The organism is Telluria sp. LT2P34 (assembly GCF_059685915.1).
Map to the genome: position 1 here is coordinate 1 of NZ_JCASIN010000005.1, position 56,614 is coordinate 56,614.

53 protein-coding genes (1 of these 53 cut by a window edge) are annotated in these 56,614 nt (G+C 65.5%); 30 read left to right on the top strand and 23 right to left on the bottom strand.

Annotation, left to right across the window (positions count from 1 at the left end; all coding sequences use genetic code 11):
- Window positions 1-82: IS3 family transposase (locus AC56KZ_RS14345; RefSeq protein WP_497163137.1), on the top strand; the 82-nt coding region annotated here is incomplete at its 5' end.
- 69 nt (window positions 83-151) lie between these two features.
- On the opposite strand, the gene gatB is transcribed toward AC56KZ_RS14345, so the two are convergent.
- From gatB to gatC, 3 genes are all read right to left on the bottom strand, one after another.
- Entirely contained in the window at window positions 152-1,630 is a 1,479-nt protein-coding gene (gene gatB / locus AC56KZ_RS14350) for an Asp-tRNA(Asn)/Glu-tRNA(Gln) amidotransferase subunit GatB (protein WP_497163138.1), read from the bottom strand.
- Window positions 1,631-1,710: 80 nt separating this feature from the next.
- Complete coding sequence (gatA, locus tag AC56KZ_RS14355) at window positions 1,711-3,186, bottom strand: Asp-tRNA(Asn)/Glu-tRNA(Gln) amidotransferase subunit GatA (protein ID WP_497162857.1); 1,476 nt, start codon at window positions 3,184-3,186, stop codon at window positions 1,711-1,713.
- 21 nt (window positions 3,187-3,207) lie between these two features.
- Window positions 3,208-3,507, bottom strand: coding sequence for an Asp-tRNA(Asn)/Glu-tRNA(Gln) amidotransferase subunit GatC (gatC, locus tag AC56KZ_RS14360; protein ID WP_497162858.1), 300 nt, complete (start codon window positions 3,505-3,507; stop codon window positions 3,208-3,210).
- On the opposite strand from gatC, the gene AC56KZ_RS14365 reads away from it, so the two are divergent.
- The 7 genes from AC56KZ_RS14365 to AC56KZ_RS14395 all read left to right on the top strand — a co-directional run bounded on the left by AC56KZ_RS14365 (window position 3,506) and on the right by AC56KZ_RS14395 (window position 10,741).
- Entirely contained in the window at window positions 3,506-3,682 is a 177-nt protein-coding gene (locus AC56KZ_RS14365; RefSeq protein WP_497162859.1) for a hypothetical protein, read from the top strand. The genes gatC and AC56KZ_RS14365 overlap by 2 nt on opposite strands.
- A gap of 144 nt (window positions 3,683-3,826) precedes the next feature.
- On the top strand, window positions 3,827-4,870 hold the full coding sequence (locus tag AC56KZ_RS14370; protein WP_494379740.1) for a rod shape-determining protein MreB: 1,044 nt from the start codon (window positions 3,827-3,829) through the stop codon (window positions 4,868-4,870).
- Between the two features lie 117 nt (window positions 4,871-4,987).
- A complete protein-coding gene (gene mreC, locus AC56KZ_RS14375) occupies window positions 4,988-6,118 on the top strand; it encodes a rod shape-determining protein MreC (protein WP_497162860.1) in 1,131 nt (376 codons plus the stop codon).
- On the top strand, window positions 6,118-6,636 hold the full coding sequence (gene mreD, locus AC56KZ_RS14380) for a rod shape-determining protein MreD (RefSeq protein WP_497162861.1): 519 nt from the start codon (window positions 6,118-6,120) through the stop codon (window positions 6,634-6,636). Before mreC ends, mreD begins: the two co-directional genes overlap by 1 nt.
- 30 nt (window positions 6,637-6,666) lie before the next feature.
- Window positions 6,667-8,583: a penicillin-binding protein 2 gene (gene mrdA, locus AC56KZ_RS14385; protein WP_497162862.1), complete on the top strand. Its 1,917-nt coding sequence runs from the start codon at window positions 6,667-6,669 to the stop codon at window positions 8,581-8,583.
- Between the two features lie 10 nt (window positions 8,584-8,593).
- Entirely contained in the window at window positions 8,594-9,709 is a 1,116-nt protein-coding gene (rodA, locus tag AC56KZ_RS14390) for a rod shape-determining protein RodA (RefSeq protein ID WP_497162863.1), read from the top strand.
- Window positions 9,710-9,835: 126 nt separating this feature from the next.
- Entirely contained in the window at window positions 9,836-10,741 is a 906-nt protein-coding gene (locus AC56KZ_RS14395; protein ID WP_497162864.1) for a septal ring lytic transglycosylase RlpA family protein, read from the top strand.
- A 116-nt stretch (window positions 10,742-10,857) separates the two neighbouring features.
- Here AC56KZ_RS14395 and AC56KZ_RS14400 read toward each other — a convergent pair whose 3' ends face one another.
- From AC56KZ_RS14400 to argS, 7 genes are read right to left on the bottom strand one after another with little or no spacing between them, the layout of a single operon-like run.
- Window positions 10,858-11,571, bottom strand: coding sequence for an SPOR domain-containing protein (locus tag AC56KZ_RS14400; protein ID WP_497162865.1), 714 nt, complete (start codon window positions 11,569-11,571; stop codon window positions 10,858-10,860).
- Window positions 11,568-12,341, bottom strand: a complete 774-nt coding sequence (locus AC56KZ_RS14405; protein WP_497162866.1) for a type III pantothenate kinase — start codon at window positions 12,339-12,341, stop codon at window positions 11,568-11,570. The genes AC56KZ_RS14400 and AC56KZ_RS14405 overlap by 4 nt, the downstream gene beginning before the upstream one ends.
- On the bottom strand, window positions 12,341-13,144 hold the full coding sequence (locus AC56KZ_RS14410; protein ID WP_497162867.1) for a biotin--[acetyl-CoA-carboxylase] ligase: 804 nt from the start codon (window positions 13,142-13,144) through the stop codon (window positions 12,341-12,343). The genes AC56KZ_RS14405 and AC56KZ_RS14410 overlap by 1 nt, the downstream gene beginning before the upstream one ends.
- A complete protein-coding gene (locus AC56KZ_RS14415; RefSeq protein ID WP_497162868.1) occupies window positions 13,141-13,932 on the bottom strand; it encodes an SDR family oxidoreductase in 792 nt (263 codons plus the stop codon). Before AC56KZ_RS14415 ends, AC56KZ_RS14410 begins: the two co-directional genes overlap by 4 nt.
- On the bottom strand, window positions 13,929-14,639 hold the full coding sequence (locus AC56KZ_RS14420; protein WP_497162869.1) for a thiol:disulfide interchange protein DsbA/DsbL: 711 nt from the start codon (window positions 14,637-14,639) through the stop codon (window positions 13,929-13,931). Before AC56KZ_RS14420 ends, AC56KZ_RS14415 begins: the two co-directional genes overlap by 4 nt.
- 20 nt (window positions 14,640-14,659) lie before the next feature.
- Window positions 14,660-15,370, bottom strand: a complete 711-nt coding sequence (locus AC56KZ_RS14425; protein WP_497162870.1) for an SPOR domain-containing protein — start codon at window positions 15,368-15,370, stop codon at window positions 14,660-14,662.
- 21 nt (window positions 15,371-15,391) lie between these two features.
- On the bottom strand, window positions 15,392-17,158 hold the full coding sequence (gene argS / locus AC56KZ_RS14430) for an arginine--tRNA ligase (protein ID WP_497162871.1): 1,767 nt from the start codon (window positions 17,156-17,158) through the stop codon (window positions 15,392-15,394).
- A 186-nt stretch (window positions 17,159-17,344) separates the two neighbouring features.
- On the opposite strand from argS, the gene rsmB reads away from it, so the two are divergent.
- From rsmB to AC56KZ_RS14470, 8 genes are all read left to right on the top strand, one after another.
- Entirely contained in the window at window positions 17,345-18,883 is a 1,539-nt protein-coding gene (gene rsmB, locus AC56KZ_RS14435; protein WP_497162872.1) for a 16S rRNA (cytosine(967)-C(5))-methyltransferase RsmB, read from the top strand.
- Between the two features lie 45 nt (window positions 18,884-18,928).
- Entirely contained in the window at window positions 18,929-19,492 is a 564-nt protein-coding gene (locus AC56KZ_RS14440) for a DUF4390 domain-containing protein (RefSeq protein WP_497162873.1), read from the top strand.
- On the top strand, window positions 19,482-21,785 hold the full coding sequence (locus AC56KZ_RS14445) for a sensor histidine kinase (protein WP_497162874.1): 2,304 nt from the start codon (window positions 19,482-19,484) through the stop codon (window positions 21,783-21,785). Before AC56KZ_RS14440 ends, AC56KZ_RS14445 begins: the two co-directional genes overlap by 11 nt.
- Before the next feature lie 126 nt (window positions 21,786-21,911).
- Window positions 21,912-22,634 (top strand): response regulator, encoded by a 723-nt coding sequence (locus AC56KZ_RS14450; RefSeq protein WP_497162875.1) that lies wholly within the window; start codon window positions 21,912-21,914, stop codon window positions 22,632-22,634.
- A gap of 68 nt (window positions 22,635-22,702) precedes the next feature.
- Window positions 22,703-23,086 (top strand): GTP-binding protein, encoded by a 384-nt coding sequence (locus AC56KZ_RS14455; protein WP_497162876.1) that lies wholly within the window; start codon window positions 22,703-22,705, stop codon window positions 23,084-23,086.
- 96 nt (window positions 23,087-23,182) lie between these two features.
- Window positions 23,183-23,440 (top strand): BTH_I0359 family protein, encoded by a 258-nt coding sequence (locus AC56KZ_RS14460; RefSeq protein WP_192053224.1) that lies wholly within the window; start codon window positions 23,183-23,185, stop codon window positions 23,438-23,440.
- A gap of 163 nt (window positions 23,441-23,603) precedes the next feature.
- Window positions 23,604-24,380 (top strand): class II glutamine amidotransferase, encoded by a 777-nt coding sequence (locus AC56KZ_RS14465; protein ID WP_497162877.1) that lies wholly within the window; start codon window positions 23,604-23,606, stop codon window positions 24,378-24,380.
- Window positions 24,381-24,476: 96 nt separating this feature from the next.
- A complete protein-coding gene (locus AC56KZ_RS14470) occupies window positions 24,477-25,766 on the top strand; it encodes an EAL and HDOD domain-containing protein (RefSeq protein WP_497162878.1) in 1,290 nt (429 codons plus the stop codon).
- A 25-nt stretch (window positions 25,767-25,791) separates the two neighbouring features.
- Here AC56KZ_RS14470 and AC56KZ_RS14475 read toward each other — a convergent pair whose 3' ends face one another.
- Window positions 25,792-26,160 (bottom strand): SPW repeat protein, encoded by a 369-nt coding sequence (locus AC56KZ_RS14475; protein ID WP_497162879.1) that lies wholly within the window; start codon window positions 26,158-26,160, stop codon window positions 25,792-25,794.
- 42 nt (window positions 26,161-26,202) lie between these two features.
- Window positions 26,203-29,982 carry a methionine synthase gene (gene metH / locus AC56KZ_RS14480; RefSeq protein WP_497162880.1) on the bottom strand — a complete coding sequence of 1,260 codons (3,780 nt, stop codon included), beginning with the start codon at window positions 29,980-29,982 and terminating at the stop codon, window positions 26,203-26,205.
- 262 nt (window positions 29,983-30,244) lie between these two features.
- Between metH and AC56KZ_RS14485 the strand changes: the two genes are divergently transcribed.
- Window positions 30,245-30,475, top strand: a complete 231-nt coding sequence (locus AC56KZ_RS14485) for a BrnA antitoxin family protein (RefSeq protein WP_497162881.1) — start codon at window positions 30,245-30,247, stop codon at window positions 30,473-30,475.
- Window positions 30,476-30,540: 65 nt separating this feature from the next.
- Here AC56KZ_RS14485 and fmt read toward each other — a convergent pair whose 3' ends face one another.
- Window positions 30,541-31,488: a methionyl-tRNA formyltransferase gene (gene fmt, locus AC56KZ_RS14490; protein ID WP_497162882.1), complete on the bottom strand. Its 948-nt coding sequence runs from the start codon at window positions 31,486-31,488 to the stop codon at window positions 30,541-30,543.
- A gap of 10 nt (window positions 31,489-31,498) precedes the next feature.
- Window positions 31,499-32,041 (bottom strand): peptide deformylase, encoded by a 543-nt coding sequence (def, locus tag AC56KZ_RS14495; protein ID WP_497162883.1) that lies wholly within the window; start codon window positions 32,039-32,041, stop codon window positions 31,499-31,501.
- Window positions 32,042-32,362: 321 nt separating this feature from the next.
- Here def and AC56KZ_RS14500 point away from each other — a divergent pair, with 321 nt between their 5' ends.
- The 4 genes from AC56KZ_RS14500 to AC56KZ_RS14515 all read left to right on the top strand — a co-directional run bounded on the left by AC56KZ_RS14500 (window position 32,363) and on the right by AC56KZ_RS14515 (window position 38,175).
- Window positions 32,363-33,454, top strand: a complete 1,092-nt coding sequence (locus AC56KZ_RS14500) for a LysM peptidoglycan-binding domain-containing protein (protein WP_497162884.1) — start codon at window positions 32,363-32,365, stop codon at window positions 33,452-33,454.
- Window positions 33,455-33,461: 7 nt separating this feature from the next.
- Window positions 33,462-34,601, top strand: a complete 1,140-nt coding sequence (dprA, locus tag AC56KZ_RS14505; protein WP_497162885.1) for a DNA-processing protein DprA — start codon at window positions 33,462-33,464, stop codon at window positions 34,599-34,601.
- A gap of 170 nt (window positions 34,602-34,771) precedes the next feature.
- Window positions 34,772-35,236, top strand: coding sequence for a Smg family protein (locus AC56KZ_RS14510; RefSeq protein ID WP_497162886.1), 465 nt, complete (start codon window positions 34,772-34,774; stop codon window positions 35,234-35,236).
- 302 nt (window positions 35,237-35,538) lie between these two features.
- Entirely contained in the window at window positions 35,539-38,175 is a 2,637-nt protein-coding gene (locus AC56KZ_RS14515; protein WP_497162887.1) for a DNA topoisomerase III, read from the top strand.
- Window positions 38,176-38,314: 139 nt separating this feature from the next.
- Here AC56KZ_RS14515 and AC56KZ_RS14520 read toward each other — a convergent pair whose 3' ends face one another.
- From AC56KZ_RS14520 to AC56KZ_RS14530, 3 genes are read right to left on the bottom strand one after another with little or no spacing between them, the layout of a single operon-like run.
- The gene (locus AC56KZ_RS14520; protein ID WP_497162888.1) at window positions 38,315-38,515 is read right to left on the bottom strand and encodes an addiction module protein; all 201 of its coding nucleotides are present in this window, start codon (window positions 38,513-38,515) and stop codon (window positions 38,315-38,317) included.
- Between the two features lie 52 nt (window positions 38,516-38,567).
- A complete protein-coding gene (locus tag AC56KZ_RS14525) occupies window positions 38,568-42,134 on the bottom strand; it encodes an ABC transporter permease (RefSeq protein ID WP_497162889.1) in 3,567 nt (1,188 codons plus the stop codon).
- A 1-nt stretch (window position 42,135) separates the two neighbouring features.
- Window positions 42,136-43,038, bottom strand: a complete 903-nt coding sequence (locus AC56KZ_RS14530; RefSeq protein ID WP_497162890.1) for an ABC transporter ATP-binding protein — start codon at window positions 43,036-43,038, stop codon at window positions 42,136-42,138.
- Window positions 43,039-43,277: 239 nt separating this feature from the next.
- Between AC56KZ_RS14530 and coq7 the strand changes: the two genes are divergently transcribed.
- Window positions 43,278-43,922 (top strand): 2-polyprenyl-3-methyl-6-methoxy-1,4-benzoquinone monooxygenase, encoded by a 645-nt coding sequence (gene coq7, locus AC56KZ_RS14535; RefSeq protein ID WP_497162891.1) that lies wholly within the window; start codon window positions 43,278-43,280, stop codon window positions 43,920-43,922.
- Here coq7 and AC56KZ_RS14540 read toward each other — a convergent pair whose 3' ends face one another.
- Genes AC56KZ_RS14540 through AC56KZ_RS14555 form a run of 4 tightly spaced genes read right to left on the bottom strand, consistent with a single transcriptional unit; the run spans window position 43,923 to window position 47,780 of the window.
- A complete protein-coding gene (locus AC56KZ_RS14540) occupies window positions 43,923-44,348 on the bottom strand; it encodes an OsmC family protein (RefSeq protein WP_497162892.1) in 426 nt (141 codons plus the stop codon).
- 39 nt (window positions 44,349-44,387) lie between these two features.
- Window positions 44,388-45,596, bottom strand: coding sequence for an ABC transporter permease (locus AC56KZ_RS14545; protein WP_497162893.1), 1,209 nt, complete (start codon window positions 45,594-45,596; stop codon window positions 44,388-44,390).
- Window positions 45,593-46,324, bottom strand: a complete 732-nt coding sequence (locus AC56KZ_RS14550) for an ABC transporter ATP-binding protein (RefSeq protein ID WP_497162894.1) — start codon at window positions 46,322-46,324, stop codon at window positions 45,593-45,595. Before AC56KZ_RS14550 ends, AC56KZ_RS14545 begins: the two co-directional genes overlap by 4 nt.
- A gap of 13 nt (window positions 46,325-46,337) precedes the next feature.
- Window positions 46,338-47,780, bottom strand: a complete 1,443-nt coding sequence (locus AC56KZ_RS14555; RefSeq protein WP_497162895.1) for an alpha/beta fold hydrolase — start codon at window positions 47,778-47,780, stop codon at window positions 46,338-46,340.
- Window positions 47,781-48,113: 333 nt separating this feature from the next.
- Here AC56KZ_RS14555 and rplM point away from each other — a divergent pair, with 333 nt between their 5' ends.
- The 6 genes from rplM (at window position 48,114) to erpA (ending at window position 52,206) form a co-directional block, all read left to right on the top strand.
- Window positions 48,114-48,542: a 50S ribosomal protein L13 gene (gene rplM / locus AC56KZ_RS14560; RefSeq protein ID WP_192053289.1), complete on the top strand. Its 429-nt coding sequence runs from the start codon at window positions 48,114-48,116 to the stop codon at window positions 48,540-48,542.
- 9 nt (window positions 48,543-48,551) lie between these two features.
- Complete coding sequence (gene rpsI, locus AC56KZ_RS14565) at window positions 48,552-48,944, top strand: 30S ribosomal protein S9 (protein ID WP_497162896.1); 393 nt, start codon at window positions 48,552-48,554, stop codon at window positions 48,942-48,944.
- Between the two features lie 157 nt (window positions 48,945-49,101).
- Window positions 49,102-50,148 carry a patatin-like phospholipase family protein gene (locus tag AC56KZ_RS14570; protein ID WP_497162897.1) on the top strand — a complete coding sequence of 349 codons (1,047 nt, stop codon included), beginning with the start codon at window positions 49,102-49,104 and terminating at the stop codon, window positions 50,146-50,148.
- Window positions 50,149-50,204: 56 nt separating this feature from the next.
- The gene (gene argC, locus AC56KZ_RS14575; RefSeq protein ID WP_497162898.1) at window positions 50,205-51,242 is read left to right on the top strand and encodes an N-acetyl-gamma-glutamyl-phosphate reductase; all 1,038 of its coding nucleotides are present in this window, start codon (window positions 50,205-50,207) and stop codon (window positions 51,240-51,242) included.
- Between the two features lie 141 nt (window positions 51,243-51,383).
- Complete coding sequence (locus AC56KZ_RS14580; RefSeq protein ID WP_497162899.1) at window positions 51,384-51,782, top strand: bactofilin family protein; 399 nt, start codon at window positions 51,384-51,386, stop codon at window positions 51,780-51,782.
- 55 nt (window positions 51,783-51,837) lie between these two features.
- Window positions 51,838-52,206 carry an iron-sulfur cluster insertion protein ErpA gene (gene erpA / locus AC56KZ_RS14585; protein WP_497162900.1) on the top strand — a complete coding sequence of 123 codons (369 nt, stop codon included), beginning with the start codon at window positions 51,838-51,840 and terminating at the stop codon, window positions 52,204-52,206.
- A 74-nt stretch (window positions 52,207-52,280) separates the two neighbouring features.
- On the opposite strand, the gene AC56KZ_RS14590 is transcribed toward erpA, so the two are convergent.
- Together AC56KZ_RS14590 and AC56KZ_RS14595 are read right to left on the bottom strand one after the other, a co-directional pair.
- Window positions 52,281-53,405: an anhydro-N-acetylmuramic acid kinase gene (locus AC56KZ_RS14590; protein ID WP_497162901.1), complete on the bottom strand. Its 1,125-nt coding sequence runs from the start codon at window positions 53,403-53,405 to the stop codon at window positions 52,281-52,283.
- Between the two features lie 95 nt (window positions 53,406-53,500).
- Entirely contained in the window at window positions 53,501-54,865 is a 1,365-nt protein-coding gene (locus tag AC56KZ_RS14595) for a M23 family metallopeptidase (protein ID WP_497162902.1), read from the bottom strand.
- Window positions 54,866-55,015: 150 nt separating this feature from the next.
- On the opposite strand from AC56KZ_RS14595, the gene tyrS reads away from it, so the two are divergent.
- Both tyrS and dtd read left to right on the top strand, forming a co-directional pair.
- On the top strand, window positions 55,016-56,284 hold the full coding sequence (gene tyrS / locus AC56KZ_RS14600) for a tyrosine--tRNA ligase (RefSeq protein WP_497162903.1): 1,269 nt from the start codon (window positions 55,016-55,018) through the stop codon (window positions 56,282-56,284).
- A protein-coding gene (gene dtd / locus AC56KZ_RS14605; protein WP_497162904.1) for a D-aminoacyl-tRNA deacylase crosses the window boundary here: on the top strand, window positions 56,281-56,614 show its 5' portion. The gene runs 125 nt beyond the window's last position; 334 of the gene's 459 nt are visible here — the first part of the coding sequence; the start codon lies at window positions 56,281-56,283; the stop codon falls past the right edge of the window. Before tyrS ends, dtd begins: the two co-directional genes overlap by 4 nt.

Sequence of the window (56,614 nt, forward strand, 5' to 3'; positions counted from 1 at the left end):
CTACTACAATCACGACCGCATCAAGATGAAACTAAAAGGGCTGAGTCCTGTGCAATACAGAACCCAGCCCTTGGCCGCCTAGCAAACTTAACCGTCCAACTTTAGGGGGTCAGTTCAAATGCTTCGGTTTCTTCGTATCCACAGGCTGAAATCAGCCCGCCAGCTTCTTCTTCAACAGCTCCGTCACCTGGGCCGGATTCGCCTTGCCCTTCGAGGCCTTCATGGCCTGGCCGATCAAGGCATTGATCGCCGCTTCCTTGCCGGCGCGGTACTGTTCGACCGACTTGGCGTTTGCCGCCAGCACCTCGTCGACGATGGCTTCCAGGGCGCCGCTGTCCGAAATCTGCTTCAGCCCCTTTTGCTCGATGACGAGGTCGGCCAGGTTTTCGTCGCTCGACTTGGCATCCCACATCGCGGCAAACACTTCCTTGCCGGCCTTGTTCGAAATCGTGCCGTCGGCGATGCGGCGAATTAAAAGGGCGAGCTGCGATGCTGCCACCGGGGACTCGGCGATATCGACGCCTTCGCGGTTCAGGGTCGAGGAAACGTCGCCCATCATCCAGTTGGCGATTGCCTTCGCGTTGTCCTTGCCGGCTTTCGCGACCACGGCTTCGTAATAGGTCGCCATGCCCTGCGAGGAGGTGAGGATCAGGCTGTCGTACTCCGGCAGGCCGTAGTCGCCGGTGAAGCGCGCGCGCATGGCGCCCGGCAGTTCCGGCATGGCGGCGCGCACGCGCTCGATCCATTCTTCCGAAATCATCAGGGGCGGCAGGTCCGGGTCGGGGAAGTAGCGATAGTCCTGCGCGTCTTCCTTCGAGCGCATCGAACGCGTTTCCTTCTTGTCCGGGTCCCACAGGCGGGTCGCCTGCTGGACCTTGCCGCCGTCTTCGATCAGTTCGATCTGGCGCCGCACTTCGTAGTGGATCGCCTCTTCCATGAAGCGGAAGGAGTTCAGATTCTTGATTTCGCAGCGGGTGCCGAATTCGGTCTGGCCGAACGGGCGCACCGAGACGTTGACGTCGCAGCGGAAGGAGCCTTCCTGCATGTTGCCGTCGCAGACGCCCAGCCACATCACCAGCGAGTGCAGGGCCTTGGCGTAAGCGACCGCCTCGTTGGCGCTGCGCATTTCCGGCTCGGACACGATTTCCAGCAGCGGCGTGCCTGCGCGGTTCAGGTCGATGCCGGTCATGCCGGCATAGTCTTCGTGCAGCGATTTACCGGCGTCCTCTTCCAGGTGGGCGCGCGTCAGGTTGACGGTTTTCGTCTCCAGCTTGCCGTCTTTCTCGAAGGCGAAGGTGACCGTGCCGCCTTGCACCACCGGGTCTTCGAACTGGCTGATCTGGTAGCCCTTGGGCAGGTCGGGATAAAAATAATTCTTGCGGGCGAAGACCGATTGCGGGGCGATGGTCGCACCCACGGCCAGGCCGAAGCGGATCGCGCGCTCGACGGCGCCCTTGTTCATGACCGGCAGCACGCCCGGCAGCGCCAGGTCGACCGGGCTGGCCTGGGTGTTCGGCTCGGCGCCGAACTGGATCGAGCTGCCGCTGAAGATTTTCGAATTGGTCGTGAGCTGGACGTGGTTCTCAAGACCGATGACGACTTCCCATTGCATGGTGTTCTCTCTTTGTATTCTCTGTGCTGGCACTGGTTGAACGCGTGAGGTGAGTCGGGCTAAATGCCCGACGAACGAGCCGTCCGCCCGACATCATTTTAGACGCCTTCCGGCGTGCGCTGGTGCCAGTCGGTGACTTGCTGGTACTGGTGGGCGACGTTCAGCAGCTTCGCTTCGCTGAAATAATTGCCGATGATTTGCAGGCCGACCGGGCGCTTGCTGTTCTTTTCGCCTTGTCCGAAACCGCAGGGGATCGACATGCCGGGCAGGCCGGCCAGGCTGGTCGAAAGGGTGAAAATGTCGGCTAAATAATTGGCGACCGGGTCGTCGGTTTTCGCGCCGAGGTCCCAGGCAACGGTCGGTGCGACCGGTCCCATGATCACGTCGCACTTCTCAAGCAAGGCGGCCTGGAAGTCGTCGGCGATCAGGCGGCGGATCTTTTGCGCCTGCACGTAATAGGCGTCGTAATAGCCATGGCACAGCACATAGGTGCCGACCAGGATGCGGCGCTGGACTTCGCGGCCGAAACCTTCGGCGCGCGTTTTCTTGTACATGTCCTGCAGATCCTTGTACTCGCTGGCGCGGTGGCCGTAGCGCACGCCGTCGAAGCGCGACAGGTTGGACGAGGCTTCGGCCGGGGCGATGATGTAATAGGTCGGGATCGACAGCGCCGTTTTCGGCAGCGAGATATCGACCAGGCTCGCGCCCAGGGCCACGAACTGCTCGAGCGCGGCGCGCACGGCGCTTTCGACGTCGGCAGCCAGGCCTTCGCCGAAGTATTCGGCAGGCACGCCGATGCGCAGGCCGCTCAATGGCTTGTTCAAGTCGCGCGTAAAGTCTTCCGGCGCGTTGCCTTGCTCAAAGGTCAGGCTGGTCGAATCGCGCTCGTCGTGGCCGACCATTTCGTTCAGGAGCAGGGCGCAGTCTTCGGCGGTCCGGGCCATCGGGCCGCCCTGGTCGAGAGAGGAGGCAAAGGCGATCATGCCGAAGCGCGAGACGCGGCCATAGGTCGGCTTGATGCCGGAGACGCCGCAGAAAGCCGCCGGCTGGCGGATCGAGCCGCCGGTGTCGGTGGCGGTGGCAGCCGGCGCCAGGCGCGCGGCAATCGCGGCGGCCGAGCCGCCCGACGAGCCGCCCGGCACGGCCAGCACGTCCCACGGATTTTTCACGGGCCCGAAGGCCGAGTTCTCGTTGGCCGAGCCCATCGCGAATTCGTCGCAATTGACCTTGCCGAGCGTGACCATGCCGGCCGCGTTAAAACGGTCGACCACGGTGGCGTCGAAAGGGCTGACGTAGTTGGCCAGCATCTTCGAGCCGGCAGTCGTGCGCCAGTCGCGCGTGACGAAGATATCCTTGTGGGCGATCGGCACGCCGGTCAGGGGGCCAGCCGAGCCTTCGGCAATGCGGATGTCGGCGGCGGCAGCCTGGGCCAGCGACAGGTCCGGGTCCACGTGCAAGAAGGCGTTGTGGCCGCTCGCGGCGATGCGCTCGAGGTAGTGGCGGGTCAGTTCCGTGCTCGATACCTGCTTTGCGTGCAGCAGCGCCGACAGCTCTTTGATGGTTTTGTTATGCATATGCGTAGTCTGTGGAGGCTGTTATTCGATTACCTTCGGCACCAGGTACAGGCCGTCCTGCGCTTTGGGCGCCGGCGCCTGGTAGTCGTCGCGGCGGTTTTCTTCGGTCACCACGTCTTCGCGCAGGCGCAGCGGCAGCGCCAGGATCGCGGCGATCGGATGCGACAAGGGCGCCACGCCGGTCGTGTCGACCGCCTGCATCTGTTCGGCCAGGGCGAAAATGCCGTTCAACTCGCCCAGCGCGGTGTCGGCGTGGGCGTCGTCCAGGTCGAGCTGGGCCAGGTTGGCGATCCGTTTTACGTCTGCAAGAGTCAGTGACATGGCAAAAGGCGCGGCAGGCCGCGTTCAAAATGTGGTTGAGCGAATAACGGAATTGTCCGGCGCGGCTGTTGAACGCCTTGCTACAGTCGATAAAACCTTGTTAATCCCGTCGATCTCGCTTCGGGAACTGGGGGGTAAAACCCCCTGTTTTCAGCGTTTAATCGGTAAATTATAAGGTAGAATGGCGGGCTAATGCGTGGTCCGCGCCGAATGAGCGCGACCCCGGACGCATGAAAAGACCGCAGGCTGCACTACCGGGCTGCTGCGGCGAGGACTCCCGATCAATAGTTTACGCGCGACGCCGCGCATCAGGACACACATGTTTGGATCTTTACGCAGCTACTTCTCGAACGACCTGGCCATCGACCTGGGTACCGCCAACACGCTGATTTATGTGCGCGGCCAGGGCATCGTGCTGGACGAGCCGTCGGTCGTGGCGATCCGCCAGCAGGGCGGCCCGAACGGCAAGAAAACGATCCAGGCGGTCGGCAAGAAGGCCAAGCAGATGCTGGGCAAGGTACCGGGCAACATCGAGGCGATCCGTCCGATGAAGGACGGCGTGATTGCCGACTTCACCGTGACCGAGGAAATGCTCAAGCAGTTCATCCGCATGGTGCACGACTCCAAATTCTTCCGCCCGTCGCCGCGCATCATCATTTGCGTGCCCTGCGGTTCGACCCAGGTCGAGCGCCGCGCGATCCGCGAGTCGGCGCTGGGCGCCGGCGCCTCACAGGTGTTCCTGATCGAAGAGCCGATGGCCGCGGCGCTCGGCGCCGGCCTGCCGGTGTCGGAAGCGACCGGCTCGATGGTGGTCGACATCGGCGGCGGCACCACCGAGGTGGGCATCATCTCGCTGGGCGGCATGGTATATAAAGGTTCGGTGCGCGTCGGCGGCGACAAGTTCGATGAAGCCATCGTCAACTACATCCGCCGCAACTACGGCATGCTGATCGGCGAGCAGACCGCCGAAGCGATCAAGAAGGCCATCGGTTCGGCCTTCCCGGGGTCGGAAGTGAAGGAAATGGAAGTCAAGGGCCGCAACCTGTCCGAAGGCATCCCGCGCGCGTTCACGATCTCGTCGAACGAGATCCTGGAAGCCCTGACCGACCCGCTCAACAACATCGTCTCGGCCGTCAAGAACGCGCTCGAGCAGACCCCGCCGGAACTGGGCGCGGACATCGCCGAGAAGGGCATGATGCTGACCGGCGGCGGCGCGCTGCTGCGCGACCTCGACCGCCTGCTGATGGAAGAGACGGGCCTGCCGGTGCTGGTGGCCGAAGACCCGCTGACCTGCGTGGTGCGCGGCTCGGGCATGGCACTGGAACACAACGACAAGCTGGGTTCGATCTTCTCCTACGAGTAAACGCATGAAGCGATTAACATGGGCAGGCGTGGGCTGAGAGCCGGCGCCTGCCCATGCTTGCATGGTGCGTCATCAAAGTATTCAGGCTTCGGCCGTCCCGCCGCCACTTAGAAATTCATGGATTACAGTCCTCCGCCGCTATTCAAACAGGGCGCCTCGGCGCGGGTGAAGGTGACCGTCTGCGCGCTGCTCTCGATCGTGCTGCTGGTCGTCGACGCGCGCATGCACGTCCTCGACACCGTGCGCCAGGTGGCCGGCACCGTGCTCTACCCGCTGCAGATGGCCGCGCTGATGCCGCGCGACGCCGTCTCCAACATGGGCTTTTACTTTTCATCGCTCTCGAACATGCAGGATGAAGTGCGCGAGCTGAAGAGCCAGCAGGTCGCGCAGGCCCAGGCCATGCAGCTGGCCCAGCTCCAGACGGCCGAGAACGCGCACCTGCGGCGCCTGCTCGGCGCGCGCGAATACCTGCCGACCGGCTCGATCATGAGCGAGATCCTGTACGACGCACGCGACCCGGCCACGCGCCGCATCGTGCTCGACCGCGGCACCCGCCATGGCGTGCAGCTCGGCCTGCCCGTGATCGACAACGCCGGCGTGATCGGCCAGGTCACGCGCGTGTTTCCGTTCACTTCCGAAGTCACGCTGCTGACCGACAAGGAGCAGGCCATCCCGGTGCAGGTGCTGCGCTCGGGCCTGCGCAGCATCGCCTACGGCCGCGGACGCTCGGGCCTGATCGACCTGCGCTTCGTGGCGCCCGACGCCGACATCCAGGTAGGCGACGTCATCGTCACCTCGGGCCTGGATGGCATGTATCCGGCCGGGCTGGCCGTGGCCAAGGTCACGCAGGTCGAGAAAGTGGCGGCCGGCGCCTTCGGGCGCGTGGTCTGCCAGCCGCTCGGCGGCGTCGACCGTCACCGCCAGCTCCTGATCGTGATGTCGGGCGCGGCCAAGGCGCCGCGTCCGCTCGAGGCACCTGCGCCGCCGGCCCAGGGCACGCGCCGCAACCTGCCGAAGATGGAACCGGTGCCGCTGCCGCCGCTGGCGGCCGCGCCGCTGCCGGCGCAGGGTGTGCCGGGGCAGCCGGGCGCCGCGCCCGGATCGGTAGCCGGCGCGCCCGCCGCCGTGGCGCCCGCCGCCACGCCCGCGGTGACTCCCGCAGTGACACCTGGGGTCACACCAGGCGCCGTTCCCGCCGCCGCGACCACCCCGCCGGCCGTGCCGGCCATTCCGAAGGAGGGCAGGTAATGCCCGGACCACGCGCCAACTACATCCTGCTGCCGGTCAGCCCGCTCTTCATCGCCTTCAGCCTGACCTGCGCCTTCATGCTCAACCTGCTGCCCTGGGGCCGCTGGACCGGCGCTCCCGATTTCGTGGCGCTGGTGCTGCTCTTCTGGGGCATCCACCAGCCCCGCAGGGTCGGCATCGGCGTCGCCTTCGGCATGGGCCTGCTGATGGACGTGCACGACGCCACGCTGCTCGGCGAGAACGCCCTGGCCTATACGCTGCTGTCGTATGTGGGCACCATGATCCACCGCCGCGTGCTGTGGTTCCCGGTGCTGACCCAGGCCATGCACGTGTTTCCGCTGCTGCTGCTGGCCCAGGCGATCCAGGTGCTGGTCCACTTCATCGCCACCGGCGTCTTCACGGGCTGGCTGCATTTCATCGAAAGCGGGGTCGCCGTCGCCTTGTGGCCGGTGATCACCTGGCTGCTGCTGGCGCCGCAACGGCGCGCGGTCGACCGCGACCATACCCGCCCGATCTGACGACGCACGCAGCAATGACTGAACGCAGCAATGACTGAAATTAAAGACAGCGATCGCGAGATCCACAACTTCCGCCTGCGCCTCACGGTGCTGCTGGGACTGGTGTTCGTCTGCTTCGGCATCCTGGTGGCCCGCTTCGTCTGGCTGCAGGTGATCCAGCACGACATCTACCATGCCCAGGCCGAGGACAACCGCATCGCCCTGGTTCCGATCGTGCCGAACCGCGGCCTGATCGTCGACCGCAACGGCGTGGTCCTGGCGCGCAACTACTCGGCCTATACGCTCGAGGTCACGCCATCGAAGCTGCAGGCCAACATGGAGTCGGTGATCGACGAGCTGGCCAAGCTGGTGGCGATCGAACCGAAGGACCGCAAGCGGTTCAGGCGCCTGCTGGAAGAGTCGCGCAGCTTCGCCAGCGTGCCGCTGCGCACCCGCCTCACCGACGACGAGGTGGCGCGCTTCACCGCCCAGCGCTTCCGTTTCCCCGGCGTCGAGGTGCAGGCGCGTTTGTTCCGCCAGTACCCGCTGGGCGAAGTCGCTTCGCACGTGGTCGGCTATATCGGCCGCATCAACCAGAAGGAATCGGAAGTGCTGGCCGAGGGCGAGAACGCCGCCAACTACAATGGCACCGAACACATCGGCAAGGAAGGCCTGGAGAAGCGCTACGAGAGCTACCTGCACGGCACCACCGGCTACGAGCAGGTCGAGCGTTCCGCCGGCGGGCGCGCGATCCGTACGCTGTCGCGCCGGGCGCCGGTCCCGGGCAGCAACCTGATCCTGTCGATCGACATCGAACTGCAGAAGGTCATCGAGGAAGCCTTCGGCGACCAGCGCGGCGCCCTGGTGGCGATCGAGCCGGAAACCGGCGACGTGCTGGCCTATGTATCGCGCCCCGGCTTCGATCCGAACCTGTTCGTCGACGGCATCGATACCCAGAGCTGGAACGAACTCAATACCTCGCTCGACAAGCCGCTGATGAACCGGCCCCTGTCGGGCACCTATCCGCCGGGCTCCACCTTCAAGCCTTTCATGTCGCTCGCCGCCCTCGAGCTGGGCTTGCGCCGGCCGTCGGACGCGATCCGCGATCCCGGTTTCTTCATGCTCGGCGGCCACCGCTTCAACGACGACAAGCCGGGCGGGCACGGTACGGTCGACATGTACCGCTCGGTGGTCGAATCCTGCGACACCTATTACTATCAGCTCGGCCACGAGATGGGGGTCGACCGGATGTCGGCCTTCATGCGTCCCTTCGGCTTCGGCGAGCCGACCGGCATCGACCTCGACCACGAAAAGACCGGCGTGCTGCCGTCCAAGGAGTGGAAGGCGAACCGCTTCAAGCGCAACCGCGCGGCCCAGAAATGGGTCGGCGGCGACACCATTTCGATCAGCATCGGGCAGGGCTTCAACAACTACACGATGATCCAGCTGGCGCACGCGGTAGCCAACCTCGCCAACAACGGCGTCGTCATGCGCCCGCACCTGGTCAAGCTGATCGAGGACGGCGCCACGCGCCAGCGCACCATGACCGTGCCGAAGGAGAGCCGCCGCATCCCGCTCAAGCAATCGAACATCGACTTCATCAAGCAGACCATGGTCGGCGTGACCCAGGAAACCTACGGCACCGGCCACCGCGCCTTTAAAAACGCCGCCTATATTTCGGCCGGCAAGACCGGTACCGCCCAGGTCATCGGCCTGAAAGGCCAGAAGTACAACGCCAACGCGATCGACGAGCGCCACCGCGACAATGCGCTGTATGTGGCGTTCGCTCCCGCCGACAAGCCGCGCATCGCGATCGCGCTGGTGGTCGAGAACGCCGGCTTCGGCGCCGCCTCGGCCGCCCCGATCGCGCGCAAGGCGCTCGATTACTATTTGCTCGGCAAGCGCCCGCCGCCACCCAAGCCTGCCGACGCTGCCGCCGCCAAAGCGGCCGCGACGGCCCCCCACTAGGATTTACCGGATGGCCTATTATCCCGAGCGGCGTTCCCTTGGCCGCCGCCTGAAACCCTATTTCAATGTCTTCGACTGGCCGCTGGCGATGATCCTGTTCATGCTGCTCACCACCAGCATGATCACGATGTCCTCGGCCGGCGCCGAATTCCCCGGCCGTGCCGAAGCGCAGATGCGCAACTTCATCCTGTCCTTCGTCGTCATGTGGGTGGCGTCGCTGATTCCGCCGCAAACCCTGATGCGCCTCGCGGTGCCGATCTATACCGCCGGCGTCACCCTGCTGATCGCGGTGGCCATGTTCGGCATCATCAAGAAGGGCGCGCGGCGCTGGCTGCACCTGGGGGTCGACATCCAGCCTTCGGAAATCATGAAGATCGCCACCCCCTTGATGATCGCCTGGTATTTCCAGCATCGCGCCAAGGCGGGCAACTGGAAGTCGTTCGCGGTGGCGGGGATACTGCTCCTGATTCCGTTCGTGCTGATCGCCAAGCAGCCCGACCTCGGCACGGCGCTGCTGGTGGGCGCCTCCGGCTTCTACGTGATTTTCCTCGCCGGCCTGTCGTGGAAAGTGCTGATCGGGCTGGCCCTGGCCGCCGCCGCCGGCATGCCGGTCGCCTGGTCGATGCTGCACGACTATCAGCGCGAGCGGATCATGACCCTGATCGACCCCACCTCGGACCCGCTGGGCAAGGGCTTCCACATCATCCAGTCGACCATCGCCATCGGGTCGGGCGGCATCACTGGCAAGGGATATACGCAAGGCACCCAGGGCCAGCTCGAATTCGTGCCCGAACAGACCACGGACTTCGTGTTTTCGGTCTATTCGGAAGAATTTGGACTGGTCGGCAACCTCTTTCTTTTGGTAATCTATCTATTGCTGATCGGCCGCGGCGCAATGATTGCCGCGAATGCCCCGAACATGTTCTCGCGGCTGCTGGCCGGCGCGATCACGATGATTTTCTTTACATATGCCTTTGTCAACATGGGCATGGTGAGCGGCATCCTGCCGGTGGTGGGAGTTCCCCTGCCTTTCATGAGCTACGGCGGAACGGCGTTCATTACGCTGGGCCTCGGCGCTGGTATATTGATGAGCATTCAACGGCACCGAAAGCTGGTGCAGACTTAAATGGAGGAGGATGCGATGACCGCTCCGAGACATCTCCCAGCGGTCATTGCCCTCGTGGCATTGGTGACCGGCTGCGGAACCACCGGTGAACGCAATAGCCTGCTTCCGCTGCCTTGGCAACACAAAATGAGCGCCGAACACGGCGCGGTGGTGCTGCCGCCGGCCGGTTCCGGACGCGGCGGCTACTACAAGGATGACGGCCCCGGCCGCAACATCCCGGTCGGCCTGGAACTCGTTCCCGACGCCGTCGTGCGCGCCGAACCGTATGCCAAGTGGGCGAACCGGCCGTACTCGGTCTTTGGCCAGACCTACAACCCGATCCTGCACGAGCAGCCTTTCGTGCAGCGCGGCGTGGCCAGCTGGTACGGCGTCAAGTTCCACGGCCAGCGCACTTCCTCGGGCGAACCCTACGACATGTACAAGATGACGGCCGCGCATCCGACGCTGCCGATCCCGTCCTACGCCCGTGTCACCCATATCTCCAGCGGCAGGTCGGTGGTGGTGCGCATCAACGACCGCGGTCCCTTCCACGCCAGCCGCGTGGTCGATGTCTCGTACACGGCGGCGCTGAAACTCGGCCTGCTCGGGCGCGGCAGCCATGAAGTCGAGGTCGAGCGCCTGTTCCCGAACGACCCGATCCGCCTCCCGCGCGAACGCCGCGCCGCCACCTCGCAGGCCCAGGCAGCGCCAAGCGCCGCCGCGCCGGCATCGCCGGAAATTGCCGCGCTGATGCTGGAAGACCGGGTGCAGACCGACAGCGCCGCGCTGGCGCAGGCGCTGCCGGCGAAACCGGTTGCGGCGGCGGCAGGATTCTATCTGCAGCTGGGCGCCTGGAGCCGCGCCGACACGGCGCAGGAAATGAGCCGGCAACTGCTCGAGTCAGGCGTCGACCTTGGCAAGCTGGAAGTGGCGCCCGCCGGCGCCGTGCACCGCCTATACGGCGGGCCCTTCGAATCGCGTGCGCTGGCGCAGCAGGCCGCGCGCGCTCTGCCGTCGCAGCTGGGTTTGAAGCCGATCGTGGTGAAGCGCTAAGTACTCGACCAGAAATAAACGTGAATTTTGGCAAACAGAACCGGAAGCAACGCAGCGATGCGCCGGTTATGGCAGCCAAAAACAAGTTTATTTTTGGGTGAGTACTTGGGGGCAGATCACCGGCACAGGTGCAGCACTGCGGCAGGCATGCCCCGTCCGGCGTCGGCGATGCGCTTGCGGATCTCGGCATCGATGTCGCGGAAGCGGTAGGCAAAGCGCTGCGATTGCGGGCCGCGCGGCAGGATGCGCACGTTGGCGATGCCCTGTTTCGTCAGCGTTGCCGCATGCACGCGCGCGGCCGCCTCGCTCCTGAACACGCCCAGCGAAATCGCATGGCGCAGGGGCGACTCGCCCTGCATGATGAAGAAGGTCGTCATGCCGCGTGCGCGCAGCTCGGCGATGCGGCGGTCCGCGCCTTCCTTGCCGCCTTGCGGGGGCAGATAGACCAGATGGCTGGTCACTTCCTGGAACGGCACCGTCAGGCGCGCCTGGCGCGTGCCCAGCTCGAGTTTCGCGAGGCGGGTTTCGAAGCGGCGTGCGTCACCGGCCGTAAAGGCGTCGGTCTCGACGCAGGCAAGCAGGGGAGCGGCGGCTGGCACCGGCTCGGCCGGCAGCGGCGGCGGCGCGCTTGCGGCGACCGCTTCCGGCGGGGCGCTGGCCAGGATCGGGGGCGGTTCACCCTTGAGCAGCACCAGTTTGCTCGCCGCGATCTGGTTGCGCAGGCGCGCCGGCTCGCGCGTCGCTCCATCGGGCGTGCCCAGCAAGCCCTGGCCATAGGCGAACACCAGCGCGTTCGCGCACAGCAAAGCCCAGAATACGAATCTCGTCACGCCTTGTCTCCCACTGAACTTGCATCGATCCCGGCCAGCAGCACCGCGTGCAGTCCGACCAGCACGATATTATCGACCATTCGGTGCGCGAACTTGAGCGCGGGCGCAATATACGGCGCCGCGCCACCCGAGACAATGCAGGCGGCCATGTTTGAGTCCATGTCCTGGCTGTGGCTCGCCAGCGCGCGCTCGATCGCGCCAGCCTGCGCCGACAGGCAGCCCGAGACGATGGCGTCCTGCGTGTTGTCGGCAAACAAGGGCGGCGCGATGCTGCCTGGCGTCACCTGCGGCAGCTGGGCGGTGTTGCGCGCCAGGGCGGCGGCCATCAGCGCCAGGCCCGGCAGGATCATGCCGCCAACAAAACGTCCGTCGGCACTCACCGCGTCGATCGTGGTTGCGGTGCCACAAGTGGCGACCACCAGCGCCCGGCCAGGGAGCAGGGCGCGCGCGCCGATAGCGGCGGCAAAGCGGTCGCAACCCAGCGATTCCGGCGCGCGGTAGCCGTTGACCATCCCCGCGCGCGCCGCGCTCGAGGCGAACCATTCGGTATCGATCGGGCCGAGCAGCGCGGACAGCCGCGCGCGCAAGCCGGGACCGGCCACGTTGGCGACAATCGCGCGGCTGATACCGGCAATGCGCCAGGCGGCGCCGGCCGCGTCGAGATCGGCATGCTGCACTGCGCCTGTTTCGACCCATTCGCCCGGCGCGGCGCCGTCGAGCGCCAGCGCCCACTTCACCCGGGTATTGCCCGCATCGACCAGCAGCAACATCAGGCGCCCTTCATGCGCAGCGATACGTCGCCGGCCAGCACCGCGATCCGGCCCGCGGGCGTATCGAGCAGCAGGCGGCCGCCATCGTCGACACCGGCAGCCAGGCCTTCGTGCAGCACTGCGCCCCCGTCGATGATGGTGACGAGTTCGCCCTGCCAGGCATGGCGCAGGTTCCAGCGCGCCACGAACGGCGGAAAGCCGCCGCGCTCGAATTCGCGCAGGCAGGCGGCCAGGCCGTCGAGCAGCGCAGCCATGAGCGAGTCGCGCTCCATGCGCGCCAGCCACGGCAGCGAGGCGGCGCTGCGCCCGATGCGGGCCTCGAGTTCGTTCGGCATCAGGAGGTTCAGGCCGATGCCGATCACCGCCCAGGTGCCGCCGCCCGGCGCGGCCGCGGTTTCGATCAGGATGCCGGCCAGCTTGTCGCCGTCGCGCAGCACGTCGTTCGGCCACTTGAGGGCGACCTGCACGCCGAGCCGCTCGAGCGTTTCGGCGAGCGCCACGCCAACCGCCAGCGGCAGGCCCGCGAGGCGGGTCAGGCCGCCATCGAAACGCCAGGCCAGCGAAAAGGTGAGCGAGGCGTCGTTTGAAGACAGCCAGCTGCGCCCGGCCCGTCCGCGGCCGGCGGTCTGGTTGCGCGCGACCAGCAGCAGCGGCTCGGTAAGAGGCGCGGTGAGCGGCGCGGCAAGCGCCTGCGTGGACGCGCCCGCGCGCGCCAGCAGGTCGGCATTCGTCGAGCCGGTCTCATCGACCACCTCGACCGCGACGCGCGCCTTCGACAGCGCGGCGATCGTGATGGCGTTCATGCGGCTTCCTTCGGCTGCTTGGTCGGCGCGCGCGAGAACAGCAGGTCGAACAGCGCATTCGGCAGCACGGCCAGCAAGCGCGCGACCAGGCCCATTTGCCAGGGCAGCACGCGGTAGCTGTCGCCGCGCGCGATCGCCTGGGCGGCGGCAAGGGCGAAGCGCTCGGCCGGCATCAGGAAGGGCATGGGAAAGCGGTTCTTGCGGGTCATGGGAGTGTCGATGTAGCCGGGGGCGATGGTCACCACCCGGATGTTCGATCGTTTCAGTTCCAGCCGCAGCGATTCGCAGTACACCCGCACCGCCGCTTTCGAAGCGCAATAGGCGCCGGCGCCGCGCATGCCGCGCACGCCGGCCACGCTGCCGATGGCAACCAGCCGGCAGGCGCCGGATTGTTTTTTCATCGGCTCGATGAAAGGGGCGAAGGTGGCGACCAGGGCGTTGACGTTGGTGGCGAACACCGCGTCGAAGACGGCCAGGTCGGCCTGGCGTTCGGTCAGGGTGCCGTGCGAAATGCCCGCACTGGCGATGACGATGTCGGCGCCGCCGGCGCTGTGCATGAAGTCGGCCGCCGCAGCGGCCAGGGCCGCATGGTCGAGGATGTCGACCGCGTAGGTGCGGTGGCGTTCCGGGTGGGGCAGGGCGGCGGCCAGGGCCTGCAGGGCGTCGCCGCGCCGCGCGAGCAGGCCCAGGGTGGCGCCGCGCGCCGCGTATTCGCGCGCCAGGGCGGCGCCGATGCCGCTCGAGGCGCCGGTAATGAAGACCCGCTCGGCGCCGGCCGCTGCGGTCATTTCCCGGCCGCGCCCTTGCCTGCGTTCTTGTCGGCTTTTGCGCGCGCGACCAGCGCGTCCATCACCTGCAGCGTACGGGCCTGCTGTTCGGCCTCGTTGTGCTCGTGCGCGTGGTCGTGCGGCTGGCCTTCGGTCGCCATCGAGGGCGAGGTGATGAAGCGGCCGTCGACCGCGACGAACGGCCAGTGGTCGACCTTGTACTCGTTCATCATGACGCCGGCGCGGCGCAGCTTGGCCTGCACCCCGAAGGAACGGTAGGCGTTCTCGAAGCGGGCGCGGTCGATGCCGGCTTGCGCGGCCCAGGCCAGCACCTCGTCGTCGTCGTCCAGGCGCAGGCGTTGCTGGTGCATGGCGGCAAAGGCCTTGCCGTGGTACTGGGACAGCAGGCCCAGCGACTCGAGCGTGTAGTACAGGCGCTGCTGGGCGACGCCGCGCTGGCCGGCGTCGACGTGCACGCGCCGGAAGACGATGTTGTCGCCCTGTTTTTTCACCCAGGTTTCCAGCGCCGGCTCGAAGGCATTGCAGTGCGGGCAGGCGTAGGAAAAGAACTCGATGACTTCGACCTGCTTGCCGGCCGGCGTGTCCAGTTTCTGCGGCAGTACCTGGTACTGCTGGCCCTCTTTCGGGGCAGCGGCAGGCGCGGCAAAGGCGGCGCCGGTGAGGCTCAGCAGGACAGTGGTGCACAGCAGGCGGCGGAGCAGCTTCATCGGAATACCCTTATTTAAAATTATTTCTGGTTGCGGACGATGGCGACGTCGATCCCGCTGTCGAGCAGCTTGGCGCGCGCCTTGTTGACGGCTTCGACCTGGCTGAACGGGCCGAGGCGGACACGGTGCAGCACGCCGCTGTCGCTGGTGCGGTCGCTGATGGCCGCCTCGAAACCGAGCAGGGCGAGTTTGGCGCGGGTGGCTTCGGCGTCCGAGATCTCGCGGAAGGCGCCGGCCTGCAGGAAGTAGACGTACTTGTCGTCGCCACCTGCCGCCGTGGCCGCTGTGGCCGCCGGCGTGCCCGCCGCTGCGGCTGGCGCGGCTGCAGGCGCAGCTGCGGCCGCAGCCGGTTTCGGCGCCGCCGTGTCGCTCATGCCGGCAATCGCCTGGCCCAGCGGGTCGGCTTCGGGCGCGGCGGGCTTCGGCGCTGCCGCGGCGGCCGCCGCTTTGGCGGCCTTGGCCGCTTCACGTTCGGCCAGCTGCTTGCTCGCTTCGCGCGCGGCTTCGCGGTTGCCGTACATCGGCTTGTTCGGGTCGCTCGCCAGGCTCGGTTCGAGGTCGGCCGGGCGGCCCATCTTGTTGGAGCGGTCGGTGAAGGGCGAGGCGCCCTTGGTGATCATCAGCGCGACCACGACCGCAATCCCGAGGCCGATAATCAGGCCGATGATGAAGCCGGTCAGGGTGCTGCCGCGCTGGCGCAGGAAGGACGAAAAACGAAGGGTTGCGGTCATGGTGGCGGGTTCTGTGCGTGGTTATGCTTGCGGTTCTGCTGCTGCCTCGGCCGGGGCGCGTTCCATCTTGGCCGGGGCCGAAACGCCGATCAGGGCCAGGCCGTTGCGCAGCACCTGGCGGGTGGCGCTGGCCAGGGCCAGGCGCGCCAGCTTGAGCGGCTCGTCGTCGTCGAGCAGCCATTTGTGCGCGAAATAATAGCTGTGCAATTCGCCGGCCAGCTCGCGCAGGTAGAACGCCACCTGGTGCGGGCCGAGTTCGATCCGGGCGCGCGCCAGCATCTCCGGATAGGCCGCCAGTTTCGACAGCAGGCTGGCCTCGTGCGGGGTGCTCAGGCGCGACAGATCGACGTTTGCGAGCAGCGTCTCGTCGCCGCCCCAGTTGGCCAGGGCCGAGCAGATCCGTGCATGGGCGTACTGCACGTAATACACCGGGTTTTCTTCGCCGGTGGCGAGCGCGACGTCGACGTCGAACACGAATTCGGTATCGGCCTTGCGCGAGATGAGGAAGAAGCGCACCGCGTCGCGGCCACGCTCGACATCGCCATTGCCCGACCATTCGATCAGGTCGCGCACGGTCACGTAGGAGCCGGCGCGCTTCGAGATCTTGACCTCTTCGCCGTTCTTCATGACGGTGACCATCTTGTGCAGCACGTAGTCCGGGTAGCCCTGCGGTACGCCGATGTTCACGGCCTGCAGGCCGGCGCGCACGCGGGCAATGGTGCCGTGGTGGTCGCTGCCCTGGACGTTGATGGCCTGATCGAAACCGCGGCGGAATTTCTGCATGTGGTAGGCGACGTCCGGCACGAAATACGTATAGGTGCCGTCGGACTTGCGCATCACGCGGTCCTTGTCGTCGCCATAGTCGGTGGTCTTGAGCCACAGCGCGCCGTCCTGCTCGTAGGTGACGCCGGCGTCGACCAGGGCCTGCACGGCCTCGTCGACCTTGCCGTCGGCGTAGAGCGAAGACTCGAGATAATAGTTGTCGAACTTGACGCCGAACGCCTGCAGGTCGATGTCCTGCTCGTTGCGCAGGTAGGCCACCGCGAAACGGCGGATCGATTCGAGGTCGTCGGGGTTGCCGCTGGCGGTGCTCGGCGCGCCGTCGCTGGCGGACACGGTTTTACCGGCCAGGAAATCGGCGGCGATGTCGGCGATGTAGTCGCCGTTATAGGCCGACTCGGGCCACTGCGCGTCGCCCGGCTTGAAGCCGCGCGCGCGCGCCTGCACCGAGTTGGCCAGCGTTGCGATCTGGACGCCGGCGTCGTTGTAGTAGAACTCGCGCGTGACGGCATGGCCCTGCGACTCGAACAGCGAGGACAGGGCGTCGCCGAGGGCCGCCTGGCGGCCATGGCCGACGTGCAGCGGGCCGGTCGGGTTGGCCGAGACGAATTCGATGATGGCGTGGTGGCCCGCGCCGGCGTCGCCGCGCCCGAAGGCCTCGGCTTCCTGGAGCACCGTGCGCACCACCGCCTGCTTGGCGCTGGCCGCCACGCGCAGGTTGATGAAGCCGGGGCCGGCCACGTCCGCCGATTCAACCAGGCCGGCGGCAGCCGGGTCGGCCAGCAGGGCGGCAACCAGGCGCGTGGCCAGCTCGCGCGGGTTGGTTTTCAGACCCTTGGCCAGCTGCATGGCGATATTGCAGGCAACGTCGCCGTGGCTGGGGTCGCGCGGGCGTTCCAAGACAATATTCAGCTGTTGATGCGTTGGAACCACATCGGTGCCTGCGAGGATCGGCGCGAGGGCGGCCTGGAAGAGGGCAGCAATCTGTTGTTTTTGTTGGGCGAGCATAGGGTGTGTTCGGTAAGTTCGGTGAAGCGGTGGCGCGGCCACGGCACGCAAGAGGTCATTATACTGGTTTGCCGCAGCGCGGAGTACGGCCGCGGCGGCGGCCGCCGCCATGCCTGCACCCATCCTTTAAGCCCGGCCAAAGGCATAGCCGGTACAATGTGCCCCTTTCAGTATCGACCCGCCATCATGACCGACAAGCGCCGCACGCTCTCCATCCAGCCCAAGGGCGCCAGCACCGACAAGGCGCAAGCCAGGTCGCCTGCCAGGCCGTCGAACCCTGCCGCCCAGTATGCGAAGCCGAAGCCGAAAGCCCAGGCGCCGCGCCCGCCGGTCAAACCCGCGGCCAGGCCTGCGCCAACGCCGGCGCCCGCGCCGCGTCCCAGCTACGAACTGAAGCCCCAGTTCCAGCAGGAGTTCCGTCCGGACCTGCCGGCCGACTCGCTGGCGCTGGCCCTGCTGGGCGCGGCCAGTGCGGTGGCCGCGGTGCGCGGCGGCACGGCGCTGCCGCAGGCCCTGGCACAGGTGTTTTCGAGTTACGAAGCCGCGTCCCAGACGCGCGGCGCGATCCAGGACCTGGCCTATCGCACGATGCGCGGGATGGGCCGGGCCGAGACCCTGCTCGGGCTGATGACGACCAAGGCGCCGGACGTGCCGATGCTGGCCGGCCTGCTGACCTGCGCGCTGGTGCTGCTCGATACGCTCGATGGCGAGCGGGCCGCCTACGAGCCCTTCACCGTGGTCGACCAAGCCGTCACGGCAGCCAGCCGCCACCCCGACCTGGCGCATGCCAAGGCGATGGTGAACGCCGTGCTGCGCCGCTTCCTGCGCGAGCGCGAGGCATTGGTCGCCGAGGCCCTGAAGCAGCCGCTGGCGCAGTGGAACTACCCGCAGTGGTGGATCGACGCCACCCGCGCCGCCTATCCGCGCGACTGGGAAGCCATCCTCGCGGCAGGCAACGGCCACCCGCCGCTGACGCTGCGCGTGAATACGCGTAAATCCTCGGTCGAGGACTACCTGCGCCGTCTGGAAGAAGAAGGTTTCGCGGCGGAGCGGATCGGCCCGACCGCCTTGCGCCTGAAGCAGGCGATGAACGTGGCCCAGCTGCCGGGCTTCCACGAGGGCCTGGTGTCGGTGCAGGACGCCGGCGCCCAGCTGGCCGCGCCGCTGCTCGACCTGCAGGACGGCATGCGCGTGCTGGATGCCTGCGCCGCTCCGGGCGGCAAGAGCGGCCACATCCTGGAAGCGGCCGGCGTCGAGCTGGTAGCGGTCGACTCCGATTCGCAGCGCCTGGTGCGCGTCGGCGACAACCTGGGGCGGCTGGGCTTGAGCGCCACCCTGGTGAGCGCCCCGGCGCAAGCCGATTACTGGTGGGACGGCCGCCACTTCGACCGCATCCTGGCCGACGTGCCGTGCACGGCCTCGGGCATCGTGCGCCGCCACCCCGACATTCGCTGGCTGCGCAGGAAGACCGACACGCGCCAACTTACAACACTTTCCGCGCAGATACTCGACAATCTTTGGCAGATGCTGCGGGCCGATGGTAAATTGTTGTTTGTGACATGTTCGCTCTGGCCCCAGGAATCCGAGGCACAGGCGGCCGCGTTCGCGGCGCGCCATGACGACGCCGTACGCCTCGAGGCGCCCGGTCAGCTGCTGCCAGTGAGCGGCGCCGAAATCGACCATGACGGTCTGTTCTATGCCGTGTTCCAGAAGCGACGGGCCTGATGTTCCCGCGCAATTCGCTCCATTAATTTAGGTTCCGGCTCCCCTGTGACTTTACGATTTTTCCGCCTCCTCGCCTGCCAGCTGCTGCTGGTCTTCGCGTGCGCATCGGCGCAGGCGGCCGAGGGGATCGATATCACGCTGGCCAGGATCGAAGCGACCGACGAAGGCTATCGCCTCGCGGCGAATTACTCGTTCGACCTGAACCGCGACCTGGAAGACGCCCTCCAGCATGGCGTCAAGCTCTACTTCACCACCGAGATCGAACTGGTGCGCCCGCGCTGGTACTGGCGCGACGACCGCGCCGTTTCCTCGAAACGCACGGTCAGCATTTCCTATGACGTGCTGCTGCGCCAGTATTACGTGTCGCTCCAGGGCAGCGTCCAGCAAACCTACCAGACCCTCGACGAGGCGATGTTCCAGATCCGGCGCCCGAGCCGCTGGCTGATCGCGCCCAGGGGTGCGCTCAAGCACGGCGAAACCTATGAAGTGTCGCTGCGCATGTACATGAACCGCGAGCTGCTGCAAAAGCCGCTGCAGGTGAACGCCTTCAATAATTCGGACTGGCAGCTCGCCTCGAACCGGAAGACCTTCAATTACCGTGCGGAGTAAAGCCGTAAACCAGGCCCTGCGCTACGCGCTGGTGGTCGGCGGGGCGGTTGTCTCGATCCTGCTGTTCCTGCTCGCCTCGGCTTCCGACAATTCCGGTTTCTTCGAACGCTATTATTACTGGCTGCTGGGGCTGAACGCGACGATCGCGTTCCTGCTGCTGATCCTGGTATTGATCGCCCTCGGGCGCCTGTATTCGCGCTACAAGGAGGGACGCTTCGGCTCGCGCCTGATGGCGCGCCTGGTGCTGCTGTTTGCCGGCATCGGCATCCTGCCCGGCCTGGTCATCTTCATGGTCTCGGTGCAGTTCGTCTCCCATTCGATCGAGTCCTGGTTCGACGTCAAGATCGAGGCCGCGCTGCAGTCCGGCCTGAACCTGGGCCACGCGGCGCTCGACGAGTCGCTCACCGAACTCTCCGGGCGCGGCCAGACGGTGGCGGCCACACTCTCGGGCCAGAGCGACATGGGCGCGCGCATGACGCTGTCGCAGCTCGTGGCCGAGACCGACGGCATGCAAAGCGCCATGCTGCTCGACGCCGGCGGCAAGCTCATTGCCAGCGCCAGCGAAGACCGCCGCGCCGACCTCACCGGCGACCTGCCGACCCCGCAAATGCTGCGCCAGGCCAGCATGCCCGGCGGCCATGCGCGCACCGAGGGCGGCATCGAACTCGATTTCCGCGACACCGCCGGCCCGGACGGGCTCGATGCCGTCACCGGCCTGCGCCAGCGCGTGGTGCTGGCCGTGCCCGAGCCGCCGGGCGCCGCGCCGCGCTACCTGCAGCTGATGCAGGCGGTGCCGGTCAACCTGGCCTCGAACGCCGCCGTGCTGCGCAGCGCTTTCTCCGAATACAAGGCGCGCTCGGTGGCGCGCGCCGGCCTCCAGCGCATGTACATGAACACGCTCACGCTGACTCTCCTGATGACCATTTTCGGCGCCATCGGCAGCGCCGTGCTGATCGCCGGGAACCTGGCGCAGCCGCTGCTGGTGCTGGCCGAAGGCACGCAGGCGGTGGCCGAAGGCGATCTGTCGCCGCGCCCGATCGTCGAAACCAACGACGAACTAGGCACGCTGACGCAGTCCTTCAACGCCATGACCGGCCAGCTGTTCGAAGCCAGGAGCGCGGTCGAACGCAATCGCGCCGCCCTGCAAAGCGCCAAGGCCCACCTCGAATCGGTGCTGGCCAACATGTCGGCCGGCGTGCTGGTGCTCGACGCCGACGGCACGGTGGTGAATTCGAACGAGGCTGCCTGCCGCATCCTGCAGATGGAGCAGTGCCACCTGAACGGGCCGCTGTCGAAGATCGAGGGACTCGAGACCTTCGCCAACGCCATCACGCGCGCTTTTTCGACGCAGAGCGCGCAGTCGGCCGCCGGCACTTCGCGCCAGCGCACCCACTGGCAGCTGGAAGTCGAGATCCCTCGCCGTAACACCGGCGCCGACTCCGCTGAAGACCACGACACCACCTTGCTGGCGCGCGGTTCGCGCCTGCCGGTGGGCGTGGGCAGCGGCTTCATCGTCGTGTTCGACGATATCTCGGACGTGATCTCGGCCCAGCGCTCGGTGGCCTGGGGTGAAGTCGCGCGTCGCCTGGCGCACGAAATCAAGAACCCGCTGACGCCGATCCAGCTGTCGGCCGAGCGCCTGCAGATGAAGCTCGAAGGCAAGCTCGATGCGGTCGATGCGGCGCTGCTGGCGCGCGCCACCACCACCATCGTCAACCAGGTCGACGCCATGAAGCGCATGGTCGACGATTTCCGCGACTATGCGCGCACGCCGCCGGCGGTGCTGGAACCGCTCGACCTGAACGCCCTGATCGAGGAAATCCTCAACCTGTACATGGCCGAGGATGCTTCCGACATCATCCATGCCGCGCTCGAGCCGGACCTGCCGCGGGTGATGGGCGACGGCACCCAGCTGCGCCAGGTGATACACAACCTGCTGCAGAACGCCCAGGACGCGCTCGCCGACCGTACTGGCGGCGCGCCCTCGCCACGGATCGACATCCTCACGGAAGTCATCCACTACACCGGCGCCGACGGCGCCGCCGGCACCGCCGTGCGCCTGGCAATCCTCGATAATGGTCCGGGTTTTGCGCCAAAAATCCTGGCGCGCGCCTTCGAGCCCTATGTCACGTCGAAAGCGCGCGGCACCGGTCTGGGCCTGCCGATGGTGAAGAAGATCATCGACGAGCATGGCGGACGCATCGACGTCCAGAACCGCCCCGACGGAAGTGGCGCATCAGTCTTCATTTTGCTGTTAAAGTTAGCACAAGAGGCGAACTTGGCCGAAGCGTAAATCAGGCATAGAATCGCTGCTGGATCACAACTGAGAATTACAGTAAGACTCACAGTCGAGATTCACAGCCGAGATTCACAAACGTGCACTACAACTGTTAAGTCAGGCGGAGACGGAAGGCAAAAGATGGCGAACATACTCGTAGTCGATGATGAAATGGGCATCCGCGAGCTGCTCTCGGAAATTTTGGGAGACGAAGGCCACGCAATCACGCTGGCGGAAAACGCGCAGCAGGCACGCGAAGCGCGCGCAGCCGGCGCACCGGATCTGGTGCTGCTCGATATCTGGATGCCGGACACCGACGGCGTCACCCTGCTCAAGGAATGGCAGCGCGACGGCATGCTGACCATGCCCGTGATCATGATGTCGGGACACGCCACCATCGATACCGCCGTCGAGGCGACCCGCATTGGCGCCCTGAATTTCCTCGAAAAGCCGATCGCCCTGCAAAAACTGCTGAAAGCCGTGCAGCAGGGTCTGACGCGCGCCCAGGAAGTGGCGCGCGCACCGAGCCCGCCGCCGCGGCCAAGCATGCCGCCGCCGATGGTGGAAGCGCCGCCCGTCTCGAGCCCGATGTACGCGGCCCAGCCGATGCCGGCGCCGCTCAATGGCGCACGCGTGGGCGTGACCGGCCACGGCGAAACCCAGGGCTATACCTTGTCCTTCGACCTGCCGCTGCGCGAAGCGCGCGACGCTTTCGAGCGCATGTATTTCGAGCACCACCTGGGCCGCGAAGGCGGCAGCATGACGCGCGTGGCCGAAAAGACCGGCCTCGAGCGCACCCACCTGTACCGCAAGCTCAAGCAGCTCGGCGTCGAACCGGGCAAGCTCGGCAAGCGCGGCGGCTGACACCCTCGCTTCAAGCCACCCGGTCGCCAGCGAACGGGTGGGCAAATCCTTTCTCATCCGGCTTCTCTTTGCGTCATCCGATTCCTACGGTGCTGGTCACGGGCGCCAGCGCGAGCGCCCGCGAAGCGGCGATTGCGGCCGCCATCGCTGCTGCGGATGCTTCCTCTACGCCCCGTGAGGACGCTGTTGGCGTGATCCTCGAGGGTCTTCCGGATGGCAAGCTCCTACTGGAAAATTCCGACAAACTCATGATCTCGCGCATCGCTCCCGGATGCTTGTGCTGCGCAGGAAATCTGGTGATGCGTGTTACATTAAATCGTCTGCTGCGTCAGCGGCCCTCACGTCTTTTCATCGGCGTCGCGGGCACGGTGCACCTGGACCAGTTGCGATCATGGTTGAGCAGCACGCCATACGATCAGCTGTTGGCTCTTATGCCTGACCTCGCTACTTGAAATCGGTCACGCAAGCCCCACCTCTGAACTGAAGTCGACACCAGCCGCCCGCCGCCGCGCAGCTGGTGCAACACTTGATCAAGAGAAGGAGTCACCATGAACATGATCTACAACAGCGAACAGTATAGCGTCGTCGAATTTGGCGTCGATCGCGACCTCGAGGCCCTGCGCTTCGGTGGCTACGAAATCGTCGACAAGGCCGGCCGGCGCGAAGCGTTCATTGGCGGCAAACTGGCGCAATCGTTCCGCCGCGACGTCAACAATCTCATTGCCAGCGAGCCGACCATGGAAGAAATCGACGATTTCCTCGGCTCCTACGACACGATGATGAACCAGCCGGTGGTGCTGCACTAAGCCCACCGCGCTCGCTCCGTGCGGGCGCACTCAAGCGGAACATCACGACACAGACGGCCAGGGACGACAACTGAATGCAGGCACCGGCACCCGCTGGCGCCGCGTTCGCCCTGGACCTCCTCCCCATCCCGTGCAATCCGGTCGACATGGTAAGCTGCCTGCCATGTGCCAACTTCTTGCAATGAACTGCAATGTCCCGACCGACATTGTCTTTTCCTTCACCGGCTTCGCCCACCGCGGCGGCCGTACCGACACCCATCACGACGGCTGGGGCATCGCATTTTTCGAAGGCGCCGGCGTGCGTCATTTCGTCGACCACCAGGCCGCGATCGTCTCGCCCATCGCCGAACTGATCAAGCGTTACCCTATCAAGTCCACCAACGTCATCGCCCATATCCGCAAGGCCACGCAAGGCCAGGTGGCGCTCGAAAACTGCCATCCCTTCGTGCGCGAATTGTGGGGACGCTACTGGGTGTTCGCCCACAACGGCGACCTGAAGGAGTTCCAGCCGCAACTCGACGGCGCTTTCCGCCCGGTCGGCAATACCGACAGCGAAACCGCCTTCTGCTTCCTGCTGCAGGAATTGCGCCGCCGCTTCGGCGACGCGCCGCCCGCCATCCCGGCCCTGCGCGCGGCCCTCGCGGAACTGGTGCAGGCTGTCTCGGCTTACGGCACCTTCAACATGATGCTGTCCGACGGTACGGCCCTGTTCGCGCATTGCTCCACCAAGCTCTGCTACGTAGTGCGCCAATACCCGTTTGCCGCTGCCAGCCTGTCCGACGAAGACTTGTCGGTCGACTTTTCGCAGGTCACCACCCCGAACGACCGAGTCGCCATCATCGTGACCGAACCCCTGACGACGAACGAGACCTGGATCGAGTTCGCGCCCGGCGAGTTGATGTTGTTTGTCGATGGCGCGCCGGTTTCAGCAGGTTGTTGACGCCAGGTCGTTTATTTTCTTCTAAATGATGCCGGTAGGCCACTAACTGTCGGGAATGCGGTAGAGTGGCGGCTTCACTCCGACTACGGGACAGCGATGACCAATAGCGCCAGCCTTGACCAGCCATCCCAGCCACTGCAACTGCGTAACTTCTACCTGGCGCGCCAGCCGGTACTCGACCGCAACCAGGCGCTGTTTGGCTACGAACTGCTGTTCCGTAATACCCAGAAGAATGCGGCCGAGTTCGACAGCGGCATCGGCGCCACGGCGGACGTGATTGCCCACGCGGCGCAGCTCGGTTTGTCGCGCGCGGTCGGCGACGCCACCGCCTTCCTGAACGTCGACACCGAAGTGTTGATGAGCGATATCTTCTCCTTCCTGCCGCGCGAGCGCACCGTGATTGAGCTGGTCGGCACGGTCGAGGCCAGCGAGCAGGTGCTGTGGCGCCTGGCCGAGCTGTCGGGCCACGGTTTCCGCTTCGCCGCCGAAGCGGGCGCCCACGGCGAGCGCCTCGGACGCCTGCTGCCGCTGCTCGACTTCGTCAAGGTCGACCTGCGCACGATGCCGGTGGTGACGATGTTAGGCCTGGTTCCCCGCTTGCGGGGAACCGGTAAATTCCTGATCGCCGAGAAGGTTGAAAGCCAGGCCGAGTACAAGACCTGTCTCGACCTCGGCTTCGATTATTTCCAGGGCTTTTATTTTGCCAAGCCATCGATCATCGCCGGGCGCAAGCTGTCGCCCTCGCAAATGGCGGTGGTCGACCTGTTGACGCTGGTGAGTTCCGACGCCGACAACCGCGACGTCGAGCGCGCCGTCAAGCGCGACGTGACGCTGTCGATCAACCTGCTGCGCATCGTGAATACCCCGGCCGCCGGCCTGCGCCAGCGCGTCGATTCGATCGCCCAGGCCCTGCTCGTGCTGGGCCGGCGCCAGTTGCAGCGCTGGCTGCAGATCATGCTGTATGCCGAGCCCCAGTCGCAGGGCCATGCACGCGGCCATGCCCACTCGCCGCTGCTGATGCTGGCCAGTACCCGTGCACGCCTGATGGAGCTGCTGGCCCAGCGCCTGCGCCCGGGCCAGCCGCGTGTCGCCGACATCGCCTTCACGGTCGGCATCATGTCGCTGATGGACACGCTGTTCTGCGTGCCGATGGCCGACCTGGTCGAACAGATCCCGGTCAGCGACGAAGTGACGAATGCGCTGCTGCGCCGGTCCGGTTTTTTCGGCGAGCTGCTGCGCCTGGCGGAATCCTTCGAACAGATGGAAGACGGCGCGGGTCCGGTGCTGCCGGCGCTGCACGAACTGGCCGACAGCGGCGACGACCTGGTCGAACTGGAAATGGCCGCCTTCGAATGGGGCGACAAGGTAGTGCGCTACGCCCTGTAGCGCACCCGGTAGTGCATCGGCCGCTTCAAGCCGTGCCCGACCACTGCTGGTGCAGGTCGGGGTCCGAGCGCATTTCCCATAGTCCGAGCACGATGGTCGCAAGGCCGACCATGAGCATGCTCATGCTCATCGCGCCGTCCGCGACGACGTCCACTACCCAGGGCGAGGCCGCCACCCAGGCGCCGACAAGGATGTTTACCACCACGGCCCAGACATAGGTTTTATAGAGGTCGAAGATCGCGAGGATCGCGATGATGGCGCCGGCGATGAAGGCGTTGAGCGCCGGCGGCGAGTCGCTCGGATAGCCCATCACCCAGGGCGAAACGAAGAGCCACACGCCCAGCAGCAGGATGATGCCATCCTGCCAGCGCTTGGTCGAAAGATGCGTTGCCATGATAAGGACTTAGGCAACGCTAAACTGCGTAAGTTCAATCCCTCACGACAGGTTCGGCGCCAGGTGCCGCTCCAGCTCGGCCTTGTCCATGCCGCGGCGGCGCGCCATGTCCGCCAGCTGGTCCTCGCCGATTTTCCCCACCACGAAATACTTCGATGCCGGATGGGCGAAATAGAAGCCCGATACCGCCGCGCCCGGATACATCGCATACGATTCGGTCAGCTGCAGGCCGACGTCGGCGGCCTGCAGCGCCGCAAACAGGTCCGCCTTGACCGTATGCTCGGGGCAGGCCGGATAGCCCGGCGCCGGACGGATGCCGACGTATTGTTCGGCGATCAGCTCGAGCGGGCCGAGGTCTTCGGCGGCCGCATAACCCCACAAATCGGTGCGGACACGCTCGTGCAGGTATTCGGCAAAGGCTTCGGCCAGGCGGTCGGCCAGGGCTTTGAGCATGATCGACGAGTAATCGTCGTGCGCCGCTTCGAAGCGCTGCTCGTGCTTCTCGATGCCCAGGCCCGCGGTGACGGCGAACATGCCGATATAGTCGGGCACGCCGGAGACTTTGGGCGCGATGAAATCGGCCAGGCACTGGTTCGGGCGCTGCACGCCGTCCACGACCGGCTTCACGCCCTGCTGGCGCAGGCCGTGCCAGGTGAATGCGAGCTTGTCGCGCGTGTCGTCGGTATAGATCTCGATGTCGTCGTCGTTCACGCTGTTGGCCGGCAGCAGCGCAATGGCGCCATTCGCCGTCAGCCAGCGGCCCTCGATCAGCTTTTTCAGCAGCGCCTGGCCTTCCTCGAACACCTTCGACGCCGCCTCGCCGACGACCGGGTCCGAGAGGATCGCCGGGTAGGGGCCGGCCAGGTCCCAGGTCTGGAAGAAGGGTCCCCAGTCGATGTAGCGCGCCAGCAGGGCGAGGTCGACATTTTTGAACTCGCGGCGGCCAATGAACTTCGGCCTGACCGGGGCAAATTCCAGCTTCGCCTTGTTGGCGCGCGCGGCCTCGATGCCCAGCATCGGCAGCGCCTTCTTGTTGGCGTGCTGTTCGCGGATGCGCGCATAGTCGAGCCGGATGTCGGCCAGGTACTGCTCGCGCGTCTCCGGTGTCAGCAGCGACTGCGCGACCGAGACCGAACGCGAGGCGTCCGGCACATACACGACCGGGCCGTCGTAGTGCGGGGCGATCTTGACGGCGGTGTGGGCGCGGCTGGTGGTGGCGCCGCCGATCAGGAGCGGAATGCCGCGCTCGCGGAACCAGGGGTCGCGCTGCATCTCTTTCGCGACGTGCGCCATTTCTTCCAGCGAGGGCGTGATCAGGCCGGACAGGCCGACGATGTCGGCGTTTTCGAGCTTGGCTTTCGCGAGGATCTCGGAGCAGGGCACCATCACGCCCATGTTGACCACCTCGAAGTTATTACATTGCAGGACCACCGAGACGATGTTCTTGCCGATGTCGTGGACGTCGCCCTTGACGGTGGCGATCACGATCTTGCCCTTCGGTTTGGCGCTGACGCCGGTCCGTTCTTCTTCGCGCGCCTTTTCTTCTTCGATGAAGGGAATCAGGTGGGCCACGGCCCCCTTCATTACGCGCGCCGATTTGACGACCTGCGGCAGGAACATCTTGCCCTGGCCGAACAGGTCGCCGACGATGTCCATGCCGGCCATCAGCGGGCCTTCGATGACATTGATCGGGCGCCCGCCCGCGTTCAGCACGTTCTGGCGCGCTTCCTCGGTGTCCTCGATGATCCATTGCGTGATGCCGTGCACCAGCGCATGCGCCAGGCGCTTCTCGACCGGGCCGTCGCGCCACTCGAGGTTCTGCTCCTGCTTGCCGGCGCCCGCCTTCAGGGTGCCGGCAATCTCGATCATGCGCTCGGTGGCGTCGTCGCGGCGGTTCAGCACCACGTCCTCGACGCGTTCGCGCAGTTCCGCAGGCAGGTCGTCGTAGACGCCGACCATGCCCGCGTTGACGATCCCCATCGTCATGCCGGCCTGGATCGCGTGGTACAGGAACACGGTGTGGATCGCTTCGCGCGCCGGGTCGTTGCCGCGGAAGCTGAACGACACATTCGACACGCCGCCCGACACCTTCGCATGCGGCAGGTTCTGGCGGATCCAGCGCGTGGCGTTGATGAAATCGACCGCGTAGTTGTTGTGCTCTTCGATGCCGGTGGCAACCGCAAAGATGTTCGGATCGAAGATGATGTCTTCCGGCGGGAAGCCGACCTGCTGCACCAGGGTGTCGTAGGCGCGCCTGCAGATCTCGGTTTTGCGGGCAAAGGTGTCGGCCTGGCCCTGCTCGTCGAAGGCCATCACGATCACGGCGGCGCCGTAGCGGCGGCACAGGCGCGCCTGGCGCAGGAATTCTTCTTCGCCTTCTTTCAGCGAAATCGAATTGACGATGGCCTTGCCTTGCACGCATTTCAGGCCGGCCTCGATGACGCTCCATTTCGAGGAGTCGATCATGATCGGCACCCGCGAAATGTCGGGCTCGGAGGCGATCAGGTTCAGGAAGCGCGTCATGGCCGCCTGCGAGTCGAGCATCGCCTCGTCCATGTTGATGTCGATGACCTGGGCGCCGTTCTCGACCTGCTGGCGCGCCACCGACAAGGCCTCGTCGAACTGCTCGTTGAGGATCATGCGTGCAAACGCTTTCGAGCCGGTGACGTTGGTGCGCTCGCCGACGTTGACGAACAGCGAGGCGTCGTCGACCGTGAACGGCTCCAGGCCCGCCAGGCGCAGCGCGACCGGCACCTCCGGCACGGCGCGCGGCCGGGCGCTCGAGAGCAGCTTCGATATCGCTTCGATATGCTCGGGCGTGGTGCCGCAGCAGCCGCCGGCGATGTTGACGAAACCGGCGTCGGCGAATTCGCGCAGCAGGGCGGAAGTGTCGGCCGGCAGTTCGTCGAAACCGGTGTCGCTCATCGGATTGGGCAGGCCGGCGTTCGGGTAGATGCAGACGAAGGTATCGGCAATCTGCGACAGCTCTTCGGCGTACGGACGCATCAGCGCTGCACCGAGCGCGCAATTCAGGCCGATCGTCAGCGGTTTCGCATGGCGCACCGAATTCCAGAAAGCGGCAACCGTCTGGCCCGACAGGATGCGCCCGGAAGCGTCCGTTACGGTCCCCGAAATCATGATCGGTTTGCGCGGGGTGGCGGGGTGCGCGTCGAAATACCGGTCGATCGCGAACAGCGCCGCCTTGCAATTCAGGGTGTCGAAGATGGTTTCGACGAGCAGGACGTCGACGCCGCCCTCGACCAGGCCTTCCACCTGCTCGTGGTAGCTGTCGACCAGTTGATCGAAGCTGATGTTGCGCGCGGCCGGGTCGTTCACGTCCGGCGAGATCGAGGCGGTCTTCGGCGTCGGGCCGAGGGCGCCGGCGACGAAACGCGGTTTGTCCGGCGTACTGTATTTGTCGCAAGCCGCGCGCGCCAGCCCGGCGGCCTGGACGTTCATCTCGCGGGCCAGGTGGCCCATGTGGTAATCGTCCTGCGCGACGCCGGTCGCGCCGAAGGTGTTAGTCTCGATCAGGTCGGCGCCGGCCGCGAGGTAGCGCTCGTGGATCTCCTGGATGATGTGCGGCTGGGTCAGGGTCAGCAACTCGTTGTTGCCCTTCACGAAAAGCTCGCGCGTGCCGCTGTCTTCCGGTGCGGCGAAGCCGATAAAGCGCCCCTCGGGACCGCCCCGGTAAGCCACCTCGTCGAGTTTGTATTGCTGGATGATCGTGCCCATCGCACCGTCGAGCACCATGATGCGGCGCGACAGGATCTCGCGCAGCTGGGTTTCGATCGGGGAGCGGGTAGGGGTCGGGGCAGTCATCGGTAGCTTTCAGGAAGTGATCTTGCTGGCCTTGCGCGGTCGCGTAGCATGCTTGGGGCGGTCTGAAATTATACGTCAATGCTGCGGATTGCCCCTGCTGGGCAGCGCCGTCGGGCAGATTGTATCGTTATGTGTTTATGCATCTAATTGTTACACGACGTTACAAATCGCCCCGCTTTCGCAATGTTGCGGATACATACAGCGGCGACAATAAACGCATGCCAAGAGTAAAATGGCGCGAATCAACACAGGGTGGATGAGCATGAATAAAGAATATGAGCCAGATTGGGACCAGCCTGCACTGCACAGCCACGTGCCTGAAGCAGCGCCGAAATACCAGGTGGCGGGCGCCAAGCAAATCGTGACGATCCGTCTCGACGTCGATATGCTGGAGTGGTTCAAGGCAGCCGGACCAGGTTACCAGACCCGCATCAACCAGGTCCTGCGCGACCATATGGCAGCGCAGCGCGACGCCGAAGCAGTCGACGAATAAGTCGGGTTCTTGCAGCTGCCAGCAAAAATGCGCCCATCGGGCGCATTGTTATTTATATGAAACGCTCAGCTGAAATTCACTCCTGCCAGCGGGAAGCTTTTCAGGAATTCCGCCGCCGCCAGGCGCTTGCCGCCCGGTTTTTGCAGCTGGTGCAGGCGTAGCGCACCCTCGCCGCAGGCGACGACAATCCCGCCGCCGTCGACTGCCAGCACCTGGCCCGGCACGCCGCTGGCTTCGACCGGTTCGGCCTGCCAGATCTTGATCGCCGTGCCGTTCACGCTGCCTTGCGCACCGGGGAAGGGGTTGAAGGCACGTACCTTGCGCCACAGCACCTCGGCCGGCAGGCGGAAGTCGAGCTTCGCTTCGTCCTTGCTGATCTTGGCCGCGTAGGTCACGCCCGCCTCGGGCTGCGGCGTGGCCGGCAAGGCATTCTTTTCCATGCGCCGCAGGGCTTCCACGATCATGGCCGCGCCCAGGGCCGCGAGCTTGTCGTGCAGGCTGCCGGTGGTATCACGGTCCTCGATGGCGACGCGTTCGATCAGCATCATCGGGCCGGTATCGAGGCCTTCTTCCATGCCCATGATGGTGACCCCGGTTTCGCGGTCGCCGCTTTCGATTGCACGGTGGATCGGCGCGGCGCCACGCCAGCGTGGCAGCAGTGAACCGTGGATATTGATGCAGGGTGCGATCTCGAGCGTGCTGCGCGGCAGGATCAGGCCATAGGCCGCCACCACCATCACGTCGTAGTCGAGCGCCTGCAGGCGCGCATGGGCGGCCCGGGCCTCGAGCGCACGCTGCGCATCAGGGCTGTCGGTGCGCAAGGATAGCGGCTGCAGCACCTCGATGCCGTACTCGAGCGCAGCCGCCTTGACGCTGGAGGCCTGCAATTGCATGCCGCGCCCGGCCGGGCGATCAGGCTGGGTCAGCACCAGCGGGATCTCGAAGCCGGCTCCGTGGATGGCGCGCAGGGCCGCGGCGGCGAACTCCGGCGTGCCGGCGAAAACGACTTTCATCGGCGCGCCTTTAATAACGGCGGCCGGCCGCTTTCAGGGCCGCTTCCCGTTCCAGCCCGCGCTCTTCCTTCTGCAGCTTGGCCTTGATGCGGTTGCGCTTCAGGGGCGACAGGTATTCGACAAACACCTTGCCCATCAGGTGGTCCATCTCGTGCTGGATGCAGACGGCGAGCAAGCCGTCGCATTCGCGCTCGAAGAAGGCGCCCTTGACGTCCTGGGCGCGCACCTTCACGCGCGACGGGCGTTCGACGCCGTCGTAGATGCCCGGCACCGACAGGCAGCCTTCATCGTAGACCTGCTTCTCGTCGCTGGCCCAGGTGATCTCGGGATTGACGAACACCAGCAATGCGTCGCTGGTCTCGCTGGTGTCGATCACGACCACGCGCTCGTGCACGTCGACCTGGGTCGCCGCCAGGCCCACGCCCGGTGCGTCGTACATGGTCTCGGCCATGTCCGCGACCAGGGTCGCAAGACGCTCGCCGAATTCGCTCACCGGCTGGGCAATCTTGTGCAGGCGGGGATCGGGATAACGCAGGATCTTCAGAAGGGCCATATCGGAGTTCGGTAATAGTTCAGTGTAAGAATAGAAGCAAGCAATATAAGAATAGAAGCAAGCGTTGTTGCCAATACAAGGCAGGCAGTGCCACGAGCAGGAATGCAACACATTGCCCCGCCAGCAGGACGCGGTTTGTCTTGCCAGTTCAAGGATTTGTGTGCAGAATTTGATTCAGTTGGGCAACCTTTTGATCCGCCAGGGGCGGGAAGGGGGCTTCAGATCAAACTTCAAGCTGCTGTCTCTTGCGCCGCGGCTGGCCGGATTGATGAGCGAAGCCTGCAATTGTCTTGTCAATGCCGCATTTTACGGACGTCTTCAATGAAAAATTTTAGCACAGTCGCGACCCGGGCTGCAGCCGTGGCCCTCGTTGCGTGTGTCGTGGCGGGCCCCGTCCAGGCTGCCGAATGCAGCTTCAAGCCAAATGCCCCGGACCAGCACGTTGTCGTCAAGCGCGATACCTTGTGGGACATTTCCGGCGTCTTCCTGAAGCACCCGTGGTGCTGGCCGCAAGTCTGGGGCCTGAACCGCGCCGAAATCCGCAATCCGCACTGGATCTATCCGGGCCAGGTCATCTACTTCGACCGCGCGCGCGGCCGCCTGTCCCTGACGCGTCCGGGCAACGGCGCCGCCGAAGCGCCACTGGTGCGCCTGTCGCCCGGTGTGCGCAGCGAAGGACTGGAACGCCAGGCGATCGACGCCATTCCGGTCGGCGTCATCGAACCCTACCTGACCCAGCCGCTCGTGATCGAGGAGGACGGCCTGGCCGGCGCGCCGCGCATCGCCGCTTCGGAAGAGGGGCATCTGTACCTGGGCAGTGGCGACCGCGTGTATGTGCGCGGCGACCTGCAGGGCGCGACTGAATTCCAGGTGTTCCGCCCGGGCGGCCCCTTGAAGGACCCCCAGACCGGCAAGGTGCTCGCCCATGAGGCCGCCTACCTCGGCAGCGTCAGGCTGGTGAAAGCCGCCGCACCCGGCGTCGACGTGCATACCTTTACCGTGTCGAGCTCGGTGCGCGAAATGGGCGTGGGCGACCGCCTGCTGCCGGCGCCCCCGCCGACTGTGCGCAATTACGTGCCGCATGCGCCGCAAACGCCGATCGATGCGCGCGTGATGTCGATCTATTCGGGCGTCAGCTACGCCGGGCAGAGCCAGGTCGTGACTGTCAACCGCGGTTCGATTGACGGACTCGATGTCGGCTCGGTGCTGCAGCTCTATCATTTCGGGAAGACGGTGGCCGATCCGGGCGGACGCAAGGGTTTCATGGGATTCGGCGGCGCGACGATGAAGCTTCCCGATGAGCAGTACGGCACCCTGTTCATTTTCCGCGTGTTCGGCCGCGTTTCCTACGGCCTGATCATGCAAGTGACGGCGCCGGTGCAAGTTGGCGACGTGGCAAAATCACCGGAGTAATCCCACCGTGCAGGACACGGCCCCGATCTCGATGCGCAGCGCCGCCATGTCCCTCGACGACATCACCGGCTGGCTGCGCCTGGAAGCGACGAGCGGGGTCGGGCCGCGCACCGCCCGCCTGCTGCTGGCGGCCTTCGGTTCGCCGCGCGCGCTCTTCCAGGCTCCCTACGCGGCGCTCGCCGCACACGTCAAGCCGGCCATTGCCCGCAGCCTGTGCGCGCCGCCGGCGTCCGACATCCTGCGTCTGGCCGAGGCCACGCTGGCCTGGGCCGGGCAAGCCGGGCATCAGTTGCTGGCGCTGGGCGACCCCGCCTACCCCGCAGCGCTCGCCAACATTCCCGACCCGCCGCTGCTGCTCCATATAACAGGGCGGGCCGAGCTGCTCGCCCGTCCGGGCCTGGCGATCGTCGGCAGCCGCAACGCCACCGTTCAGGGCAAGTCCAACGCCACCGCCTTTGCCGCCGCCCTGTCGCACAGCGGCGTCTGCATCGTGTCGGGCCTGGCGCTCGGGATCGACGCGGCCGCGCACGAAGGCGCGCTGCGCGGCCCAGGTTCGACGATTGCCGTGGTCGGCACCGGCGTCGACCTGTCGTATCCGGTGCGCAACCGGATGCTGGCCGAACGCATTGCGGCGGACGGCGCCATCGTCAGCGAATACCCGCTGGGCACGCCGCCCATGGCCGGCAATTTCCCGCGCCGCAACCGCATCATCAGCGGCCTGTCGAGCGGCGTGCTGGTGGTCGAGGCGGCGGCGCAATCGGGCTCCTTGATCACCGCCCGTGTTGCCGCCGAACAGGGCAGGGAAGTGTTCGCCATGCCCGGCTCGATCCATGCGCCGCTGGCCAAGGGTTGCCACAAGCTCATACGCGACGGTGCACGCTTGGTCGAAACCGTGGACGAGGTGCTCGAATCGCTGCGCATCTCGCCCTTGGCCCCCATGCCGGCGCCATCGGCTGCCCCGCTGCCGACCGAAACCGACTGCAATCAATTGCTGGCACAGCTAGGGCACGATGCCTTCGACGTCGACACCTTGCTCGAGCAAACCGGCATGAGCATCGGCCAGCTGAGCATGGGTTTATTGGCGCTGGAACTGGCCGGGATGCTCGAGCGCCTGCCGGGCGGAAAGGTGCAGCGCGTCTGGGGCTAACAGCAGGAAATGCAGGGTGCATGGGCGTGGAAAAGGCACGTTACATCGAAGCTTACTTACAAGCCTATACGAACCGATAAGGCCGAAAAACGACGGAATTCGTTCGCCGGATGCGCACGCATGCAGCAAGCTTGTACCAGTGCGAGCTTAGCTGCTACAGTAGCGTCACTATGTTCGACATCCTGGTCTACCTCTACGAGACGTACTATCGTCCTGAAGCCTGCCCCGAGCCGGCTGCCCTGGCACGCAAGCTCTCCGCCGTCGGCTTCGACGACTTCGAGATCTGCGAGGCCATCGACTGGCTTACAGGTCTTACCGAAATGGCCGCTGAAGAGCTGGCAGACGTGACTGCCTCCACCGGCACCCGTTATTACGTGGACGAGGAGTACAACGAGCTTGGCAGCGCCGCGATCGGGTTCATCCAGTTCCTCGAAAGCGCCAAGCTGCTCACGCCGGTGCAGCGCGAAATCGTCATCGAACGCGCGCTCGCGGTCGACGAGTCGCCGGTCACCCTCAGCAAGCTCAAGATCATCATCCTGATGCTGATGTGGAGCCAGAACAAGGAACCGGACGCGCTCATCTTCGATGACCTGTTCGGCTCCGACGACGAACAGATTCCACGCTGCCTGCATTAAAGAATTTCTCCCACTACCTGCCGCTCATGCGGCAGGTGTCGTTTCAGGGCCAGGCACGCTCAGTCCAAACCCAGGCAGCGTGTTTCAGTGTGGTCATGCTTGCTCATCCTTTCCCCGAATAGTTGCCGCACCGCGTTGCAAAGGTGCAGAGCCTACTTGCGAACAGCGCGATAAGGCGCTTATCATTGGCCGCTCATTCGGGACTGTTACTACTAAGACACGAGACCCTGCACACCGGTCCGCTCCCGGAGCCTGTATGATGCGCAGGCCAAACACCTAATATAAGTACGACGAGAAACTTTATGACCAAAACCCTCATCATCGCCGAGAAGCCCTCCGTCGCGAATGACATCGCCAAGACGCTCGGCGGCTTCACCAAGCACGATGAGTATTTCGAAAACGACGAATACGTCCTGTCGTCGGCCGTCGGCCACCTGCTGGAAATCGCGGTGCCCGAGGAATTCGATGTCAAGCGCGGCAAATGGAGTTTCACGCACCTGCCGATGATTCCGCCGTACTTCGCGCTGAATCCGATTGCAAAGACCGAGTCGCGCTTGAAAGTGCTGAACAAGCTGATCAAGCGCAAGGACGTCACCGCCCTCATCAACGCATGCGACGCGGGCCGCGAAGGAGAACTGATCTTCCGCCTGATCGCCCAGAATGCAAAAGCGAAACAGCCGGTGAAACGCCTGTGGCTGCAGTCGATGACGGCCAACGCGATCAAGGAAGGTTTCAAGCAGTTGCGCAGCGATGAAGAAATGCTGCCGCTGGCCGACGCCGCGCGCTGCCGCTCGGAAGCGGACTGGCTGATCGGCATCAACGGCACCCGTGCGATGACGGCCTTCAATTCGAAAGAGGGCGGCTTCTACCTGACCACCGTCGGCCGCGTGCAGACGCCGACCCTGTCGATCGTGGTTGAGCGCGAAGAAAAGATCAAGAAGTTCGTCTCCCGCGATTACTGGGAAGTGCGCGCTGAATTCGTCTGCGCCGCTGGCGTCTACGAAGGGCGCTGGCTCGACCAGAAGTTCAAGAAGGACGAGAACGACCCCGAGAAGCGCGCCGAGCGCCTGTGGAGCAAGACGGCCGCCGATTCGATCGCCGCCGCCTGCCGCGGCAAGCAGGGCGTGGTCACCGAGGAATCGAAGCCGACCACCTCGATGGCGCCGGCCCTGTTCGACCTCACCAGCCTGCAGCGCGAGGCCAACGGCCGCTTCGGCTTCTCGGCCAAGAACACGCTGGGCCTGGCCCAGGCCCTGTACGAAAAGCACAAGGTGCTGACCTACCCGCGTACCGATTCGCGCCACCTGCCGGAAGACTACATCCAGACCGTCAAGGAAACGATGACGGCGCTGGCCGACACGAATAACTACAACCAGTTCGCGAAACAGGTCAGCAAGAACGGCTGGGTCAAGCCGAACAAGCGCATCTTCGACAACACCAAGATCTCGGACCACTTCGCGATCATCCCGACCGGCGTCGCCCCGAAAAATCTGAGCGAGCCCGAGCAGAAGCTGTACGACCTGGTCACGCGCCGTTTCCTCGCCGTCTTCTTCCCGCCGGCCGAGTTCCTGGTCACGACCCGCTTCACCGAAGTGTCGGGCCACCAGTTCAAGACTGAAGGCAAGGTCATGACGAACCCTGGCTGGCTGGCCGTCTACGGCAAGGACACCACGGGCGACGACAAGGATGGCGCCACCCTGGTGCCGGTGGCCAAGGGCGAGAAGGTTCTCACCGATAAAATCACGGCGAATGCCCTGGTGACGAAACCGCCTGCGCGCTACAGCGAGGCGACCTTGCTGTCGGCCATGGAAGGCGCGGGCAAGCTGCTCGACTCGGACGAGCTGCGCGATGCGATGGCCGGCAAGGGCCTAGGCACGCCGGCGACGCGCGCGGCCATCATCGAGGGCCTGCTCAACGAAAAATACCTGATCCGCGAAGGCCGCGAACTGATCCCGACCGCCAAGGCATCGCAACTGATGACCTTGCTGCGCGGCCTCGGCGTGAACGAACTGACGGCGCCGGAACTGACGGGCGAATGGGAATACAAGCTGTCGCAGATGGAGAAGGGCAAGATTTCGCGCGAAGAGTTCATGCGCGAGATTGCCCAGATGACCCAGATCATCGTCAAGCGCGCCAAGGAATACAGCAACGACACCATCCCCGGCGATTACGCCACCTTGACGACGCCGTGCCCGAACTGCGCCGCCGTGGTCAAGGAAAACTACCGCCGCTTCGCCTGCACCAAGTGCGACTTCTCGATGAGCAAGACGCCGGGCAGCCGCCAGTTCGAGATCAACGAGGTCGAAGAGCTGCTCGAAAAACGCACCATCGGTCCGCTGCAGGGCTTCCGCTCGAAGATGGGCCGTCCGTTCGCGGCGATCCTGCGCATCGTGCGCGACGAGGACATCAGCAACTTCAAGCTCGAATTCGATTTCGGCCAGGACCAGGAAGGCGGCGAGGACGGCGAGGGCGTCGACTTCACCGGCCAGACCGCGCTCGGGCCCTGCCCGAAATGCTTTGGCGGCGTCTACGAGATGGGCCTGGCCTATGTCTGCGAGAAAACCGTGGCCAAGCCGAAGACCTGCGATTTCCGCAGCGGGCGCATCATCCTGCAGCAGGAAATCCTGCCCGAGCAGATGGCCAAGCTGCTCAACGACGGCAAGACCGACCTGATGCCCGGCTTCGTATCGCAGCGCACGCGCCGCGCGTTCAAGGCCTACCTGGTGCGCGCCAAGGATGGCAAGATCAGCTTCGAGTTCGAGGAGCGCAAGGCCAAGCCCGGCGCCAAGCCGAAAGCCGGCGCGCTTGCCGACGCCGAAGGCGGCGAGGGCGTTGCCGTGGCAGCCAAGGTGGCGAAGAAGCCGGCGGCGAAAGCCGCCGCCAAAAAGCCGGCCGCAAAGAAGGCCGCGGCCAGGAAAGCGCCGGCCGCCAAGAAATAAGGCGCTTCACCGGCACGAAAAAAACCGCAGCCCTCGGGCTGCGGTTTTTTCATATTCGGGGTATCGGTTTTGTTTGCTGCGCCTACCCGGATCGGGTAGGCCGGGCAGCGTCAAGGCGCTGCACGCGCCGCAGCGCGGCTTATTCCTGCCAGTCCTGCAGTGCGCGGATCGCCGCTTCGCCGTTGCGGATCGCCCTGACGCGGCGAACCACTTCCTCGCGCAATGCCTCGTCGGCATCGGCGCCGTCCAGCCCATCCACATCCTGGAGCAGTATGCGTAGCACCTCGTGCCGTTCAACGACACTCAATAGCTGAATTTTTTCGCAGACTTCGTCAAGCATGGTAGACATCATTGGCCTCACTAATAATTGTAACCCGATAATAACGCGAGTTCTAACGGATGTCGATCATTACCATGTTGTCGGCCGGTTTCTTGTCGATCAGTTTGTAGTCGGGATCGATGCCTGCGCGTGCGGGGCGTGCGGCGACCACGAAACTCAGGACAAGCTGTCCCTGGTTGACCATGCGCCGCTCGCGCAGCAGCGGTTTTCCGTCGGCGTCGTCGATGCCGAATTCGATGCTGTCGGCCAGCGGCATCGCCTGCTCGAGCGCGCCGCCGACGCGCAGCTTGCCGGCGCTGGCACGTAGCGTCACCTCGTAGCGGCCGTCGGCGCGCAGGCGGGCGACGGCGCTGTCGGCGCGGTTCTCGTAGAAGACGATGGCGTCGAACAGGTCGTCCACGAGATAGGCCTTGTTGGGCAGCGCGGCCGCACGCAGGGCGCGGGCAAGGCCGGCGAAGGTCGGCGCCGCAGCATCAGGTGTCGACAGCTCCCTCAACATGCTCCGCAGTATGCCGTTCAGCTTTTCCTCGCCCAGCACGTCCTGCAGCAGGTACAAGGCCATGCCGCCCTTGCGCTGGCCCAGCCAGGGCTCCGCCGCGCCGGTCGCCTGCGCCAGCGGCAGTTCGCGGCCGGAGGCCAGTGCGCGGCCCATCAGGTAGGCGTGCAGGTCGTGGCGCAGGTAAGGCCGCATGGCGGGCGCGCCGAAGCTGCGCCGCACCGCCATCAGGGCGGTGTACTCGGCCAGGCTGTCGGCCAGCACGCCCTCGGGCAGCTGCTGGCCCCACCACTGGCGCGCCGTCGTCCATGCACCCATGTAGAAGGGATAGTCGATGGCGCGGCGCCCGGGTGACGCGGCGCGCGTGTCGGCGCGGGCGATGAAGGCGCCATCCTCGGGCAGCGCCAGCATGCCGGGGAAGGCGCTCGCCTGGCGGACGGCCATCGCCGCCGCGCGCGGCGTCTCGACCAGGCGCAGGTCGTGCAGGGGATACGGGCCGAAATGGCGTGTGCCGTAGTCGAGCACGGCGCTGGCGCCGCGCAGCAGGGGCTCGACATTGCGCTCGTGCCGGGGCTGGAAATAGGCATCGATCGCGACGTCCTGCCAGCGTTCGTGGCGCACCGCATAGCGGCTCGAGGCGATCGCATAGTTGTCCAGGATCGGCGCCTCGGCCCGGTAATGGAAGTGGCGCCGCCCTTGCGCGACCCATTCGCGTTCGAGGGCGCCGGGAGCGACCGCGATCTGGTCGGCGGCGGTGCTGATCAGGGCCGAGAACGCAATGCGCCCGGGAAGCGCGGTGGCGGCCTGCGGCGCCCTGCCTGCTTGCGGGTCGCGCGCCGGCAGGCCGTGGCGGCGGCGGTCGCGCGCATCGACCAGCTCGACCGCGCGCTGGTAGCCGATGCGCGGCAGTGCGTCGTGCGTGAACCAGGTTGCGTTGGCGGCGACCAGGGTGTCGCTGCCGATGCCGAGCAGTCCGCCCGGCGCCTGGCTGAGATCGAAGTCGAAGCGGATGCTCGCGCCCGGCGCCAGCGGCGTGGCCAGCCGGTAGTGGAACAGGCCGCGCGCGCGGTCGGCCACCAGCAGCCGCGCCGGTTTGCCGAGGCGCCCGACAAGGTCGGCGCCCGGCGCCTGGTAGAGGATCAGGTCCGCCAGTGGAACCGGCCCGCGGTTCTCGAGGTCGTAGCGCCCCTGGATGTTGAGCGTGCGGGTACGTGGATGGATGTCGACCCGCAGGGCCACCGCCGCCAGCGCCGGCTGCGGCAGGCCCGCCAGCTGCCGGTAGCGCGCTTCGTAGGCGGCGCGCGCCGCTTCGATGCCGTGCGTCGTGCGGTAGTTGCCGGCCACGTCGAGTTCGTACCAGATGAAGGCGCCGCTGCCCGCGAACAGCAGCAGGGCGGCGCCGAACGCGCCCAGCACCGGCAGCGTCAGCTGCTGGCGCGCCATGCGCCAGCGGCTGCGCAGTTCGGCGTTGACGCCGTGCGGCCACAGCACCACGCACAGGAGCAGCAGCAGGGATGCGGCGCCGGCCCAGTACAGCTGCAGCACGCGCTCGCGCAGCAGGTGGTGGCCGAAGCCGTTCATGCTTGAATAATCGAGGATCGGGAAGATACCCAGCAGCGGGTGGTCGATGCCGCGTCCCTGGCAGGCCAGGATCAGGGTCTGGGTCGCGGCCAGCACCGCATAGCCGAGGTATTTGCGGCTGCACAGCACCTGTACCGCGATCGACAATACCGCCAGCAGCGCATACTGCGGCAGCAGCAGCGTGAACAGGTACTGGAAATACAGGCCGGCCTCGAACGCAAAATAGCCCCGGAACACCTGGCACAGCAGCGCGCACAGCATGGCCAGCAAGAGCAGCAGCGCCTGCATGGCCACGAGCGCCAGGGTTTTCGACACGGGCGCCAGCCAGCCCGGCACCGGCAGCACGTCGAACAGCTGGGCCATGCGCGCATCGCGTTCGCGCCACACCAGCTGGGCCGCGTAGAAGGCGGTGACCAGGGGCACGAATACGCCGAACACATCGCGGATCAGTTCCAGCATCTGCCAGGTCACCGGATGGGTGCTGGCGCCGTGCAGCATGCCGGTCTCGAAGCTGCCGCTGACCACCAGCCCCATGCCGCACAGGGCGATCAGCGCGAAGGGCAGGGTCGCGACCGACTGGCGCAGGTGCAGCAGGCTTTCCCTGGCCAGGAGCAGCGCCAGGCTGCGGCGTGCGAAATCGGGGCGCTCGCGGGTATTCACGGCCGCCTGCGACAGGCTGAGCGCGGCTTCGCCGCCGCTGCTTGCCTCGCGCCCGCGCGACTCCAGGATGCCCACCAGGTGCAGTCGCCAGTAGCCCAGCAGCAGCACGGCCAGGCCGAAGCCGCACCAGGCCAGGCGGTTCGCCAGGTAGACGCCTTCGAGCAGCACCGGGCGCAGGTTGCGCGCCGGCGTCGGCCAGTATTCGGTCAGGTGCACCAGCGCCGTGGTGCCGAAGGGGTCGATCAGCGCGGCCAGCAGCTTGTAGTCGAAGTCTCGCGCCAGCGAAGGCGCGACCGTGTAGCCGATCGTCAGGACGATGCTGGCCACGTACACCGGCAGCATGCGCCGCGACAGCGCGGCCAGCACGAAGAAAATGGCGCCGAAAATGAAGACGTTGGGCAGCAGCGTGAACAGCCAGGGCAGCAGGTAGGTGCTGGCGCGGCCGGCGCCGAGACGGTCCGGATCGATGCCCGGCACGAAGCTGCCCAGCCATTCGCCCAGTGGAATACCGGCAAACACCAGCGCCAGCACGGCAAACGCGCCGACGAAGCGGCCGAACACGTAGGCGCTCTTCGGGACCGGCGCGCTGAAGAAGAAGTGGTGCATGCCGTGCTCGAAATCCTGCTGCACGGCGCGGCCCATGATGGCGGCCACCACGATCACGCCCGCGCAGCCGAGGAAGGCGCTCGACAGCGCCACCTGGCGCGGCCCGTTGATCAGCACGCGCGCGCCAAACGCCACGACGGTGTCCTTGAACACGCCGCCGGCGGCCGCCGTCCACAGCATCGCCAGCAGGACGAAAGCCCCCAGGTAGACCCAGGTCGAGACGGTACGCGCGCGCTGGCGCAGCTCGAACCCGGCGATGGCGAGCAGCGCGTTCACGTCAGCAGTTCCCGGCCTGGGTGTGGGGCCCGTAGTGGCGGCCGGCGATGGTGGCGAAGTACACGTCTTCCAGGCTGGCCTGGGCCGGTTCGAAGCCCATGCCCGGGTCGCCCTCGGCATACACGTGGATCAGCGTGCGGCCGGCGCGCAGGCGCGTCGAAATCACGGCGTGCTGTTTCTGGAACAGGGGCAGTTCGGCCTTGTCGACGAAGCGCGCCCAGATGCATTCCTCGATGCCGTCGATCAGGCGCGCCGGCTCTCCGCACAGCAGCACATGGCCCTTGTTGATGATCGCCATGTTGGCGCACAGATCGGCCACGTCCGACACGATATGGGTCGACAGCAGCACCGTCTTGTCGGCGCCGATGTCGGCCAGCAGGTTATGGAAGCGCACCCGTTCCTGCGGGTCCAGGCCAGCGGTCGGCTCGTCGACGATGATCAGTTGCGGGTCACCGATCAGGGCCTGGGCCACGCCGAAGCGCTGGCGCATGCCGCCCGAGAAGGTGCCCAGCTTCTGGTGGCGCACCTCGAACAGGTTGGTTTGCTGCAGCAGGCCGTCGACGACTTCGCGCCGCCGGCCGCGGCTGGCGATGCCCTTCAGTTGCGCGAAATGGTCGAGCAGCTCCCAGGCGCTGGTCTTCGGGTAGACGCCGAAATCCTGCGGCAGGTAGCCGAGCATGCGGCGCACGGCGTCCTTTTCGTCGAGCACGTCGATGTCGTCGGCGAAGACCGAGCCGCTGTCGCATTCCTGCAGCGTGGCGAGGATGCGCATCAGGGTCGACTTGCCGGCGCCGTTCGGCCCCAGCAGGCCGAACATCCCGGGCGGGATGTTCAGCGTGACCCGGTCCAGCGCCACCACGCCGTTGGCATAGGTCTTGGACAGATTGCGGATGCGTAATTCCATGCGGACTCCAGATGAACTTTTGCAGGGCGCAGTTTCGTTTCCGCCAAGCCTTTTTGACGCCTGCATTGTATGCGCTAACGGCTGGCTTTGCCGGGCCGGTGCGACGGGTTGCGCAGAGCGCCGGCCAGAACGCGCAAAAGCCGGAGCCAAGCGCGCGGCGCCCGCTGGCCAGCGTGGGGAGCGGCGGCCAGGCAATCCCGCGCCTATAATGGTCTTTTTCCGCGAATAACTGGAATCCTATGCGAGCGAACCGTTTCATCAGTCCACTCGACGACCTGATCGTCGGCTTCGACAAGGCCTTGCGCGTGGTCGGCGGCGTGGCATCCGCGTCGCGCCCGAACCCGGCCGCGCATGCGGTCGACTGCGAGTTCGACGAGCGCGAGCAGCGCCACAGCGCCGGCCTGATGCGCGTGAACCATGTCGGCGAAGTGTGCGCCCAGGCGCTCTACAATTCGCAGGCGCGCCATGCGCAAACACCGGCCATGCGCGCCCAGTTCGTGCAGGCCGGCCGCGAGGAAGAAGACCACCTGGCCTGGACCTCGGAGCGCCTGGCCGAGCTGGGCTCGCAACCGAGCCTGCTCAATCCGCTCTGGTATGCCGGCGCCTACGTGATGGGAACGGTGGCGGCAAAACTGGGCGACGCGCGCAGCCTCGGCTTCGTGGTCGAAACTGAGCGCCAGGTCGAGGCGCACCTGAACGCCCACCTCGATACGCTGCCCGCCTGCGACGTCAAGTCGCGCGCGATCGTCGAGCAGATGCGCCAGGATGAAGTGGCGCACGGCGCGGCCGCGCAGGCCCTCGGCGCGGCCGAGATGCCGGTGCCGGTGAAGCTGGCCATGCGGGCGATGGCGAAGGTGATGACGACGACGGCGTATTACGTGTAATTACGGCGCCTCGACGACCTCGAAGGAAGTCGTCAGCTCCGCCGTCGCGGCCATCATGATCGAGGCCGAGCAGTATTTCTCGTGCGAGAGCTTGATGGCGCGCTCGACCGCCGCCGGCTTCAGGCCGCGGCCGCTGACCACGAAGTGAAAATTAATCTTCGTGAACACCTTCGGATCCGTTTCGGCGCGCTCGGCCTGCAGCGTGACCTCGCAGCCGAGCACGTTCTCGCGCCCGCGCTGCAGGATCAGCACCACGTCGAAGGCGCTGCAGCCGCCGGTACCGGCCAGCAGCATTTCCATCGGCCGCGGCGCCAGGTTGTGGCCGCCGGCCTCGGGCGCGCCGTCCATCGCCACCATGTGGCCGGTGCCGGTCTCGGCGCGAAAACCCATGCCCGAGGGGCCGTTCCAGCTGACTTTGACTTCCATCTGCATCTCTCCGGTGTGATCGTGGCGGTATTGTAAGCCTCACACCGCCAGCACGTAGCGCTCGCTCTTCATGCGCCAGCTGGCGAAGGCCACCACCGCCAGCATCGGCAGTGCCGCGCTCACGAAGGTCATCAGGAAGGGCAGGGCGCCGACCTCCACGCCTTTCGACAGTTCGCGCAGCAGCGTCTGGTTCGACAGCATCGGCACGGCATACATCCAGAGCGAGGTTTTCAGCTCCATCATCGACACCACGACGCCGGGCAGCATCGGCAGCAGCAGTGCGATGCTGAGCAGGCTTTGCGCTTCCTTGAACGACTTGGCGTTCATCGCCAGCGCGATCTGCAGCGCCGCCGCCAGCAGCGCCAGCGGCAGCGCGACGATGCAGACCAGGGTGATGTCGAACCAGGTCAGGCTCCAGGACATGCCGAGTTCTTCCAGCGGCAGCCAGAGCAGCACCGCGTGCGCCAGCAGCAGCTCCAGCGTGAGGCCGGCCACGGCCAGGGCGCCGGCCATCAGCCACTTGCCGGTGACGATTTCCCAGGCCCGCGCCGGCTGCGCCATCAGCACTTCGAGCGAGCGTCGTTCGCGCTCGCCGGCGGTGCTGTCGACCGCGGCCGACATGCCGCAGAAGAAGGCGGGGAAGAACAACATGCTGAGCATGCTGCCGATCAGGCCGGCCGAGCGCGAGGCATTGGTGCCGGTGTCGTAGCGCTGCACCTCGATCGGCGCCAGGGTAGCCGGCGATACGCCGTGCGCCAGCAGGCGCGCGCTGGCGACGTTGCTGCTGTAGGCCTTGAGGACATCCTCGACTTCGCGCCGCTGCGCGCCCTTTTCGGCGGCCGAGTCGAACCACAGTTCGATCCGGGCCGGGCGCATGGCGGCATAGTTTTCGGCGAACTTGTCGGACAGGCGCAGCACCCCGGCCACCTTGCCGGTGTCGAGCAGGGCCTCGATGGCCGGCTCGTCCATCTGTGCGCTGTCGACGACCGTGATGTTCTTTTGCTTGAGCTGCGCCATCAGGGTCGGCGCCCTGGCCGCGCCGATCACCGCCAGCTCGACGCCTTCGCGCTCGGAGCGGGTGGCGCGGTCGATGATCTGGTTCAGCATGACGCCGAGCAGCACCGGGTACATCAGCGTCACCAGCACCAGCAGGCCGACGTTGCGCTTTTCGCGCATGGTTTCGCGGAGTTCCTTGAGGAAGATGACCAGGAAGGGAGGTTTCGAGCGCGGCTTCGGATTCGTCTTCATGCTGCGATCCCTTCTTCGCCGACCAGGCTCACAAAAGCATCTTCGAGGCTGGCAATGCCGGTGCGGGCGCACAGTTCGAGTGGAGAGCCCTGAGCCACCGTGTGCCCCTTGGCGATGACGATCACGTCATCGCACAGGTGCGTCACTTCCTGCATCACGTGGGTGGCCATGACGACGCAGCAGCCGTCGGCGCGCAGCGCCAGCAAGGCGCGCCGCAGCGCACGCGTGCTCATCACGTCAAGGCCGCGGCTCGGTTCGTCGAGCAGCAGGTTGCGCGGGCGGTGCAGCAGCGTCCTCGCCAGCGCCACCTTGATGCGCTGGCCCTGCGAAAAGCCCTTGGTGCGGCGCTCCAGGATGTCGTCCATCGCCAGCAGTTCCGACACTTCCTCGATCCGGGTTTTCAGCGGTGCGCCTTTCATGCCGTTGAGCTCGCCGAAATACGTGAGGTATTCGCGGGTGGAGAGGCGCTCGTACAGCCCGAACTGGTCGGTCAGGAAGCCGATGTTGCGGCGAACCGTGAGCGGGTCGATTTCCGGATCGACGCCGTCGATCGAGATCCTGCCGTGGTCGCGCTTGAGCAGGCCCACCAGGGTGCGCAGCAGGGTGGTCTTGCCGGCGCCGTTGGGGCCGAGCAGGGCCGTGATCTGGCCGTCGCGCGCGCTGAAACTGACGCCGCCGAGTGCCTGCACCTCGCCGAACTGTTTACGTACATCGTGTACTTCGATCATGGCGAACTCGTTTTCAGGGTTGCGGCCCGGCGCTGCCGAGCTGGAAGGTCGGGGCCGGGATCTCGGCCAGGCATCTGGCGTCGAGCTGTGCGCCCGGCTTGTCGAGGAATTCGCGCATCAGCCGCGGCATGCAGCCGAGCTGTGAAATGCCGTGGCCGGCGTTTGTCACCACCAGGTGGCGCGCGCTGCCCATGTGACGGGCCGCGGCCTCGGCGCGCCGCGGCGGCGTCACCGGATCGAGCGCGCCCGACAGCAGCAGGGCCGGCGCGGCGATCCGGGTCGGCGCTGCATACGGCACGGCCGGCACGTTCATGGTCTTGCAGATGGCCGGCATGCGCTCGGCCAGCGCGCGCGTCAGGAGGGCCGCGTCGTCCTTCATCAGGCTCGGGGTCATGCGCGGCACGTCCTCGGCGCAGATCACGGCCAGGTGCAGCAAAAAGGCGCTGCTCGACTCGGTGGTGAGGTCGCCGCCGATGTTCTGGCGCGCGACGAAGGGCTCCCAGCGCCCTTGGTAAGCGCTGTGGATCAGGAAGGGCAGGCGGCGGGCGTCGGCCGGCGAGTACAGGATGCTGTGGACGGTGCCGGTGAAGCGCTCCCCGGTCATGGTCAATGTCGTCGGCTGCGCCGTGCGCGGGTTGGTGATCGCCAGTTTGATGCCGGCGTCGGCGCGCGCGGCCAGCGTGTCGAATTCGGCGCGCAGGTTCGGATACGCCTTCTTGCAGCCGGCGTCGCTCGCGCAGTGCGCGAACAGCTTGTCGAGCGCGGCCTGGCCATCGCGCCCTCCCGCCGGAATGACCTGGTCGGGCGCGGCCACGCCGTCCAGGATCAGCGCGCGCACGCTGGCGGGGAAGGCGCGCGCATAGGCCTGGGCCAGGCGGGTGCCGTAGGAGCCGCCCCAGACGTTGACCTTGCCGTAGCCGAGCGCAAGCCGCACGGCGTCGAGGTCGCGCGCGGCGTTGGTCGTGGTGTAGGCCGCAAACGGGGCGCGGCTGCCGGTGATGCATTTGCTTACTTCGATTTCGAGTTCGGCGTCGCTCATTGTCTCGTGCTCGGGCCGGCTTTCGCAATCGAGCTTGCCCGACAGCCCGGTGCCGCGCTGGTCGATGAAGACGATGTCGCGCGTGGCGCGCACCCGCTTGAAGGCGGCCGACAGCAGGACGATGACGTCGCTGCCGGCCTGGCCGGGCCCGCCCGCGAGCACGAACAGCGGGTCGCTGCGGGCGCCTTCGCGGAAGGCCGGCGCGATCGTCACATGCAGCTTGAGCGCTGCGCCCGCGGGCCGTGCGTAATCGAGGGGAACCGCAACGCTGATGCAGCGCAGTGCTTCTTCCACGCCGGGCAGGTGGCAGCTGCGCGCGGCGCTGGTGCTGGCAGGGGCGGCCGGGGCGGCCGATGCCGGGCCCGACGCTGCGAACAGCAGTGCAAGCAGGGTAGGCAGGATGGGGCTGGTTTTCACAAAGACTCCTCAGGCAATGCACTCATAATAAATTCGCATCGTTTCCGTGGTCAACTGATAGTTTCGTGAGGGAATGAATGAACGAGTCTAGCCAGCCGCGCAAAGGATTGCTTGCGTAATCGCAACCTGACAGAGCCTGACCCGCATGTGGATGGAGAACCACATGCCAGGGCCGTGTTGCGGGCGGCAAGCGGGCAGGCGCCTTGACCCGCCATGGCTGGGTGAGGTATGATCGTCGGCTTTCCATTTGCTCTGGAAAAGACAATAAGGCAGAGTCCGCAGTTACGGTTGCGGAACCACCATTTGAGCAATTTATTTATTTAGGAAGTCAACATGAAAACTTTTTCCGCTAAGGGCCATGAAGTCCAGCGCGACTGGTTCGTGATTGACGCGACGGACTTGGTCCTCGGACGTGTTGCCAGCGAAGTGGCACTCCGACTGCGCGGCAAACACAAACCGGAATTCACTCCTCACGTCGATACCGGTGACTACATCGTCGTCGTCAACGCAGGCAAGCTGCGTGTGACCGGCACGAAAGCCACCAACAAGACCTACTACCGTCACTCGGGCTACCCGGGCGGTATTTACGAAACCAACTTCCTGAAAATGCAACAGCGTTTCCCGGGCCGCGCGCTCGAGAAGGCTGTCAAAGGCATGCTGCCGAAGGGCCCACTGGGCTACGCAATGATCAAGAAGCTGAAAGTGTACGCGGAAGGTTCGCACCCGCACGCAGCTCAGCAACCACAAGCACTGACCCTCTAAGGAACTGACATGATCGGTAACTACAACTACGGCACCGGCCGTCGCAAGAGTGCAGTCGCTCGCGTGTTCATCAAAGTCGGCACTGGCCTGATCATCGTGAACGGCAAGCCTGCGAACGAATACTTCTCGCGCGAAACCGGCCTGATGGTCATTCGCCAGCCTCTGGAACTGACCGGCAATGTCGAGCGTTTCGACATCAAGGTCAACGTCCATGGCGGCGGCGAGTCGGGCCAGGCTGGCGCCGTGCGTCACGGCATCACCCGCGCACTGATCGACTATGATGCAGGCCTCAAGGGCGACCTGGCACGTGCCGGTTTCGTCACCCGTGACGCCCGTGAAGTCGAGCGTAAGAAAGTCGGCCTGCGTAAAGCACGTCGCGCCAAGCAGTTCTCGAAGCGTTAATCGCCTCGAACAGCCTTCGGGCTGTTATTGCTGGACAGAAAGCCGCCTTCGGGCGGCTTTTTTCATGGCCCGACGGTTTTGTTGACACCGGGTAGCGAACGAGCTCGCCGTGGCCGCCAAGATAAACTATCCGCTGGACATAGCGCGGGAGCAGCGAATGACAATCGGCATCAAACGAATCAGCCTCGGGCTGCAGGGCGGGGGCTCGCTGGGCGCCTTCGGGTGGGGCGTACTCGATCGCCTGCTGGGCGAGGAGCGGCTGGAAATCGCCGCCATCAGCGGCACCAGCGCCGGCGGCGTCAATGCCGCGGTGGTGGCTGACGGCTACGCGCATGGCGGCGGCCGCGTGGGTGCACGCGCGGCCCTGGCGCGCTTCTGGCATGGCCTGAGCGGGGCGGCGTCGATGTTCAGCCCGGCGCGGCCGACGCCGGTCGACCTGGCCATCGGCGGTGGCACCCTGGCCAGCTCGCCCGGCTACCAGTTGATGCAGCTGTTCAGCGGCGTACTGGCGCCGCCGGCGTCGCCGCTCTCGATGAACCCGATGATTCCCTTGCTGGCCGGCCTGATCGATTTCGAGCGGGTGCGCGCCTGCCGCGAGATCGAGGTCTATATCCCGGCGACGAATATTCGCACCGGCAAGGGCAAACTCTTCGTGCGCGACGAACTCGACGCCCGCATGATCGCCGCTTCGGCCTGCCTGCCGTATGTGTTCACCCCTGTCATCATCGACGGCGAAGCCTACTGGGACGGCAGTTTCGTCGGCAATCCCTCGCTCTCGCCGCTGGTCGGCAAGGGACCGGTCGACCTGGTCATCGTCCAGAACAATCCGATCGCGCGACCTGGCCTGCCGATGACGATGAGCGATATCCAGAGCCGCACCAGCGAAATCGCCTTCAACATCAGCTTCGTGCGCGAGGTCAATTCGATCCGCGACGCAGGTGTGGTCCCGGATGTCGACGGCACCGGACTGGTGCCGGCGGCCGGCGTGCGCCTGCACCTGATCAGCGGCAATGAAGAGCTGCAGCGGCTCGACCTGTCGAGCAAGTTCAACACCGAACTGCCTTTCCTGCTGCGCCTGCGCGAGCTCGGCATTGCGACGGCCGAGCGCTGGCTGGACGAGAACTTCGACCGCATCGGCAAGGCCTCGACGCTCGACCCGCTGCCGGTGAACGCCCCCGAGCGCATGACGGGCACCGACGCCTGAACTGTTAAAATTACATTATTGGCCCGCACGGGCGTTCATTTTCCAGAGGATTAGACATGATCAAAGTTGGCATCGTTGGCGGCACCGGATACACGGGCGTGGAATTGCTGCGGCTGCTGGCTGTCCATCCGGGCGTGGAGCTCACCGCAATCACTTCGCGCAAGGAAGACGGCCTGCCGGTCGCCGACATGTTCCCGTCGCTGCGCGGGCGCGTGGACCTGGCCTTCTCGGCGCCCGACAAGGCCGACCTGACGGCCTGCGACGTGGTCTTCTTCGCGACCCCGCACGGCGTGGCGATGGCGCAAGCGCCGGCGCTGCTGGCCGCCGGCGTGAAGGTCATCGACCTGGCCGCCGATTTCCGCCTGAAGGACCGGGCCAGCTTCGAAAAATGGTACAAGATCGAGCACAGCGCGCCAGAGCTGATCGAGGAAGCCGTGTATGGCCTGCCGGAACTGAACCGCGACGCCATCGCCAAGGCGCGCCTGGTCGCCAATCCCGGCTGCTACCCGACCACGATGCAGCTGGGCTTCGTGCCGCTCTTGAAGGCCGGCCTGGTCGACGCCGGCAACCTGATCGCCGACGCCAAGTCGGGCGTATCGGGCGCCGGGCGCAAGGCCGAGATCGGCACCTTGTTTTCCGAGTCGAGCGACAATTTCAAGGCCTACGGCGTTGCCGGCCACCGCCATACTCCGGAAACCACGGCCCAGCTGCAGCGCTTCACCGAGCAGAAGGTCGGCCTGATCTTTACGCCGCACCTGGTGCCGATGATTCGCGGCATGCATGCGACCCTGTACGCGCGCCTGACGCAAGACATCGACGACGCCGCCCTGCAGGCCTTGTTCGAAGACGAATACCGCGACGCGCCGTTTGTCGACGTGATGCCTTTCGGTTCGCACCCGGAAACGCGCTCGACCCGCGGCTCGAACATGCTGCGCCTGGCCGTGCACCGTCCGGACGGCGGCAATACGGTCGTCATCCTGGTGGTGCAGGACAACCTGGTGAAGGGCGCCTCGGGCCAGGCCGTGCAGTGCATGAACCTGATGTTCGGCTTTGAGGAAACGACTGGACTGCAACAGATTGCCTTGCTTCCTTAAAAAGTCGAAGACTGTGGTGTTTCCTGCGAGCACGGCAGGAGCAGAGCTAGATCAAGGTGGCAACTGTTCAGATCGGTAAATTGACCGATGCACTGATTGGTTTGTGCATCGTTCTCTTTTCTATCTCACAGGGGTGCCACCATGTTCGGTCGCAACGTAAAAAGCGAAATTGACAGCCTGATCGGCATTGCCGCCCGTATCGAGGGGGACCTGTGCTTCAGCGGCGGTCTGCGCATCGATGGCGAGGTTCACGGCAACGTGATCGCCGCCGAAGGTGCGGGCAGCGTCCTGATCGTCTCGGAGCACGCACGCATCGAGGGCGAGGTGCGCTGCGCCAACCTGGTGGTTAACGGTTTCATCGCCGGCTCGGTGCATTCGACGGAACTGCTTGAATTACAGCCGAAAGGCCGCATACATGGAGATGTCCATTACAAACTGCTGGAAATGCACGGCGGCGCGCTCGTGACCGGCAAGCTGACGCACCAGCCGGCGGGCGAACCGGTGTTTCATCTGGCAGTGGCGGAAGCTTCGGGAGCGTGAGCACCCCGAACCGTCTATAATGGAATAAATTTGAATCCAATCAGGAGTTTATCCCATGACAGCAGTGGCCGAAGCAGTTGACTTTGACACCATCCCGACCCCGATCGTCTTCACCGACAGCGCTGCTGATAAAGTGGCCCAGCTGATCGAGGAAGAGGGCAATCCCGACCTCAAACTGCGCGTCTTCGTGCAGGGCGGCGGCTGCTCGGGCTTCCAGTACGGCTTCACCTTCGATGAAATCGTCAACGACGACGACACGACCATGGAGAAGAACGGCGTGCAGCTGCTGATTGACTCGATGAGCTACCAGTACCTGCTCGGCGCCGAAATCGACTACAAGGACGATCTCGAAGGCGCCCAGTTCGTCATCAAGAACCCGAACGCCACCAGCACCTGCGGCTGCGGCTCGTCGTTCTCGGCGTAAGCTGAAGCAGGGCAGGCAGTAAAAAGAATCCGGGCGCTGCCCGGATTTGTTTTTGTGCGCGCAGTGACATCGGCTCACGCCGGATACAGCGCCCCCAGCACCCGCAAGCCCTTCGCCCCCGTCACCGCCGGCATATTGCCCGGCTGGCGCTGGTTGAAGCGGTAGCCCAGCCAGGCAAACGCCAGCGCCTCGACGCGGTTCGGGGCAATGCCCAGCAGCGCCGTCGATTCGACCGGGATCCGGCCTCCGAGCGCCGCCGCCAGACTGCGCAGCAGGGCGCTGTTGTAGGCGCCGCCACCACAGACATACACCGCGTCGACCGCCACACCTTCATCCAGGATGGCGCGCGCGATCGTCTGCGCCGTCAGCGCCACCAGCGTCGCCTGGACGTCGGCTGGCGCCAGCTCTCCAAAGCGCGCCAGCCGGGCGTCGAGCCAGGCCAGGTGGAACAGGTCGCGCCCGGTGCTTTTTGGGGCGCTCTGGCGGAAATAGGGCTCGTCCAGCAGGGCGGCCAGCAGGGTTTCGTCCACCTTGCCGCTCGCGCCCCAGGCGCCGTCGTCGTCGTATTCCTGGCCCTGGTGGCGGCCGATCCAGCCGTCCAGCAGCACATTGCCCGGCCCGGTGTCGTAACCGCTCACGCGGCCGTCCCCGTGCAGCACGCTGATGTTGCCGATGCCGCCGATATTCACCACCACCCGCGTCGTCCCGGGCTTGCCGAAGGCGGCCGCGTGGAAAGCCGGCACCAGCGGCGCGCCCTGGCCGCCGGCGGCGACGTCGCGGCTGCGAAAATCGGCAATGACGTCGATGCCGGTCAGTTCCGCCAGCAGCGAGGGATTATTCGTCTGGCGCGTAAAACCCAGTTCGGGGCGGTGGCGGATGGTCTGGCCGTGCACCGCCACCGCCGCCACCGGACTGGCCGCCTGCGCCACCAGGGCCGCGACACAGGCGGCATAGCTGTGCGCCAGGCCGTTGGCGGCGATCGCTTCGCGTTCGATCTCATTGTCGCCGTTTGCCTGCAGCGCCATCAGCTCGGCGCGCAAGGCGGCGGGGAAGGGCACGAAGGCCGCCTCGATGCTGCGGATGGCGCCGTTGCCGAAGTCGGCCAGCACGCCGTCCACGCCGTCGAGGCTGGTGCCCGACATCAGGCCGATATAGAGGAAAGAAGGGCGGGAAGATGCGAGAGAGGAAGAAGTCGTCATGTGCACATCTTAAAGCATGGCGCGGCGGGCGCCCCAATGAAAAACGCCTTCCGCGCCGTGAAGCGGGGAAGGCGTCGAGCTGGTCCGGCTTGCGCTTAGCGGGCAGCCATGGCGTTGCCGCCCGGAGTCAGCAGCGAGAAGCGGTGATTCATGTCCGCTGCGGCCATCTTGAAGCGGGTCATTTCGCCGGCGTTCAGCGGCGCGGCCATCAGGTTCTTCAGCGTGTTCGGATCGCGTGCAACATTACCGACGCGGAACTCGTAGTGCAGGTGGGCGCCGGTCGACCAGCCGGTCGAGCCGACAAAGCCGATCACCTGGCCCTGGCTGACTTTTGCGCCCTTGCGCAGACCGCTGTTGAAGCGGCTCAGGTGGGCGTAGGCTGTGCTGTAGTTCGACCAGTGCTTGATGACGACCATGTTGCCGTAACCGCCAGACACACCGGCGAAGTCGACCGTACCGTCGCCCGAAGCGCGGATCGGGGTGCCGGTCGAGGCGGCGTAGTCGATGCCCTTGTGGGCTTTCCACTGGCCCGAGATCGGGTGGATGCGGTTCGAGAAGCCCGACGAGACGCGCGAGAATTCCAGCGGCGACTTGAGGAAGGCTTTCTTCAGCGATTTGCCGTCGAGGCTGTAATAGCTGCCCTGCTTGGTGACCGGGTCTTCGAACCACACGGCCTGGTGGCTGACGCCGCGGTTGATGAATTCGCCGGCGAGGATGCGGCCGGTCTTGACCAGTTCGCCGTCGAGCCAGAAGGTTTCGTAGACGACATTGAAGCGGTCGCCGCGTTTCAGGTCGCCGCGGAAGTCGATATTGGTGGAGAACATCTGCACGATTTCGCCGACCACCGAATCCGGGATCGAACCGCCGTCGACGTTCGCGTCGGTGGCCGAGTACAGCGAGGAGCTGGTGATTTCGCGCGAACGCATTTCGACGCGGCGCTCGAGCTTGGCAGGGACTTCGCTGGCGCTGAACTTGTCGCCGTTGCGGGCGATCGTCAGCGTCGTCGGAGCCTGGCTCTTGTCGACCAGGGTGGCGCGCAGCGACAGCAGCAGGCCGTTCTCGTCGGTCTCGGCTTGCAGGCGCTTGCCGTTTTTCAGGGTCAGGATGCGGCGCGCAACCTTGTTCGAACGAATGAACTTTTGCGCTTCAGCGTCTTCCACGCCCAGGCGGCCGAGCATCGTGCCGAGGGAATCGCCGGCGCGGACGCGTTCTTCGTGGATGAATTGCTGCTCGTCCTGCTGGAGAGCGGCGATCTGGTCGGAGAGGTTGGGCAGGGCCAGGTCCTCGGCGACAGACTTGACCGGCACGCTTGGGTCGTCCTGGGCGATCGGAGCGGTGGCCACGGCGCCGAATGCGCAGAAAGCCAGGCCGAGGGCGCCAGCGCCGAGGATACGGGCCTTGCGGCTCGTGTTTGCCAGGCTGGTCGAGATCTTGCCGGTGATTTTATAGATAGGGTTCATGCAATCAGTTAAAATTTGCCGCTTGAACTTAGGACGCTATTTTTCTTATTGATTTAAAAAGTTCTCTGCAGGCAAGATTGATGGGATCGCGAATTATACCAAAATACGCGCGCCTACAACTGCTTTAGCCAAATTCCTACAAAAAAACCTATGACAGACTTGACGTCTTGTAGTACTAACAACGCCGTTTCCGCTGCCCCTGCCAAGGTGTTTTCCGACAAAGTGCAGGAGGCGCTCGCCGTCACGAAACGTGGTGTCGACGAGCTGCTCGTCGAGAGCGAATTTGCCCGCAAGCTGGAGCGCTCCGAAGCGACCGGCGTACCGCTGCGTATTAAATTAGGCGCCGACCCGACCGCGCCCGACCTGCACCTGGGCCATACCGTGGTGCTGAACAAGCTGCGCCAGCTGCAAGACCTGGGTCACCAGGTAATCTTCCTGATCGGCGATTTTACGTCGATGATCGGCGACCCCTCGGGCCGCAATGCCACACGGCCACCGCTCACCCGCGAGCAGATCGAGGAAAACGCGAACACCTATTTCCGCCAGGTTGCCCTGATCCTCGACGAAGGACGCACCGAGCTGCGCTACAACTCCGAGTGGTGCGACCCGCTCGGCGCGCGCGGCATGATCGAGCTGGCCTCGCGCTACACCGTGGCGCGCATGATGGAACGCGACGATTTCACCAAGCGCTACAAGAGTGGGACACCGATTGCAGTGCATGAGTTCCTTTATCCGCTCATGCAAGGCTATGATTCGGTCGCTTTGAAGGCCGACCTTGAGCTGGGTGGAACCGACCAGAAGTTCAATTTGCTGGTCGGCCGCGAACTGCAGAAAGATTATGGGCAGGAGCAGCAGTGCATCCTGACCATGCCCCTGCTCGAGGGCCTCGATGGCGTCGAAAAGATGTCGAAGTCGAAGAATAACTACATCGGCATCACCGAGGCGCCAAATACGATGTTCGCCAAGCTGATGAGCATTTCCGACCTCATGATGTGGCGCTATTTCGAGCTGCTGTCCTTCCGCCCGATGAGCGACCTGGCGGCCCTGAAGGCGGCCGTCGAGGGCGGCGCCAACCCGCGCGACGCCAAGGTGGCGCTGGCGCAGGAAATCGTCACCCGCTTCCACTCGCAGCAGGCGGCAACGGACGCGCTGGCCGATTTCGTCAACCGTTCCAAAGGCGGCATCCCGGACGAGGTGCCGGAAGTGGCGCTGGCGGGCGCCCCGCTCGGCGTGGCCCATCTGCTCAAGGCGGCCGGCCTGTGCGCCTCGACCTCGGAGGCGATGCGCATGGTGGACCAGGGCGGGGTACGCATCGACGGTACGGTCGTGAGCGACAAGAACCTGCAGGTCGACGCCGGCAGCTTCGTGCTGCAGGTCGGCAAGCGCAAGTTTGCGCGCGTCACCTTCAGCAAGGCATGATCGCTCTGCTGCAACGCGTTACCCATGCCAGCGTCGTGGTGGACGGCGCCACGGTCGGCGCCATCGAGGCCGGCCTGATGGTGCTGCTGTGCGCCGAAAAGGGCGACACCGAGCGTGAAGCCGATGCCTTGTTGAACAAGCTGCTCGGCTACCGCGTGTTTTCCGACGAGGCCGGCAAGATGAACCGCAGCGTCGTCGACACCGGCGGCGCACTGTTGCTGGTGCCGCAGTTCACGCTGGCGGCCGATACCCGTTCCGGCACCCGGCCCTCGTTTTCGCCCACCGCCGGCCCGGCCGACGGGCTGCGCCTGTTCGACCATGTCGTGCGCC

Bases quoted from the DNA above. Each gene is read 5' to 3' on its own strand.
- gatA (WP_497162857.1), bottom strand. From the start codon at position 3,186: ATGCATAACAAAACCATCAAAGAGCTGTCGGCGCTGCTGCACGCAAAG.
- AC56KZ_RS14365 (WP_497162859.1), top strand. From the start codon at position 3,506: ATGGCAAAAGGCGCGGCAGGCCGCGTTCAAAATGTGGTTGAGCGAATA.
- gatC (WP_497162858.1), bottom strand. From the start codon at position 3,507: ATGTCACTGACTCTTGCAGACGTAAAACGGATCGCCAACCTGGCCCAG.
- AC56KZ_RS14370 (WP_494379740.1), top strand. From the start codon at position 3,827: ATGTTTGGATCTTTACGCAGCTACTTCTCGAACGACCTGGCCATCGAC.
- mreC (WP_497162860.1), top strand. From the start codon at position 4,988: ATGGATTACAGTCCTCCGCCGCTATTCAAACAGGGCGCCTCGGCGCGG.
- mreD (WP_497162861.1), top strand. From the start codon at position 6,118: ATGCCCGGACCACGCGCCAACTACATCCTGCTGCCGGTCAGCCCGCTC.
- mrdA (WP_497162862.1), top strand. From the start codon at position 6,667: ATGACTGAAATTAAAGACAGCGATCGCGAGATCCACAACTTCCGCCTG.
- rodA (WP_497162863.1), top strand. From the start codon at position 8,594: ATGGCCTATTATCCCGAGCGGCGTTCCCTTGGCCGCCGCCTGAAACCC.
- AC56KZ_RS14395 (WP_497162864.1), top strand. From the start codon at position 9,836: ATGAGCGCCGAACACGGCGCGGTGGTGCTGCCGCCGGCCGGTTCCGGA.
- AC56KZ_RS14405 (WP_497162866.1), bottom strand. From the start codon at position 12,341: ATGTTGCTGCTGGTCGATGCGGGCAATACCCGGGTGAAGTGGGCGCTG.
- AC56KZ_RS14410 (WP_497162867.1), bottom strand. From the start codon at position 13,144: ATGAACGCCATCACGATCGCCGCGCTGTCGAAGGCGCGCGTCGCGGTC.
- AC56KZ_RS14415 (WP_497162868.1), bottom strand. From the start codon at position 13,932: ATGACCGCAGCGGCCGGCGCCGAGCGGGTCTTCATTACCGGCGCCTCG.
- AC56KZ_RS14420 (WP_497162869.1), bottom strand. From the start codon at position 14,639: ATGAAGCTGCTCCGCCGCCTGCTGTGCACCACTGTCCTGCTGAGCCTC.
- AC56KZ_RS14425 (WP_497162870.1), bottom strand. From the start codon at position 15,370: ATGACCGCAACCCTTCGTTTTTCGTCCTTCCTGCGCCAGCGCGGCAGC.
- argS (WP_497162871.1), bottom strand. From the start codon at position 17,158: ATGCTCGCCCAACAAAAACAACAGATTGCTGCCCTCTTCCAGGCCGCC.
- rsmB (WP_497162872.1), top strand. From the start codon at position 17,345: ATGACCGACAAGCGCCGCACGCTCTCCATCCAGCCCAAGGGCGCCAGC.
- AC56KZ_RS14450 (WP_497162875.1), top strand. From the start codon at position 21,912: ATGGCGAACATACTCGTAGTCGATGATGAAATGGGCATCCGCGAGCTG.
- AC56KZ_RS14460 (WP_192053224.1), top strand. From the start codon at position 23,183: ATGAACATGATCTACAACAGCGAACAGTATAGCGTCGTCGAATTTGGC.
- AC56KZ_RS14465 (WP_497162877.1), top strand. From the start codon at position 23,604: ATGTGCCAACTTCTTGCAATGAACTGCAATGTCCCGACCGACATTGTC.
- AC56KZ_RS14470 (WP_497162878.1), top strand. From the start codon at position 24,477: ATGACCAATAGCGCCAGCCTTGACCAGCCATCCCAGCCACTGCAACTG.
- AC56KZ_RS14475 (WP_497162879.1), bottom strand. From the start codon at position 26,160: ATGGCAACGCATCTTTCGACCAAGCGCTGGCAGGATGGCATCATCCTG.
- metH (WP_497162880.1), bottom strand. From the start codon at position 29,982: ATGACTGCCCCGACCCCTACCCGCTCCCCGATCGAAACCCAGCTGCGC.
- AC56KZ_RS14485 (WP_497162881.1), top strand. From the start codon at position 30,245: ATGAATAAAGAATATGAGCCAGATTGGGACCAGCCTGCACTGCACAGC.
- fmt (WP_497162882.1), bottom strand. From the start codon at position 31,488: ATGAAAGTCGTTTTCGCCGGCACGCCGGAGTTCGCCGCCGCGGCCCTG.
- def (WP_497162883.1), bottom strand. From the start codon at position 32,041: ATGGCCCTTCTGAAGATCCTGCGTTATCCCGATCCCCGCCTGCACAAG.
- AC56KZ_RS14500 (WP_497162884.1), top strand. From the start codon at position 32,363: ATGAAAAATTTTAGCACAGTCGCGACCCGGGCTGCAGCCGTGGCCCTC.
- AC56KZ_RS14510 (WP_497162886.1), top strand. From the start codon at position 34,772: ATGTTCGACATCCTGGTCTACCTCTACGAGACGTACTATCGTCCTGAA.
- AC56KZ_RS14515 (WP_497162887.1), top strand. From the start codon at position 35,539: ATGACCAAAACCCTCATCATCGCCGAGAAGCCCTCCGTCGCGAATGAC.
- AC56KZ_RS14520 (WP_497162888.1), bottom strand. From the start codon at position 38,515: ATGCTTGACGAAGTCTGCGAAAAAATTCAGCTATTGAGTGTCGTTGAA.
- AC56KZ_RS14530 (WP_497162890.1), bottom strand. From the start codon at position 43,038: ATGGAATTACGCATCCGCAATCTGTCCAAGACCTATGCCAACGGCGTG.
- coq7 (WP_497162891.1), top strand. From the start codon at position 43,278: ATGCGAGCGAACCGTTTCATCAGTCCACTCGACGACCTGATCGTCGGC.
- AC56KZ_RS14540 (WP_497162892.1), bottom strand. From the start codon at position 44,348: ATGGAAGTCAAAGTCAGCTGGAACGGCCCCTCGGGCATGGGTTTTCGC.
- AC56KZ_RS14545 (WP_497162893.1), bottom strand. From the start codon at position 45,596: ATGAAGACGAATCCGAAGCCGCGCTCGAAACCTCCCTTCCTGGTCATC.
- AC56KZ_RS14550 (WP_497162894.1), bottom strand. From the start codon at position 46,324: ATGATCGAAGTACACGATGTACGTAAACAGTTCGGCGAGGTGCAGGCA.
- rplM (WP_192053289.1), top strand. From the start codon at position 48,114: ATGAAAACTTTTTCCGCTAAGGGCCATGAAGTCCAGCGCGACTGGTTC.
- rpsI (WP_497162896.1), top strand. From the start codon at position 48,552: ATGATCGGTAACTACAACTACGGCACCGGCCGTCGCAAGAGTGCAGTC.
- AC56KZ_RS14570 (WP_497162897.1), top strand. From the start codon at position 49,102: ATGACAATCGGCATCAAACGAATCAGCCTCGGGCTGCAGGGCGGGGGC.
- argC (WP_497162898.1), top strand. From the start codon at position 50,205: ATGATCAAAGTTGGCATCGTTGGCGGCACCGGATACACGGGCGTGGAA.
- AC56KZ_RS14580 (WP_497162899.1), top strand. From the start codon at position 51,384: ATGTTCGGTCGCAACGTAAAAAGCGAAATTGACAGCCTGATCGGCATT.
- erpA (WP_497162900.1), top strand. From the start codon at position 51,838: ATGACAGCAGTGGCCGAAGCAGTTGACTTTGACACCATCCCGACCCCG.
- AC56KZ_RS14590 (WP_497162901.1), bottom strand. From the start codon at position 53,405: ATGACGACTTCTTCCTCTCTCGCATCTTCCCGCCCTTCTTTCCTCTAT.
- AC56KZ_RS14595 (WP_497162902.1), bottom strand. From the start codon at position 54,865: ATGAACCCTATCTATAAAATCACCGGCAAGATCTCGACCAGCCTGGCA.
- tyrS (WP_497162903.1), top strand. From the start codon at position 55,016: ATGACAGACTTGACGTCTTGTAGTACTAACAACGCCGTTTCCGCTGCC.